Here is a 52,410-nt window from a genome sequence, read left to right on the forward strand (position 1 = left end):
TTCAAAGCTGCGTGCGATCGCAGATGCTTTGATGGAAAACCCGGCGGATCGCCGTACGGTGGCAGAGTGGGGAGAGGCAATGGCGCTCGGGGAGCGAACCTTGATGCGCCTCGTCGTCGCTGAGACCGGCATGACGTTCAGTCGATGGCGCCAACAATTGCACATCATCATCGCGCTTCAGCGGCTGTCGGCGGGAGATTCAGTGCAAGCAGTATCCGAGGTTCTCGGCTACGACTCCGTCAGCGCTTTCATAACGATGTTCAAGAAAGCGCTCGGCAAGTCGCCGGCGCGCTATTTTTCCGACCGTATCAAGCGAGGTGCACGGACGCCCTGGCTGCATTTCAGCTAAGCGAGCTGGCCTTCCGACTTGCTATTGGCTGTCATGGGTCGCCCGATAGATTTCCACGACGATATTTTTCAACTCCTGAACGGAACAGGAAATTCGACGATCGCAGGGGGCCTTCCCATCACCTGACCCTGTCGACGGACGTCCGCTTGAGCTGCCCTCTTTGCTTAGATCGAGAACGCTGAAATTGCGACTTACCTCGCCGTATCGAGGAACGGCGTGGCCGCGAAAGCGCTCCATGCTGTATCCTTAATCTATCGAAGTTGCTCGTTTCTGATGATCTCGATGCCGAATCCCGCAAGCCCCTTGAAGTGATGGGTGGACGATGTCAGATGGCGGATGGAGGTTATGCCAAGATCTCGCAATATCTGCGCTCCAACGCCGATCTCGCGCCACTGCCGATTGCGATGCTCGTCCGAGGAAGACGATGGGGGCGGGGGGGCCGGCAGAACGCCAGCCGCGCCGTCTCTGAGATAGATAAGCACACCGGATCCGTTCTCTTTGAAGCGTTGCAGCACAACGTTCATCTTGGCTTGGGCTTGCCCCGAGAACATGTCTCGTATGATGTTTGGCTTGTAAAATCGGGTCAGTATGTTTTTGCCGTCACCGATCTCGCCATACACGTATGCCACGTGGTGGATAGGATCGAACAGCGTGCGATACGAATATCCCTGCAGCGGACCAATCGGGCTGTCGGCGGTCACACTTGAGACCCTTTCAACCAACTTCTCCCGCGCCTGCCGGAAACCGATGATATCGGCAATGGTTACGTGCTTCAGAGCGTGCCTGGAGGCAAAATCTCGAACTTGCGAACCCTTCATCACGGACCCGTCGTCGTTCATCAGTTCACTGATGACTCCGACCGGAGCCAGTTTGGTCAACCAGCACAGGTCGACCGCAGCTTCGGTATGACCCGACCGCATCAGAACGCCGCCCTCCTTTGAAATAAGAGGAAAGATATGGCCAGGTCGTGCAAAGTCGCTTGCGCCGACGTTGGGGTTGGCCAGGGCCCGGCAGCAGGAGGCGCGTTCTTCAGCCGAGATCCCGGTCCCGCCGTCAGGTTTGTAATCGATCGAGACGGTGAAAGCGGTGGTGTGGTTGGAGTCGTTGTTGATGACCATTGGATCTAGTCTCAAACGACGCGCATGGTCCGACGTGATGGGTGCGCAGACGATCCCGGAGGTGTGGCGGATTATAAACGCCATCTTCTCGGTTGAGCAAAGTGACGCTGCGACGACGAGATCTCCTTCGGCTTCTCGATCATCATCGTCAGTGACGATGACGATCTCTCCTTCGGAGAATGCTTTCAGGGCGGCAGAGATCGAGACCGTCATATGTCCCTCGGTGGGTTTGGTGCGCTCAATTGCCAAGCGTGTTTTCGACGCGTCCGCTCTAGCCCGCTATTGCCTTCGCTGATCCAGCCCTGTCACGCAACAGGAACTTCTGAATCTTTCCGGTGGAGGTCTTTGGAATCGAGCCAAAAATGACTGCTTTCGGTGTCTTGAATCCCGAGAGCTGATTTCTGCAAAAAGCAATGAGTTCGGCTTCTGTTGCCGCGGTATTGTCTTTGAGCTCGACAAAAGCACACGGGACTTCGCCCCATTTCACGTCTGGCTTGGCGACCACAGCAGCAAACAACACGGCCGGATGTTTGTAGAGCACGTCTTCGACTTCCACCGATGATATGTTCTCGCCGCCTGAAATGATGATGTCCTTCGACCGGTCTTTGATGATGACGTAGCCATGTTCATCGAGCACGCCGAGATCGCCGGTGTGAAACCAGCCGCCCTCGAAGGCCTGCCGGGTGGCCTTCTCGTTTTTCAGATAACCCTTCATCACAATGTTGCCGCGGAACACGACTTCGCCGATCGTCTCGCCGTCACGCGGTACTTCCTGCATCGTCTCGGGACTTATGACCGTAACGGCGTCCTGCAGATGGTAAGGCACGCCCTGCCGGCTCTTCATCTTCGCGCGCTCGGTGGCGGGCAACTCGTCCCAGCCAGGTTGCTCGGCGCAGACGGAGGCGGGGCCGTAGACCTCGGTCAGGCCGTAGACGTGCGTGAGCTTGATGCCGATGCTCTCAGCGCCTTCGAGCACAGCAACCGGCGGCGCCGCGCCGGCGATCAGGCCCACGACGCGGCGGGCCGCATTGCCCTTCAGCGCGTCGGGCGCGTTGATCAGCGTGTTGTAGACGATTGGCGCGCCGCACATGTGGGTGACGCCGTGCTGCTTGATCAGCTCGAAGATCCTGGTCGGCTCGACCTTGCGCAGGCAGACATTAATGCCGGCGGCCGCTGCGAGCGTCCAGGGGAAGCACCAGCCGTTGCAGTGAAACATCGGCAGCGTCCAGAGATAGACCGGATGCTGGCCGAGATTGCCGGCGAGGATGGTGCTAACGGCGCTCAGATAGGCTCCGCGATAATGCGTTACGACTCCCTTTGGATCACCTGTAGTTCCAGAGGTATAACTGAGGGCAATTGCATCCCACTCGTCATTCGGATGATGCCATGCGAAGGCGGCGTCGCCGGACGCGAGTGCAGCTTCGTAGTCGATGTCCCCGATTGCAGCGCTCGAGAAGTGAGTGTCGCCGACATCGACGATTAGTGGCTTCGGTCCGGATAAGAGCGCGATCGCCTCCCGAATGAGACCTGCAAATTCTGGGTCGACCAGCAGGACTTTGGCGCCGCCATGATCGAGCTGAAACGCGATGCTAGCAGCATCAAGCCGTATATTGATGGCATGAATGATCGCTCCGATCATCGGTATGGAAAAGTGCGATTCCACCATGGCTGGTACGTTTGGTAGCATCACAGCGACAGTATCGCCTCGGCGGATGCCGTTCTGATCCAGAAAAGAAGCAAATCGCGTGCAACGCTCGAAAGTCTCCCTCCAAGTGAAGCGTCTTTCCTCGTAGATAACACTTGTGAGATCGGGATAAACGTGAGCGCTGCGCCGTAGAAAGCTGACCGGGGTCAACGGTACAAAATTCGCTTGCGCTTTATCCAAGTGCGTGTCGAATGGATTAGTCGTCATTTTGCTCTGCATCCATTGAAGTGCATCGTGAATTCAGATCGGACTATCTGTTGACCACGGTGGTTGGAGTTCGCTCTCGACAGTCGTTATGGCATCGCGCTTTGGTCGGCGCTAAAGCCCGGCTGTGCTGTGATCAAAGATCCGCGATGTCTCTATGTTCATTCCGCCGTCGAGCCGTGCCTGAGCCGAAGCGTCATATTGGGATTTGGCGGGTCTCTCGACGCGTCTAGAAGACGGATGGACCGGCCTGATCTGAACAGGACGGTTTGTGTCGATAGGAAGCACTGTCTTATGGGATATGCGCTTCAATGCTAAGCTTGAGCGAATGCTGCAAACACCAGCTATGCGCGAGAGCTTGTTCACGATGAGGTCTTCAAGGGCCTCGACGTCTGACACCATGACACGCAGAAGGTAGTCGCTGTCCCCTGTCATGAGATAGCACTCCATCACCTCACTCAGGCGATCTATTGAGCGCGTGAAACTGTCAAGGGACAGTTGAATTTGCTTTTCAAGCTTGATCTGTATGAAAGCAGTGACGCCGATACCGAGAACTGCCGGATCCAACACGGCAATTCTTCGGTCAATGACCCCCAGTCGTTCGAGCGTGCGAACTCGAGCGAGACAGGGGGATGGTGAGAGATTGACGCGGGAAGCGAGCTCTACGTTGGTTAAGCTGGCGTTCTGCTGCAGTTCATTCAGGATCTTGATATCGATCCTATCCAAAGCTGTCGTCGTCATGTCGGTTTCTCCCGTGGGCAAGCGTTCGTCATGGTATCGAGGCCCGGCCCCTCGCGTTATCTCGCGTGATGACATCTCGATGAAACGAATGCTAACCGCTGCGCGGGCTTGTAGAATTTCGATAAAATGACGACTTATATCGAAAAACGGACAATCTATTTGGCAGCGCCAAAGGCGAAACTTCTAAAGGCGTGCCTGTCGTTGCAGCCGTGGAGCAACGCGGTTCCAAAATCAGCAATTGCTTACTGCCTGGACGCTACCCTTGGCATAAACGGTTCTTTAAGGGCTCAACAAGCAATTAACTCCGTTCAACAAGCGGGTTGGAGCGGCGGCTCTCCTCATGGAGATCAAAAAGGAACGTGGTGCAGGGCGCGCGTAAGCGGTGAATCTTTTGCCCGATACCGCTGGGAATCTCGCTCCAGGGAAGGCCATGTAAGGTAGTGATCCGCGAGCCGAGGGACCTGCCGTCGGCCGTGGTCACATGCGAAGATGTCGGCCGGGGACTGCAGACATTAGCTCAACTCGAAATGTGATAAGGCAATATATCCCTGCGGTCACGGTCGAGTTTCAGTCTGCTCTTTAGTGGAGGTATCGCTCGCTGAGGGCAGCTGGTGCGCTCACAGATCCGGCACGAGATTCCGATAGGATCATAGGTGCCTTTGTTTGTGAGATCGAGCCCGTCTGCATACACGAAATCCTTCGCGTAGGAGACTTCACATCCTAACGCTATAGCGTATCGAGGGCGCGGCGCGCCGAAGCCGCCCCGGCCCTTTGAAAGTTCGGTTGCGATACAAAGAAATCGTACGCCGTCCGGAGTCTCGGCGAGTTGCCGAATAATTTGGCTAGGTGTCTCGAACGCCTGGTGAGCGTTCCAGAGTGGGCACGCTGCGCCGTAACGCGCGAATTGTAGCTTTGCCGCGCTATGTCTCTTGGTGATGTTTCCTGCGCGGTCCAGCCGAGCGAAGAAGACGGGCACGCCTTTGGAGCCCCGTCGTTGCAGGGTAGACAATCGATGGGCAACCTGTTCCAGGCTCGCGCCGAACTTGGTGGCGAGCAACTCCAGATCGTGCCGTAGATCTCGAGCGGACTGCAGGAATTTTTGATAGGGCAGAATGAGAGCGCCGGCGAAGTAGTTACGCAATCCCGCTGCGCACACGTTTCGCGCATCGGCAGATCGAAAAGTGGCGCGATCTGCAATCTGACCAATTCTTTCTTCCTCTTCAAGCGCGGCGATCTGCAGCGCAATCTGGAAGTTTCGCGTTGGCGTTGGAAGGTATTGGCTCAGCAACAAGGTGCGGGATGCACGATCGAATTGCCGTAATGAAGTCTCGTGGGGGCCGCTCTGGCGTATCTGCACACCATGTCGAGATTCCAGGTGGTTAATCAACGCCGTGGTCGCGTTGCCATCGGGAATGTTTAGCCCCTCGGCAAGTGCCTCGGCCGCAGCATCTAACTCGTGGACGTAGTTGTCAACCAGATGAAAGAAATCGCGGACTTCTTCGTAAGCCGTCGGTTCGCCAGCCCAGTTGACGATCTGCCCGTCGAGACTGGCGAGCTGTTCGCTGTTTCGTCGGTACGCCTGGTGAGCGTTGAGGAGCGCTTGCGCAAAACCCGGCGCGTTCTGAACGACGAGTTTCAACTCCTGGATGTTCGGCGCATAGGGCGCAAAGATCGGATCGGCCAGCGCTTCCGTCAGCATCGACATGACCCTGTCGTTGTCATTGACCGACAGAGAGCTGAGGTCGACCTGAAAGCGTTCCGCAAGAAGAACCAAGACAGAGGCCGAAACCGGCCTCTGATTGTTCTCGATCTGGTTCAAATAGCTGAGGGAAATTCCCAGCCGTTCAGCGAAGGCCGCTTGGGTGAGCTTCGTGCTCTCCCTTACCTCGCGGAATCGTCGCCCGATGAAAAGCTTGCCAGCCATTTGCAACTTCGCAATTTTCAATTTGCAACATTGTACCATGTGCAAATGCGCGTCTTCAAGTCTTCTCAAGGCCGATATTGGGCGTGTATCGCGGGAGAAGCGGGTCCGCCGTACCGCAACGGCAGGGCCACCGAGGAGAGTTCCGTGATCTCGACCATTGAAATCCTTGAAGACCGTCGCGCGAGTGCCAGGCTGGGCGGCGGGCAGAAGCGCATTGAAGCGCAGCACGCCCGCGGCAAGCTGACCGCGCGCGAGCGCATCGAGCTTCTGCTCGACAAGGGATCGTTCGAGGAATTCGACATGTTCGTCGAGCACCGCTCCACCGAGTTCGGCATGGAGAAGAACAAGATCCCCGGCGATGGCGTCGTCACCGGCTGGGGCACCGTCAACGGCCGCAAGACCTTCGTGTTCGCCAAGGACTTCACGGTGTTCGGCGGCTCGCTCTCGGAGACCCACGCGCTCAAGATCACCAAGTTGCAGGACATGGCGATGAAGGCGAGGGCGCCCATCATCGGCCTCTATGACGCGGGTGGTGCCCGCATCCAGGAAGGCGTCGCCGCGCTCGCCGGCTATTCCTACGTGTTCCGCCGCAACGTTCTGGCTTCCGGCGTGATCCCGCAGATCTCCGTCATCATGGGCCCCTGCGCCGGCGGCGACGTCTATTCGCCCGCCATGACGGACTTCATCTTCATGGTGAAGAACACCAGCTACATGTTCGTCACCGGCCCCGACGTCGTGAAGACGGTCACCAACGAGGTCGTCACGGCCGAAGAGCTCGGCGGCGCCTCCGTGCACGCCACGCGCTCCTCGATCGCCGATGGCGCCTTCGAGAACGATGTCGAGACGCTTCTGCAGATGCGGCGCCTGATCGACTTCCTGCCGTCCAACAACACCGACGGCGTGCCGGAATGGCCGAGCTTCGACGACACCGCCCGGATCGACATGTCCTTGGACACGCTAATTCCCGACAATCCGAACAAGCCCTACGACATGAAGGAGCTGATCCTGAAGGTCGTGGACGAGGGCGACTTCTTCGAGATCGCGGAAGCCTTCGCCAAGAACATCGTCACCGGCTTCGGCCGCATCGCGGGCCGCACCGTCGGCTTCGTCGCCAACCAGCCGATGGTGCTGGCCGGCGTGCTCGACAGCGATGCATCGCGGAAAGCGGCGCGCTTCGTCCGCTTCTGCGACGCCTTCAACATCCCGATCGTCACCTTCGTCGACGTCCCGGGATTCCTGCCCGGCACCGCGCAGGAATATGGCGGCCTGATCAAGCACGGCGCCAAGCTGCTGTTCGCCTATTCGCAGTGCACCGTGCCGCTCGTCACCATCATCACCCGCAAGGCCTATGGCGGCGCCTTCGACGTCATGGCCTCGAAGGAGATCGGGGCCGACATGAACTACGCCTGGCCCACCGCCCAGATCGCGGTGATGGGCGCCAAGGGCGCGGTCGAGATCATCTTCCGCAGCGACCCCGACAAGATCGCCGCCCGCACCAAGGAATACGAGGACCGGTTCCTGTCGCCTTTCATTGCGGCCGAGCGCGGCTACATCGACGACGTCATCATGCCGCATTCGACACGGAAGCGGATCGCAAGAGCGCTCGGCATGCTGAAGGACAAGAAGGTCGAGACGCCGGCCAAGAAGCACGACAATCTGCCGTTGTGAGAAGAGAAGTGTTTAAGAAGATCCTGATCGCCAATCGCGGCGAAATCGCCTGCCGGGTCATCAAGACCGCACGTCGCATGGGAATTCAAACGGTTGCGGTCTATTCCGAGGCCGACCGCGACGCCCTCCATATCGAGATGGCCGACGAGGCCGTGCTGATCGGGCCGCCCGCTGCGGCCGAGAGCTATCTGGTGATAGAGAAGATCGTCGAAGCCTGCCGCAAGACCGGCGCCGAGGCCGTGCATCCCGGCTACGGCTTTCTGTCCGAGCGCGAGGCGTTTCCGCGTGCGCTGGAAGCCGCCGGCATCGTCTTCATCGGCCCGAACCCCGGGGCGATCGCCGCGATGGGTGACAAGATCGAATCCAAGAAGGCCGCCGCCAAGGCCAAGGTCTCGACCGTGCCGGGCTATCTCGGCGTCATCGAGGACGACAAGCATGCGGTGCGTATCGCCGACGAGATCGGCTATCCCGTGATGATCAAGGCCTCCGCCGGCGGCGGCGGCAAGGGCATGCGTATCGCGCATTCGAAGGCCGAGGTCGCCGAGGGCTTCAATCTCGCCAAGGCCGAGGCCAAGGCCTCGTTCGGCGACGACCGCGTCTTCGTCGAAAAGTTCATCGTCGATCCCCGCCACATCGAGATCCAGGTGCTGGGCGACAAGCACGGCAACGTCATCTATCTCGGCGAGCGCGAATGCTCGATCCAACGCCGCAACCAGAAGGTCATCGAGGAAGCGCCGTCGCCGCTGCTCGACGAGGCTACACGTCGCAAGATGGGTGAGCAGGCGGTCGCGCTGGCGAAAGCCGTGAACTACGATTCCGCCGGCACGGTCGAGTTCGTCGCAGGTCAGGACAAGAGCTTCTACTTCCTGGAGATGAACACGCGCCTCCAGGTCGAGCATCCCGTCACCGAGCTCGTCACCGGCGTCGACCTCGTCGAGCAGATGATCCGCGTTGCCGCCGGCGAGAAGCTCGCCATCGCGCAGAAGGACGTCACGCTGACCGGCTGGGCGGTGGAATCGCGCCTCTATGCCGAAGACCCGTTCCGCAACTTCCTGCCCTCGATCGGCCGGCTCGTCAAATATCGCCCGCCGGCGGAAGCCAGCAAGGACGGCATCACCATCCGCAACGATACCGGCGTGCAGGAGGGCGGCGAGATCTCGATCCACTACGATCCGATGATCGCCAAGCTCGTCACCCATGCGCCCTCGCGCGCGGCTGCGATCGAGGCGCAGGCGACTACACTCGACTCGTTCTATGTCGACGGCATCCGCCACAACATCCCGTTCCTGTCGGCGCTGATGCATCATCCGCGCTGGCGCGAGGGAAGGCTCTCGACCGGCTTCATCGCCGAGGAATTCCCCAAGGGTTTTGCGGTGCGCGTGCCCGAAGGCGAGGTCGCGCGGCGGATCGCCGCGGTCGGCGCCGCGATCGATCACGTGCTCGGGGCGCGCAAGCGGCAGATCTCTGGCCAGATGGGCGGCCGCGTCGTGCGGCGCGAACGGCGCCGCGCGGTCTGGCTCGACCGCCAGGAGATCCTGCTCGAGGTCGCGCGCGAAGGCGAGGCGATCGCAATCCGCTTCATCGATGCCGACGGCAAGGCCGGCACTGCGCATCTGTTGCAATCGCCATGGAAGCCGGGCGATCCGGTCTGGCAGGGCACCATCGACGGGCAGTTCGTCGCCGTGCAGGCCCGCCCGATCGCCAACGGCATCCGCCTCGCGCATCAGGGCGTCGAGGTGGCCGTCTATGTCTGGACCGAGGCCGAGGCGACCTCCGCACGGCTGATGCCGGTGACGACGGCCTCCGACAGCGGCAAGAAGCTGCTCTGCCCGATGCCGGGCCTCGTCGTCTCGATCGCGGTCAGCGAGGGGCAGGAGGTCAAGGCCGGCGAGACGCTCGCCGTCGTCGAAGCCATGAAGATGCAGAACGTGCTGCGCGCCGAGCAGGACGGCACCGTGAAGAAGATCCACGCCAGTGCCAGCGCAACGCTCGCGGTGGACGCGCTGATTTTGGAGTTTTCCTGAATACTGCAAGAGATCGCGACCTGAGATAGGCAGCTTGTCTGCAGGAATTCCGGTTACTTACACATAAAAGTGATGCTGGGCGGCTCGGCGTCACTTGGGACTAAGTTGATGAATACCGAACGGTTCGCATTGGCATCCGGCTTTGCGCCTGCTTCACGCGAGGACTGGCGCACGCTGGTTGATGGCGTGCTAAAGGGAGCGCCGTTCGAAAAGCTGATTGGAAAGACATACGATGGCTTGAGAATCGAGCCGATTTACCTCCGCGCGAAAGACACTACGCCGGTCGAGGGGCGGGCGCCCGCGGCGCCTTGGCAGATCATGCAGCGCATCGATCATCCGGACGCGGTGACGGCCAACAGGCAGGCCCTTGAGGATCTGGAGTACGGAGCGACGGGCCTGGCGCTCGTCTTTGCCGGCGCCAACTGTAGCCGCGGGTTCGGCCTCGATCAAACGCCGGACGCCGTCGCCAAAGCATTAGAGGACGTCCACCTTGATGCCGGCATTGGGATCGAACTTCAGATTGGTACACACGGGCGTAAGGCCGCGATCCATGTCGCGGAACATGTGAAGTCGCTCGGCCTTGATCCTGCCGTTTGCGATATTCGATTTGGGCTCGATCCGCTGGGCACGTGCGCCCTACGCGGATGCAGTCCATACACTTGGGACGAAATCGCGCGGACTGTTTCCAGCTCGATCAAAGGGCTTGTAACGCTGGGGTTCAGGGGGCCCTTTGCCGTGAGTGATGGGCGTATCGTTCATGATGCTGGCGGCTCAGAAGTGCAGGAGCTTACCTTCGTGCTTGCCTGCGGCGTGGCATATCTGCACGCTTTGGAGGCGGCGCGTATTCCGCTGGACGAAGCGCGAAGCATGATTTATGCGCGGCTCTCTGCTGACGCCGACCAGTTTTTGACCATGGCTAAATTCCGCGCGCTGCGACTCCTCTGGGCGCGCATCGAAACGGCGTGCGGTCTTGCGCCAAAGCCGCTGTTCATTGCGGCCGATAGCTCTTGGCGTATGTTGACCCGACGCGATCCCTCCGTAAACATGTTGCGCGCTACCATAGCGACATTTTCTGCCGGAATAGCCGGTGCCAATGCGATCACGGTGCTGCCGCACACGTTGGCGCTGGGCCTTCCAGACGCGTTTGCCCGGCGCGTGGCTCGCAACACGCAGCTTGTGCTGCTGGAGGAAAGCAATCTTGCCAAGGTTAGCGATCCTGCCGCAGGTGCTGGCAGCATTGAAGCGCTAACAACGGAGCTTTGCGAGGCGGCCTGGAGAAGTTTCCAAGAGATTGAAAACGCCGGCGGCATCTTTGCCGCTCTCCAACAGGGAACGTTTCAGGCGAAGATCACAGCTACGCGCAGGGCGCGCGAAGCCAATCTCGCGAAGCGCCGCGACCCGCTGACCGGGGTGAGCGAGTTCGCAAACCTTGGCGAAGGCGCAGCGGCGGTACTGAACGTAACACCGATGGCTCTTCCGCCAAACGTTGACCAGAAATACGTATTCGATGCACTGCCACCGATCCGGCTTGCGGAACCATTCGAATCGCTCCGCGACAAGTCCGATGCGATATTGAAGCTATGCGGCATGCGGCCGCGAGTGTTTCTTGCTAGTCTGGGCACACCGACCGACTTTACGGCCCGCGCGACCTTCGCGAAGAGCTTCTTCGAAGCCGGAGGAATTGAGGCTGTCGACGGCGCAGGCGTCGCCGACCCAGCCGAGCTTGCCTTCGCATTCACAGGCTCAGGCGCCGAACTCGCCTGCCTTTGCTCCAGCGACAAGATCTATGCGGAGCGCGCCGAAATCTCCGCCCAAGCGCTTCAGCAAGTCGGTGCTAGGCACATCTATTTGGCGGGACTTCCCTCTCAATCCGAGGCTGCGTTTCGGCGGGCTGGCATCGGCAGCTTCATTCACGTCAGTTGCGACGCCTTGGCAACGCTAAATGCCGCTTACGACTGGATCCAAAACCCGAAGATTTCCTTCGGATAATTGCCAATCGAACGCGAGCACTCAAATGTCATCCATCAGCGGTATCCCGAATTTTGCAAATGTTGCTTTCGAAAGGTGCTCGGTCGTCACCTCTTCTGTTCCCGTCGATCCGTGGGTGACTCCGGAGGGCATTCCGGTCAAGTCAGCATACGGAGAAGCAGATATCGCCGGGCTCGATTTCCTCGAGACCTATCCGGGCATCGCGCCCTATCTGCGCGGCCCCTACCCGACCATGTATATCAACCAGCCCTGGACCGTCCGGCAATATGCCGGCTTCTCCACGGCGGAGGATTCCAACGCGTTCTACCGCCGCAACCTGGCTGCGGGGCAGAAGGGCCTCTCGGTCGCCTTCGACCTCGCCACCCATCGCGGCTATGACTCAGACCATCCGCGCGTCGGCGGCGACGTCGGCATGGCCGGTGTTGCCATCGATTCCATCTACGACATGCGCACGCTGTTCGCGGGGATTCCGCTCGACCAGATGAGCGTCTCGATGACCATGAACGGCGCGGTGCTGCCGATCCTCGCGCTCTACGTGGCGGCCGCCGAGGAACAAGGCGTGCCGCCGGAGAAGCTTTCGGGCACCATTCAGAACGACATTCTGAAAGAGTTCATGGTGCGCAATACCTACATCTACCCGCCTGCGCCCTCGATGCGGATCATCTCGGACATTTTCGCGTACACCTCGCAAAAAATGCCGAAGTACAATTCTATTTCCATCTCCGGCTATCACATGCAGGAGGCCGGCGCGACGCAGGACCTCGAGCTCGCCTATACGCTCGCCGACGGCGTCGAATATCTGCGCGCCGGCCTTGCCGCCGGCCTGGATGTCGACCGCTTCGCGCCGCGGCTGTCGTTCTTCTGGGCGATCGGCATGAACTTCTTCATGGAAGTCGCCAAGCTGCGCGCGGCGCGGCTGCTCTGGGCGAAGCTGCTCAAGCCGTTCAATCCGAAGGACCCGCGCTCGCTGTCGCTGCGCACGCATTGCCAGACCTCGGGCTGGTCGCTGACCGCGCAGGACGTCTTCAACAATGTGATGCGCACGACCGTGGAGGCGATGGCGGCCACGCAAGGCCACACCCAGTCGCTGCATACCAATGCGCTGGACGAAGCGCTGGCGCTGCCGACCGATTTCTCGGCGCGCATCGCCCGCAACACCCAGCTGTTCCTGCAACAGGAGAGCGGCACCACCCGCATCATCGATCCCTGGGGCGGCTCGTATTATGTCGAGCGGCTGACGCGCGACCTCGCGGCCAAGGCCTGGGGCCACATCCAGGAGGTCGAGGAGCTCGGCGGCATGGCCAAGGCCATCGAGGCCGGCCTGCCCAAGCTGCGCATCGAGGAGGCCTCGGCCAAGACCCAGGCCCGGATCGATGCCGGCAAGCAAGCGGTGATCGGGGTCAACAAGTACAAGCCGACCGACGAGGACAGGATCGAGATCCTGAAGGTCGACAACACCAATGTCCGGCGCTTGCAGATCGACAAGCTGACGCGGCTGAAGTCCGAGCGCAACCAGAAGGACGTCGATGCGGCGCTCGCCGCGCTGACGCGCTCGGCCGGCGAAGGCAATGGCAACCTGCTCGCGCTCGCGATCGACGCAGCGCGCGCGAAGGCGACCGTCGGCGAGATTTCCGACGCGATGGAGAAGGTGTTCGGCCGGCACCGCGCCGAGATTAAATCCATCACCGGCGTCTACAAGCGGGAGGCGTCCAGCATGGGCAACCAGGTCGAGAAGGTTCAGGCGCTGATCGACGCCTTCGAAGAGGCGGAAGGCCGCCGCCCGCGCATCCTGGTCGCCAAGATCGGCCAGGACGGCCACGACCGCGGCCAGAAGGTGATCGCGTCGGCGTTTGCCGACATCGGCTTCGACGTCGACATCGGGCCGCTGTTCGCCACCGCTGACGAAGCCGCGCGCCAAGCGGTCGAGAACGACGTGCACATCCTCGGCGTCTCCTCGCTCGCTGCCGCCCACCTCACCGCCGTGCCGGAGCTGAAGGCCGCGCTGAAGAAGCAGGGCCGTGACGACATCATGATCATCGTCGGCGGCGTGGTGCCGCCGCAGGACTACGAGGCACTCTACGCGGCCGGCGCCGAAGCCATCTTCCCGCCGGGCACCGTGATTGCGGAGGCGGCCGAGGAGCTGATCCGCAAGCTGAATGCGCGGCTCGGCCATAGCGAGGCGGCATAGCCTAAATACAAGCCTTCCCGAGCGCTCGTCCGAATATGACTAGCAGGCAGCGATCATGTCGACCCTAGATCGAATTCGTCATGAGATAGATCACATGCGCGTTCAGGTCGGACGTCACCGTAGGGAAGCGTCTCGACTGCGACATGCAGGAATAGACGCGGGCGCAACGGAAGCGCTCATCGGCAAGATACAGGCGAAAATTCAAGAATTATGCGCTGAGAGAGATGAGCTGAGAAAGATACAGCCGAGCCTGACAAAGGGTAGGGTCGGCCGTCGGAAATGGTGAATCCGAGAGCTGGCGCAGGGTAGAAATTGCAGTGCCAGCGCTGTGTCCATAGCTCTGCCGGAATACGCGGCAGAGTTGCCTCAGCTCTGCGCACTTCGATCAGAGTAGTTCGAACCCAGATGCAACCAAATTATCTCCTCTCGCGGAACCGGTTAGCGAAGGAGGAGTCTTACGTCCGTATGTAACGGCATAAAATGCTGATTGGTCATGTGGGGCATGACGACTTTGAACATTAATGCCGAAGGGATAGCGCAACTATGATCACGCAATTGTAGTCCTCGGCGGAGGCATGAATAAACGGTCCTCGCCAAATAGGGAGTGAGAAGATGAAGCTTAAGCACGTCTATCTTACCGCTCCGGAACCTGAAGCACTGGCCCGCTTTTACGAAGCACTTGGATTGACGATCCGCTTTGCTGACCGCGGCAAGTGGATTCAGTTCGTAGGAGATAAGGCCGCCTTTTGCTTAGCAAGCCCTGCGGAATCCGTGTCCGAGCAGTCTCGGAATGCTGTGGTTGTATTCGAGGTGGAGGATATGGACGCTGCGCTTGAGCGAGCGCGGGCGGAGGGCGCTGAGCTCGTCGGTGAAGTTCGGGAGATGGGGGCGCATGGCCGGGTGGCCCATTTGAAAGATCCGCAACGCAACACAATTCAGTTCTTTCAGGCTGTGGTCAAGAAGGGCGTCTAACCCGCTTTATGAACTAGATTCGGTTCGATTTATCGGGGAAACCTATCACCATGAACTTCCGAGTGTCGCCCATGCCTAGTCAAGAAATCCCTGCGTTCAGTAGCAAGGAATTCCGGAGCGCAATGCGCAACGTGCCGGGTGCAGTGTCTATCGTAACTACGGGGGTGCATCCTGGCAGGCACGGTTTGACGCTGACGGCCGGCTGCTCATTGTCGACCGAGCCATCGAGCGTGCTGGTCTGCGTGAACAAGTCGGCTGGCGGTCACGATACGATAAAGCAGAGCGGATCATTCTGCTGGAATATTCTCGCGGCGGATCACGCCGAGCTGGCAAGAAAGTTCTCCGGGCAGGACGGCAGCAAGGGTGACATACGCTTTACCGACGGTTTGTGGCGCGAACTGATTACGGGAGCGCCAAGTTTGATCGATGCGATTTGTAGCTTCGATTGCCGACTGACTGACTCTCACGATGCTGGCAGTCATACGATCTTCGTCGGTGAGGTGGTCGCACAAGCGATAAACGCCGATCGCGACCCCCTTGTCTATGTGAATGGCGAATTCACAGTACCGAAGCGTTAGAACTCCGACTGGTTCGGGGAACGTGCTTGAGGCATGGAGCGGATACTAACACCGCTTCTATGAACCGATGTTTGTAGCCAATAAAGGTCAATTCTGGAGCAAGGGTGCGGCGATGAGCGTTGAGGAGACCAGGCGGAAAGCCATTAGCGAAGTCATCTCGATTTGGAGCGATGGACGCGAGGCGCCAGCCGCGCCTTCGGGCATCCCAATGTCCTGGCTGCGGTGTCCACTCGTACCGCTCGTTGCTCACTAATGTTGTCACTTTGGCTCAACGTTCTTGCGAGCGGCATTCTGCTTGGTCTCGTTTATGGCTTGGTGGCGCTGGGGTTGACCATCATATTCGGCGTGATGCGGGTGGTAAACTTCGCTCACGGTGAGATGGTCGTCTTCGGCGTCTATATCGGATACTGGGCGGTCCGTCTTTGGGACGCCCCGATCATCGTAGCGGCGGCAATTGCTGCGGTCGTCATGTTCTTTTTCGGGTACCTCCTGGAAGCCCTGATAGTGAAGCGGTTCGTCAACCGGCCCCATCATTACCAATTCATTGTATTCATCGGTCTATCACTGCTCTTTAGCGGCGTCCTTCTGGTCGCCTTCGGGCCTGACCCGCGTCCGAGCGCTTCTCTACTATCGTTTCGCACTGTATCACTCGGCTTCGTGACGCTCGATCTGGCGAGATTGCAGGCGGCGATAACCGCGGGTGTGCTTATCGCTCTGCTGGGAGTATACCTCCGGTTTTCCTCGCTTGGCCGGGCGTTGCGAGCGGCCGCAGACAACCGGTTGGGAGGGCTTGTCGTTGGATTGAACATTCCACGGGTCTACGCGGTGACGTTCGGAATTGGGGCTGCCTGCGCCGGTGTAGCCGGGGCGCTGATATCTCCTCTGTTTGATGCCCAACCCTATCTCGCCGTTGACTTCACGCTTCTTGCTTTCGTGACGGTCATTGTCGGTGGTCTCGGCAGCTTCAGCGGAGCGCTGCTGGGAGGCTTTGTTATCGGCGTTGCCGAGGCAATTGCGGCACTAATGTTCACACCGTCGATGAAGACGGCGCTTCCCTATGCGCTCCTCATCATCATCCTGATTTTCCGTCCGAGAGGGTTCTTCGGTGCAAAAGAGATTTGACGGCGGGCCTGAAATAAAGCGGTGGCTCGCGGGAGCGATGGTCTTCATCGTTCTTGCGTTCGTGGGCTCTTCTGCAGATCCGTACTTTATCTCACTGATGACGATCGTGTTGCTATTCACTTTCCTGGGGCAGTCCTGGAACTTGATGCTCGGCATCGGCGGCCAACTATCGATTGGCCATGCGCTTTTTGTCGGGCTAGGTGCCTATTCGGTTGGCGTCCTCTACGTAAAGTACGGAATCTCGCCGTGGATTGGCCTCTTCCTTGGAATGATCATTGCCGGGTCAGTCGGTGCGGCATTGGCCTGGTTGAGCTTCCGCTTCGAAGTGCGCGAAATCTATTTCGCGCTGCTGACGATTGCGGCTGCGGAGTTTGCCAGGATCATGTTCAGTGGATGGGAATTCGTTGGCGCAATGCAGGGGCTGTTCTTTCCGGCGCCAACTGGCGCGATCGAATTCTCAATGCTCCGGGGAGGAGCCCGCTTCTATTACTTTGTCGCGCTCGCACTGGCCGCGCTGGGAATTATAGGAACCGAACTCATTTCACGATCCTACCTCGGATACGTGTGGCGAGCGATGCGAGACGATGAACCGGCCGCACGAGCGCTGGGCGTCCGCACTTTCCGGCACAAGATTCTTGTGATCTCTGTATCCGCCGCAGCGGCCGCGGCGGGCGGTGGGGTTCTGGGACTCGTGCAAGGGTCGATATTCCCGGACTCGATCATGGGTATGGGGCTCTCTGTTGATGTGCTGATCGGACCTGTGGTCGGTGGGCTGGGGACGACGTTCGGTCCTCTGATTGGCTCGCTTGCCGCGATCCCTCTGAACCATTTGATGAGTGCCATCGGCGACAATCTTCGGATTCCGGGGCTGAACAATATCGCTTACGGTATTGTCCTCATTTTGGTCGTCTGGTTTCTGCCAGATGGCATCTGGCCGGCGATCGTGCGTCTCTGCAAAGCAATTCAGGCGCCATCCCGACTGTGGTTGCCGCATCTGAGGAAGGCCGAGGAATGACGGCTTTATTGGAAGTAAAGAACCTCTCTCGATCGTTTGGGGGATTGGTTGCGGTCAAGGACGTCAACTTCACGCTAGAGGCCGGACGTATTACTGCGCTCATTGGGCCGAATGGTGCGGGAAAGACGACCTGTTTCAACCTTGTCGCCGGCTCCCTGAGCCCGACCAGCGGACAGGTGTTCTTCGAAGGACGCCAGATCGACAGTACCCCTCCGGAAATTGTCTGCAGGATGGGTATCGCAAGAACATTTCAAATCGTTCGACCAATGCGTGATATGTCCGTGCTCGAGAACGCAATGGTGGGCGCCTTCAGCTGGACCAAAAGCGTAAAGGAAGCAAAATCGAAAGCCTACGAATCCCTTGAAAGCGTCGGACTCGCCGGCAAGGCCACTGCGCGGACGGACCAGCTAACGCTTCCGGATCGGAAAATGCTGGAGACGGCGAAGGCGTTATCCACTCGGCCAAAACTGCTGTTGCTGGATGAAGTAATGGCGGGCCTTCGACCGACAGAAGCGGCGGGTGTCGTCCGAGTGCTGCAGACACTTGCCGAAGGCGGCCTGACGATCCTCCTCGTCGAACACGTCATGCGGATCGTGATGGAAGTCGCGTCGAACGTCGTCGTACTTCATCACGGTGCCAAGATCGCGGAGGGAAGTCCCGCAGAAGTGGTTGCCGATCAGAAGGTTCTTGATAGCTATCTAGGGGCAGGCTTCCATGCTTGACGCGGCGCTCTTATCGATTGACGGGCTCTTTGTTGCCTACGACGGATCGAGCGCATTAAACGGCGTCTCGCTGCAGATACGCAAAGGAGAGTTGATCTGCGTCGTTGGGGCGAATGGTGCAGGGAAAACGTCGCTCATCAGATCAATCTCGGGTATAGTACGATCTTCAAGTGGCACCGTAAAAATGAACGGCGTCAATATTACTGGGCTGCCCCCATGGGAGATATGCGAACGCGGTATAGCGCAGGTCGCCGAGGGTCGACAGATTTTCGGCAGCCTCTCTGTCGAGGAAAATCTTCTGCTAGGCGGATCACTGAAGCGCGCGAAGGCCTATCAGCTCGAGACGCTTGAGTTCGTCTACCAACTGTTTGAGAGACTACGGGAGCGTAGACGGCAACTGGCCGGGACGCTATCTGGGGGCGAACAGCAGATGTTGGCGATCGGACGTGCGATCATGTCGAAGCCCGAAATGGTTATGTTCGACGAGCCGTCGATTGGGTTATCGCCTGCACTGACAGACGTGATGTTTGGCGTAGTGAAATCGCTCCACGAGCAAGGGATTACAGTGCTGCTGGTCGAACAGAACGTGGCGAAATCGCTTGCCTTGAGCAATCGCGGCTATGTCCTGGAGAATGGTTCAATCGTACTGCACGGATCGAGTCAAGAATTGCTCAACAATTCCGAGATTCAACGCGCATATCTCGGAATGTAGCGGAGCTGTGGCGCAAATTGCGCCGAGCACTGTGCTCTCTCTCTCTCTCTCTCTCTCTCTCTCTCTCTCTTACTTAACGGTCCCTCGGACCAGCGGAATTGCAAGCCGCCTAAGCAGATAATGCCGCAATGTGCCGCCGGGGCAACCTTTTGTGTTGATGCCGGCCGACGATGAAGCGGTGTACAGCAATCAATTCCGAGGTACGTCACCTAGGCTCTACTCATGATACAGGATGATGCCCTCTTAATCGATCGCCACCTTGACCTGGTCACAATGACTATGAATAGGCCACCGGCAAACGCGTTAAACAACGAACTAGTTGAGCGCTTGCTGGATGCCTTTCGGGCGCTTGCCAGCCAGGCGATGCCGCCAGGTATTGTTCTGACTGGTCAGGGTACCCGGTTCTTCAGTGCAGGCGGCGACATAAAGGAAGTGATGGGCATCGAGATATCCCGGCCTCGTATGAGGTCGTTCCATGCGCTCCTTTGCGAGATGGAGCGATATCCGGCGCCGCTTGTGTGTGCCGTCCGAGGTTACGCTGTCGGCGGCGCGTTGGAATTTCTTCTGCACGCCGATTACGTGATCGCGAATGGCGAGTGCAAGATCGGTTTCCCGGAGATCAACCATGGTCTCTTGCCCGCGGCCAAAGGCATGCGGAAGGCAGTGCAGAAACTGGGACTTCGTGATGCGCGAGCGCTGCTATATTGGGGCGAGCTGGTCGATGCAAGGAAAGCACTCGAGATCGGAGCAATCGACGAGATTGCAGCGACTTCGGACGTGACGTCGCGGGCGTTAGAAGAGTGTAAGTACCTTCGCGGAAAGGATCAAAGGCTATTTGCGGCCATCAAGCGCTCGCTGAACCTGACGGACCAGATGGACGACGCCTCCCTTGAGGCGATGACAATTGAGGATCTTGGGGCCTACCTGACGGGAGACAGTTCGGCAGATGCGCGGGCCCGATTTCTGTCGAAAAACGCAAAGTAGGCATCGATGACCGAATTCGCTTCTTCTGATGAAGTTCGACTGGAGTTGATGAATTTCGAGCAGGTGTCGGCGGCCCTGGCGCAGGGGACGTCGACGATCCTGGTACCGTGCGGGGCCGTCGAGCAACATGGACCGCATCTTCCTCTTTGCATGGATGCCGACCACGCTGATGCGCTCGCATCTAAGGTGGCACGGCATCTTGGAAATGCTTTGATCGCACCGACAATCAAGGTCGGCTGCTCAGCTCACCATCTCGTATTTCCCGGCACCATCTCCCTTCGTCCTGAAACGTTCGAAGCGATCTGCCTCGACTACTGCACAAGTCTCGCTCGGCACGGCTTCAAGCGGATCCTGCTGTTCTCGGGACACATCGGTAATTTTCCAATCCTGCGCGACATGCTTCCTCGATTGAAGCAGGCTATTCCCGAAGACGTCGAGATCGACGCATTCTCCGATTCGGTCGCCTGGATCGACAGGTGGCGAAGCGCCGTTAAAGAGGCCGGCGCAAACCCAGATGCGGTCGGCGGGCATGCCGACATAGCGGAGACGTCTCTCATGCTGTATCTGCGTCCCGACAGCGTGCGGCCGGATCGGTTCGAGGCGGGGCACCTTGGCGCGCTGTCTGAAGAGCAACTTCGGTCCATGTGGAGAAACGGCGTCAAATCGGTCACTGCCAACGGCATCATTGGCGATCCGCATGGGTCGACTGCGGCAATTGGCGAGCGATGTCTTGAGGCGATAACAGAGCTCCTCGTCGCGTCCTTTGACAAATAGACCGGGGCGTATCGAGCGCATCCCGCTCTTCGAGCACTGTCCCCAAGTAAACCGTCACGTCGTTGCGACGAAGGACGGCGATGTCCTGAGACATGACGCGATTCGGCTGCGTACAGCACAAAATTTGGAAAGTTGCGTAGCGAGACCCTGCATTCGGACGAAAATATTGCTGTGCTTATGAAATGTTAGGCCATCTCGAAACTCCCTGAGGATTAAGAAGATGGCACTTACGTTCGGGTTTTGGTCGGAGCAGGAAACCCAGGTCGGGCAGAGTTATGCGCGCCGACTCCATGAGCTGGTGGACGAGGTGCGCCTCGCAGAAAAAATGGGGTTCGATTGCGCCTCGCTCTCCGAACAACACGTCGCATTGGGCGGCATTTCGAGCTCGGCGCCAGAGGTGGTCTATGGCTACCTCGCTGCCGTCACCTCGCGCATCAAGCTGAGGCCGGCGGTCACTTTGATGCCGCAGAAGATCAATCACGCCTTGCGGACCGCGGAGCGCTTGGCGGTGACGGACATTCTCTCGAACGGTCGCATGGAGTTCTACGCCGGTCGAGCCAATACCACCATCGCGATGCGCGCGTTCAACGTCGATCCGGGTGAGACGCTCGCTCAAATGGAGGAGGGGATCGCGCTTCTGAAGAAATCGATGCGCGAAGACATCTTCACCTTCGAGGGCAAGTACTACCAGGTTCCGCCGCGAATGCTTGTCCCGAAGCCCCTGCAGAAGCCCCATCCGGTCATCGGCATCGCTGCCACGAGCGAACGCAGTCACAGCTGGGCTGGCGCCGAAGGCCTCGCTGTAATGAGCAATTCGATCTACCAGGGATGGGAGGTCCAGGAAAAGCTGCTCAACTCCTATCGTCGATCCTGGAAGCGTGACGAGCTTGGGCCGCTCGAGCGCCCACGCATCGGCATTCCGCTCTTTTTTGGGATTGGTCCTACGGATCAGAAGGCGAAGGAAGACTACGCCGAGCCGTTGATGAATTATGCGAAGATCTCGACCGACGCTTATCCGCGCTTGGCAAAGATTGCCGATGATTACGCGTACATGAGCGAGAGCGTACCCGCCATGGAGCGCGCCGCCAAGGACTGGGACTATCTGCTCAATCACTCGGCAACTACGGTTTGCGGAAGCCCCGATACCGTCATTCGACAGATCGAAAAGTTCCAGGCATTGGGCATTGATGAGGTCCTTCTGCATCTGGACTCCGTAAATCACGAGAAGATCATGGAAGCGATTGAAATGGTCGGGCGCTACGTCATCCCGCACTTCAATGACAGAAACAATGTCGTGCGGCCGACGGAGGAGATCCTCGGTCAGATTCGCGCCATGCGGCCGCAAAAGTAAAGTTTCCAGGAAAACACGGGAGCAGACCAATGTCGAAGCAGGGCTACAAATATCTGATTGTCGAGCGGCGGCCGAGCGGTGTTGCCGTCATAACGATGAACCGCCCGGAAATCCTGAATGCGATCAACTGGGATATGCACCACGAGCTGGAGCGCGTCTTCGTCGAGCTGGACGACGACAAGGCGACACGCGCAATCGTGCTGACGGGCGCCGGGCGCGGCTTCTGTTCCGGTGGCGATCAGAAGACGCTCGACAAGAGCCCGATTCCTTCGCCGACCCGAGGTGGGCGTCATCTGATTCGGAATATGCTGGAAGTCGAAGTCCCGATCGTTGCTGCAGTCAACGGCGTTGCTGTCGGTCTGGGCGCGACGCTAGCGCTATTTTGCGATGTCATCTTCGCAAGTCCAACAGCACGGTTCGCCGATACGCATGTCACGGCGGGTGTCGTCGCAGGCGACGGAGGGGCTGTGATCTGGCCTCTCCTGATGGGGCCTGCCCGTGCGAAACACTATCTCATGACTGGCGAATTCATTTCCGCGGAAAAGGCGGCTTCCATCGGAATGATCAACGAGGTCATTTCCGACAGAGACGTCAAGGAGGCCGCGATCGAATACGCTGAGATGCTCGCGAGCGGTCCGAGGGAAGCGATCATTTGGACGAAATACAGCGTCAACAAGATCATCAAGCAGTATTCGCACCTATTGCTGGATACGTCGACTGCTCTGGAGACCATCACTTTCGCATCGCCTGAGCGGAGGGATGCGGTCGCCGCGTTCGCCGAAAAGCGCAAGCGTTTCGCGGAGCGGTGAAATGGATGTCGAACACATCACGTCGGGAGCTCAGTTCGCGGATGTCACCATTCCGCAGCTTCTGAGCTCTCGACGAGCGGCGCGGCCGGACGAGATAGCATTCAAGCAGAAACGCCGGGGCGAATGGACTGCGACAACCTGGAAGCAGTATTCAGATCTGGTCGCCAATTTGGCCGCGGCTCTGCAAAAAGCCGGATTCAAGCACGGTGACCGTGCGGCCATCATGGGAGACGTGTCTCAGGAATGGCTGCTTGCGGACATGGCGACGATCTGCGCCGGCGGGGTGATGGTCGGCGTCTATTTTACGTCATCGCCAGAAGAAGTTGGATACTACCTCAGCGATTCCGGAGCATCCTTCGTCTTTGTCGGGAGCGAACTTCAACTCAATATTGTCCTGGCGTCAGGCCAGACTGAGAAATTGAGAAACATCATTGTGCTCGACCCAGAGTGGAAGGGGGCGGGCGGCCCAGCGAATGTCGTTCCTCTCCAAGTCTTCTGTGGGGAGACTTCGGTTGACGCGGACGTGTTCCTTAGGGAACAAGTTGCGAAAGCAAAGGCTAGTGACCTGGCGAGCATCGGGTACACATCCGGCACGACGGGGTTTCCAAAGGGCGCGATGTTGACCCACCTTTCGCTGCTCGCTGGTGCACACTCTGTAACGACATTCAGTTCGAAGTTGCGTTCCGATGCTCATCGCGTGGTGGTGCATCTTCCGATGTCGCATACGGTTGCGCGCGCACAGGCAACGACGTTACCTTTGCTGATTCGGCTGATCCCGTACTTCGGGGAGACGAGCGCTGATTTCGCTCAGACCATCAAGGAAGTGAAGCCAACCTACTTCATGGCTCCGCCGAGGTTCTATCAGAGGTTTGCCACCCAAATCCTCAGCAAGGTCCATTCGGGGTCTGAGAAGCAGAAGCAGGACTACCAATTCGCAATGACGATCGCTCGCAAGGCGCTCGACGACCGTCAGGCCGGCAGTGTGCCCAACCCGTTCATATCCGCCCTGTTCGCCGTCTGCCGGGAACGGATTTTCCGTCCCTTGCTTGCCGAGGTCGGGTTTGAAGAACTCACCGTCACCTATACGTCGTCGGCTGCGATGCCTTCCGAACTCATGTCTCTGTGGCAGCTGTGGGGACTGCAGCTAAAGGAATGTTACGGGCAGACCGAGCTGGTTGGAGCGAACCTGGTCCAGATGGCTGAATGGCCGGAAGCGGGAACCGTGGGCGTCCCCGTGCATGATGCGGCTTGGCAAACTGCCGTTCTTGAAGACGGAGAAATGATCGTCAAAGGTCCCGGGCTCTTTGTCGGGTACTGGAATAAGCCAGAGGAAACGAAGTCGGCCCTCCGCGATGGCTGGCTTTATACCGGCGATATCGTGGAGATTGGGCCGACAGGCCTGTTCAAGCTGGTCGACCGAAAGAAGGAGATCATCAACACATCCAACGGCAAATCGATCAGCCCCACGCAGATCGAGAATGAAATCCGGCACAGTCCCTTTATCTCTGAAGCGGCGGTGATCGGAGAAGGAAAGAAGTATCTGACCGCGTTGATCGAAGTAGATGCGACCGCGACGATGGAGTGGGCCAAATCGCGTGATGTTCGCATTGCTCGCTATTCGGATCTGGCGGAGTCAGAGATCGTCGTCCGGATGGTTGAAGGCGAGATTGCCAAAGCAAACGGTCGACTAGCGAGGGCCGAGCAGATCAAGGCCTTCCGAATACTTCCGGAGGAGCTCTCTCCGGAGAATGGCGTGATGACGCCAACGCGGAAAAAGCGCCGCAAGCAAATAATGGAGCGGTACCGGTCACTGATCGATTCGCTCTATGACGATAGTGAGGAGAACCTGATCAAGACCGAGGTGGGAATATAATCTGATCCGTTTCCGCTTCGTGCGATCATCAAGCTTGCTGAGCGCGTGTCGCAGCTGTGTTCGCGTTGTAGCGCGCTGTCATTTTTAAAGCTTCCGACCAAATCGCCGTAATTTCCATTGTAGTCAACTGAAAGAGACTTCACATGAAGAATCGCATCGGAAACGGGCTTACTCGCCGGACCGTGCTCGGCAGCGGTCTTGGCATCGCCGCAGGGCTTGTATCGTGGCCGGTCAGGGCGGTGGGCCAAGTCAAGGTTAAGATCGGCGCGATCATGCCCAGCAGCGGCGTGTTGGCGTTCCCCGGACAGGCTTGCGTACGCGGCATTGATCTCGGCGCGAAGTTCGCCAGACAGAAGTACGGTGATGAGATTGAGGTCATTCACGCCGATACGCAGAGTCGGCCGGAAAATGGCCGTATCGCTGCGGAGAACCTGATCCGCCAGGGTTGTACGGTCCTCATCGGCGCCTGGGATTCGGGCGCGACCATCTCGGCTCTTCAGGCCTGCGAAGCAGCGAAGGTCCCGATGGTCGTGCATATCGCCAGCGCGACGCAAGTGACCTCGCAGGGCTTCACTCAGGTCTTCCGTTACTATCCGACGTCGCTGATGATCATTCGTCAGTCGCTGATCGATTTAAAAGCTCTGTTGACGACCCTCAACGGTCCGCCAGCCAGCGCGGTCGTCCTCCACCTCAACAACGTGATGGGGCAGTCGAGCGCCACGAGCATAGCACAGGCCTGGAAAGAGGTCGATCTCCCGATCAAGCTCACTGAGTTCATTCCATACGATGAGAAGGCCAAGGATCTCTCGGTCGAAGTCGCAAAGGCAAAAGCGACCGGCGCTGACATGCTTTTCCCGATCACCCGGGTCAACGACGCCATCATGATCACACGTGAGTGTGTAAAGCAGGGATGGAGCCCGAAAATGATCTACTCGGCGAATTCGAACGGCGTTATCGACAAGGCATATTACGACGCGCTCGGCAAGTACGCTGACGGCGCGATGGCGTCGGCGCTCTACTACAATCCGAAGGCGCCCGATGCGCACAAAATTCTCGAGATGTTCGCGGCCGACTACCCCAATGAATGGCTCGACGCAAATGCGGCATGCGCCTTCGAGGCCGTGCAGATCGTCAGGGACGCGGTAAATCGTGCGGGCTCGTCGGAATCGGGGGCAATTCACGGCGCCCTCAAGCTGACGGAAATGCAGCCAGTCTTGATGTCGTCTGGGACGATCAAATTTGACTCAAGCGGCCAGAACGTGAATTCCGCCGTGGCTCTGCTTCAAGCGCAAAAAGGCAAGCCGCGCGTGGTTTCACCGAGGGCAATTGCCGAAGCAGACCTGGAATATCCGGTGGTGCCCTTCAGCTCTCGATAAGGCGCCACGAACCACCGCCCCGGTTCAATGCCGGGGCTGTGTTTCTATGCGTGCTATGTGAAGGGCTGGTGGCTGCTGAAGCTCGACCGTTCGGCGAGGAAGCGGCGGGGGCTCTTTCCCATTGTCTTCTTGAACATAGTGATGAACGCGCTCGGCGTCTCATAGCCCAGATCGAGCGAAACGGCCTGCACCGACGATCCAGCCGTCAAGCGTTGCAATGCGACCAAGATATGAAGCCGCTGCCGCCAGCGTCCGAATGTCATTCCGGTTTCCTTCAAGACCAGGCGGGCGAAGGTCCGCACACTCATTGCATACCGGGCGGCGAGTTCATCGATGGTGCTACGGTCGCCGGGATCATTGAGCAGTGATGCCGCGAGATGTTGAAGTCGGCTGTCCGTGGAAATTGGCAAGTACATCTGTTCCGTGGACATCTGCACTAATTCGTCGAGCAGCACTCGACCGAGTCGGCTCGTCGGTCCTTCAACGGGATAAAGTGGCGGAAATACGGATAGCCGGTGTATCAACTCGCGAACGAGCGACGATATCGTGAATGTGCAGCAAGTGTTTGGAAGCATACTTGCCAGCGGATCGATGAAGACGAGGTAGACCTTTCCATTGTCTGATACGCAATTGCTATGCATGACCCCAGGAGGTATCCACACGGCTCCTTGCGGAGGAACGATCCATAACCCACCAGGGGCACGACACATGACTGATCCATGTGAGGCGACGACCAATTGTCCCTTCTTGTGCGAGTGGAGCGGGAGTTCGTCACCATGTTCACCAGTCTCAATGCACATCGACACGATTGGACGATCGAACTGATCCGGATCTATCGGGTCGTAATTGAGCCTAAGATCCGGCAAATTCATTCTGGCCAGGCTATGATCCATTTCAGATGCGGGTGATGTGCTCATTGAGTTCACTCGTTTAATGGATACGGTTCCATCCGTCAGGTGGCGCGAGTGGAGCTCGCTTCGGGAGCCTGCGGGCGACAATAGCCCTTTGCCAAATGATCGTCACGAAAAAGTAATGTGGTCGAAGCGGGTCTAAGCCCTCGGCTCTGCTTTTTCCAACCGCGACATGAGCCGGATGGGCGGGCAGCCGTGCGGCGCGATCCAGCCAGCCGCGACAAAGTGTACTTTCCGGGTACCTCATTTGCCCTCTCGCACGCGACACGGCAGAGAATGCCAAAATCCGCAACAGCTGCCTCGTTCGATCGCGTGTTCAGCCCGAAATGCCGGAGTTTTCGGCGAGATATGCCACGACACCCAATGCTACCAAGGAGGGAGTTCGAAGGAGTCTGACGACAGTGACCATTCGCATCGACGCGCCGATCAAGTCAGCCGGTGGACAATCGCTTGACCAAGACGAAAACGAAACGGCCGATTGGCTTGCATCCCTCGGATCTCTCCATCGAAGCGCGGGTGCTGAACGTGTACGCTTTATTCTCTCGGCACTGGATCAGCGAGCCAAGGAACTCGGCGTACTTTCAGATGTGCCTCCCTACTCTCCTTATCGAAATTCGATACCTCTCGAGTCGCAGCCGCCCTATCCGGGTGACATCCAGATGGAGACCCGGATCACTGCGATTATCAGGTGGAACGCCCTCGCCATGGTTGTTCGGGCCAATAGGGCCTATGGGGAACTCGGGGGCCATGTCGCTAGCTATGCGTCGGCGGCAGAAATATTTGAGGTCGGTTTCAACCATTTCTTCCGCGCGTCAAGTCCGGAGGCGGAAGGTGACATTGTGTACTTCCAGCCGCATTCCTCGCCGGGCGTGTATGCGCGCGCGTATCTCGAAGGGCGCCTGTCAGAAGAGAACTTGAGATACTATCGTCAAGAGCTCACCGGAGTGGGCCTGTCCTCATATCCGCATCCTTGGCTCATGCCAGACTTCTGGCAGATGCCAACAGGCTCGATGGGCATCGGACCAATCAGCGCCATCTACCAGGCGCGTTTCATGAAATATCTCGACAACAGAGGTTTGGCGCGTACCCAAGACCGCCACGTGTGGGGCGTATTCGGTGACGGAGAAATGGATGAGCCGGAGTCGATCGCCGGCCTGTCTTTGGCCGCGCGTGAGAACCTCGACAATCTGACGTTTATCGTCAATTGCAATCTTCAACGGCTCGACGGTCCAGTGCGCGCGAACGGACAGGTCATCCAAGAACTGGAGATGATCTTCCGAGGGGCAGGCTGGAATGTGATTAAGGTGCTGTGGGGATCGGAGTGGGATCAGATCTTCTCGCGCGACACAGGGCACGCATTGTTGCGCAAATTCGCGGCGACGGTTGATGGGAAGTATCAGACGCTCGGGGCCAAGGACGGAGCGTACAATCTCGCAAACTTCTTCGGTGAAGATCCGGAGGTGCGGGCTCTCGTCTCGCATATGTCCGATACTGACATCGATGCGCTGAAGCGAGGCGGCCATGATTTTCGGAAGCTATTTGCCGCTTTCGCTGCAGCAAAGGCGACCAAGGGGCGGCCGACTGTTATCCTGGCGAAGACCAAGAAAGGGTATGGAATGGGAGGCGCCGGGGAGTCGCGCATGACGTCTCATCAGGCGAAAAAGCTCGACATCGATGCGCTCTATGCGTTCCGCGATCGCTTCTCTCTTCCACTGACCAACGAGCAGGTTGAACGTCTCGAATTCTTCCGTCCCGCGAACGACAGCGCCGAGCTTCAGTATCTACGGTCGAAGCGTGAGGCACTTGGCGGCTACATGCCGACCAGGAGGCGGACGGCGGCGGCCGTTGCCGTCCCCGCCCTACAGTCCTATGCCGAGTTCGCGCTCAAGGGCGAGGGCAAAGAGACGTCGACGACGATGGCGGTGGTTCGGCTGTTCTCGAATCTGCTTAAGGACAAAGTGCTCGGTCCCAGAATTGTGCCAATCGTTGCCGACGAGGCGCGGACGTTCGGTATGGCTAACCTGTTCAGGCAGGTGGGGATCTACTCACCGGTCGGGCAACTCTATGAGCCGGAAGACGCGGGCTCGATGCTCTACTACAAGGAGGCGGCGGACGGTCAACTTCTCGAGGAAGGCATCACAGAGGCAGGCGCGATTTCTTCCTGGACGGCCGCTGCGACATCTTACAGCGTCCATAACTTCGCATTGCTACCGTTCTATATCTACTATTCGATGTTCGGATTTCAGCGGATCGGCGATCTTATCTGGGCGGCCGCGGATCAGCGCGCGCGGGGCTTCCTGATCGGCGCGACGGCCGGCCGCACCACTCTCGGCGGCGAAGGACTGCAGCACCAAGACGGCTCTAGCCATGTCATCGCGGCGACGATCCCGAACTGCCGAGCATACGACCCGGCGTTTTCCTACGAAGTCGCCGTCATCGTGGACCATGGAATGCACGCCATGCTCGAAGAGGAGCGTGATGAATTCTACTATCTTACGGTGATGAACGAGAACTACGCGCAGCCAACCATGCCTGTGGATGTTCGCGACGACATCATAAAAGGTCTTTATCGCGTCGTTTCGAGCGAAAATGGACCTGCGGAGGTGCGCCTCGTCGGTTCCGGCGCAATCCTTCCAGAGGCATTGGAGGCTGCAAAGATGCTGGAGAGGGATTGGCAGATCCCCTGCGAAGTATGGTCGGCCACCAGCTTCGCAGAACTGGCGCGGGAGGCTCGAGAAATTGAGCGCAAGAACCGTCTAAACCCGCTCTCCAAGCCAAAGGAGAGCCACGTTTCAAAGTGTCTCTCAGGAAGCGTGCCGGTCGTGGCGGCCTCCGACTACGTGCGTGCCTATCCGCAGCTCATAGCGTCGTATTTCGAGGCGCCGTACACCGTTCTCGGTACTGACGGCTTCGGACGGAGCGATAAGCGTTCCGCGCTAAGGTCGTTCTTTGAAGTCGATCGCGCGCAGATCGCTATCGCTGCACTGACATCTTTGGCGCGGTCGGGGGCGATCGATCGCAGCCGGGTGGCCGAGGCCATCGCGCGCTATGGCGTCCCGGCGGACGCAAATTCCCCCTGGTCAAGGTAACGCAGGTCAAAGCGAAATCATGGTTGATTCAATAGAAATCGTCCTGCCGGACATCGGGGACTACAAGGACGTGCCGATCGTTGAAATCAACGTCGCGGTTGGCGATGATGTCGTAATCGATACGCCATTGCTCTCGATCGAATCTGACAAAGCAACGATGGAGGTGCCGTCTCCCGCGGCAGGAAAAGTCAAGCAGTTGATGATCGAGGTCGGTAGCTTGGTATCTCAAGGATCAATCTTGATGATTCTAGAGGCAGGATCGGCATCAGATGACTCACCTGCTCAAGAGATGAGTGCGAAAGCCGCTTCATCAGCGAAGGATGCCGGTGCTGTGGCGCAGGGAGGGTCTGCGTCAATCAAGGTACGAGAAAGGCCTGAGCCAAGTGGATTAGAGGACCCGGGCGGACGGCCCGAGGTCGGTCAGGCGCATGCATCACCGTCGGTTCGCGCATTGGCGCGGGAACTCGGCGTGCCGTTGGCCCTCGTCGTGCCAAGCGGAGCCAAGGGCAGGGTGCTGCACGATGATGTTACGAGCCACGTGAAACAGGTGATGGGGTCGACCCAGTTGCCGCCATCTGCAATCGCTCCAGCGCTGCCGAGGGCAGATTATGAAAAGTTCGGCGCGATCGAAAGAGTGCCTCTCTCGAGAATTCAGCAGATAACCGGGGCAAATCTTTCACGAAACTGGAGCACGATCCCGCACGTCACAAACTTCGACAAAGCTGATGTGACCGAAGCGGAGGCGTTCCGAAAGAATATCAATGGAGAGGCGGGGGAGGCCTCAGCGAAGCTGACGATGGTGTCGATCTTGATTAAGGCAGCAGCCCTTGCGCTGAAGAAATATCCCCGCTTCAATTCGTCCTTTGATCAAGATGCCCTAATTCTCAAGAAGTACATTCACATCGGATTTGCAGTCGACACTCCCAAGGGTTTGGTGGTTCCGGTCATCAGAGATTGCGATAAGAAGGGACTGATAGAGATCGCCTCCGAAATGCGTGCGCTCGCGGACAAGGCCCTTGGAGGTCAGTTATCCCCGGGGGACATGCAAGGAGGCTGCATCTCTGTCTCGTCGCTGGGAGGCGTCGGCGGTCATGGGTTCACGCCGATCATCAACGCTCCCGAAGTGGCGATCCTGGGAGCGGGGCGCGCTGTCACCGAGGCAGTCTGGGACGGAAGTGGATTTCAGCCGCGTCAAATGCTTCCGATAACGCTCTCGTGGGATCACCGGGTGGTCGACGGTGTCGCTGCCGCGCGGTTCTTGGGCTTCGTCGCGACTCTGCTGAACGATCTGCGGCGATACGCGTTGTGAGGCCCCCATGGAGCGCGTGATCGATATATTGGTCCCCGACATTGGAGACTTTAAGGACGTTCAGATTGTGGAGGTGCTCGTCAAAGACGGTGACATCGTTGACAAGGAGCAGGGGCTTATTGTTGTTGAATCTGACAAAGCCACGATGGAAATTCCTTCGCCGATCGCGGGTCCTATCAAGGAGGTGCTTCTGAAGGTTGGCGATAAAGTGTCGCAAGGCACCGTCATTGCCAAGGCGCAACCGATTGCGCCGGATCGGGCGCCATCCGAGGCTGTAGCCCAGCATGGCTCGGCCGCATCTGGCGGAGGCGAGGAACGCTTCGATCTCGCCGTGATCGGTGGTGGACCAGGTGGATATTCTGCTGCATATCGCGCCGCGGATCTGGGTCTCAGGGTCGCGATGATCGAGCGATACCAATCGTTGGGTGGCGTATGCCTGAACGTCGGGTGTATTCCATCCAAAGCGTTGCTTCACATCGCGGCGGCCAAGGAAGAGGCCGAAAGGATCGCTGACAAGGGAGTGCGATTCGGCGCGCTGGAATTGGATCTGAATGCACTCAGATCATTCAGGGACGGAACGATAAAGAAGCTGACTGACGGGCTCGGTCAGATGGCGCGGGCGCGGGACGTTAGAATCATCAACGGATTTGCCAGATTTGTCGCGTCGAATTGCTTGGCAATTGATCTCGATACTGGTGCGTCTCAATATGTTGAGTTCGAGAAGTGCATCATCGCCACGGGTTCCTCGGCGAATAAGTTAAGTGTGTTTCCGAAAGACGAGCGGATCGTCACGTCGACCGGAGCTCTGCAGCTAAAGACGATCCCGAAGCAAATGCTTATCGTCGGGGCGGGCATTATCGGACTCGAGATGGCCACGATTTATAGCTCGCTTGGCGCTCAAATCGATCTCGTTGAACGATTGCCAAGTATGCTCGCCGGCGTTGATCCGGATGCTGTGAAGATATGGCGAAGCAGGAACGCTCATCGGTTCCAACATATTGATCTCAATGCGGGTGTAGTGAGCGCCACGGCAGATAGTAAGGGCGTATCGGTCGAGATTGAAGGCGCAAAGCCGGGGCGTCGAACTTACGATCTTGTCCTGCAGTCCGCAGGCAGAGTGCCGAACAGCGCAAGTATTGGCTTGGAGAAGATTGGTGTAAGACGCGACGCAAAAGGTTTCGTTGCAGTCGACAGACAAATGCGGACGAATTTGCCTCATATTTTCGCGATCGGCGATGTCGCGGGCAACCCCATGCTCGCCCATAAGGCGGTTCACGAGGGGCATGTCGCGGCCGAAGCGGCTGCCGGGCTCAAGAGCTTCTTTGACGCGAAGATCGTCCCGAACGTTGCTTACACTGATCCCGAGGTGGCCTGGGTTGGCGTCATGGAGCATGAGGCTGCCTCTTCAGGCAGGCGCGTTAGATCCGCGAAGTTTCCGTGGGCCGCCTCGGGCAGAGCGGTCGCCTCGGGCGCGTCTTATGGCATGACCAAGCTGATCATCGACCAAGAGACGCACCGCATCATCGGCGGTGTGATCGTTGGCCCGCACGCTGGCGACATGATCGGAGAAATCTGTCTGGCGATCGAGATGGGCGCCGATGCAATTGATATCAGCAAGACCATTCATCCGCATCCGACGTTCGGAGAAACAATAGGCCTGGCTGCCGAAGTTTATGAAGGTGTTTGCACGGATGTGTTGCCGGGTGCGAAGAGGTCGACCAAGCGCGCGAGCTACTAGAAATTCAAAACCTGCGCCGGCACCAGGTCTCTCGCTGCCGGTCGTTCATATGGGACCCGAATATGGCGGGAGATTCTCGGACGGACGTCAAGGTACCTTTGAGCGTTCAAGAGGAGGAATTTGCCGCGGCATGTCGAGACTTCGTTCTGGAGAGAAGACCTGATCTGGCGGCATCCATCGTCATTGTAGACAACCAGCTCAGGATTGCGAATGATCCGCATGTTCGGGTCTCATTTGTAGAACTCGGTCTTGCCAGATTGGTGCGAGTTCTACATCTCGCAATCGAAGGCAAGGCGATTACGCTGAAAAGAGTGCCAAGGCTCCTGTTCGACCTGTCGAGATTCAGAAGAAAGATTCTCCGCGCGCTAGGTAGAGATGATCGAGGACAGCGCGTCGGAAAATAGGCGCGATTTCTTCAGCGCGCAGTTTCAAGGAATGGACATTCATCAACGCGAGCGGACCCGGCAGTCATCCTTGGCAGGACCGTCGGCCATTGGGACCTCTGAATTGCAAATGCGGGTACGGCGGTGCGGGCATTGCGAGATCTGAGCCGGGCGATGAAATGAGCTGTTCCGGACCGATGCCTTCCAAGTCACGCGCCCGTTCTTTGTGTGCTGTCGAAATCATACGACGCGTCAAATGCCGGAAATAGCACTGAGAGGTGCCGACTTCAGCACAAAATGCGGTCTGATGTGTACGATCGTATTGCTGCTGGAAGTCGTTCGCTGAGTTTCTGCGATCGAATTCCGCATTCGGCGTTTGCGAAAGGTTTCCGATCTTTCGCTTCCTCCCTCTACTTGGCCCGGCGCGATCGCCGGGCCCTTTTCTCGACACTTGGCTACATCTTGTGTCGCTCGAAGCCGGTTGATCAGCGTTGTATGATCTTCTTCAAGATTTCGGTAGCGTTCGAAATTCATCCCGGGTCAGGGGGGCGAAGGTCTCGCCAGAAATCTCGCCGATAGTTTCAATCGCTGCGCCCGCTATCCGTCTTCCCTTCTCGGTCAAATCGATCTCGCGTCGCCGCGGATCCAGAGGGTCTTTTGAGCTCTTGATGAGGCCGCGTGATTTCAGACGATTGATTACGACGCCTTCGATGGTCGTGATCTCATGCTGGTCGATATCGACTGAGAGCGTGGTGCAGCTCGAAATCGGCTCGCCGTCGAGCAGAACTGTACAGGCGCCGCAAACCTCCATGCCCGGCGATCTATACGGGCTTCTAAATGGCTGTCTACTCTGAATGTCCGATGGCCGGCATAGATCAGACAAGATCTGGAGTCTTCGGCTGACCATGTATGACTCTTAATGCACTCGAAACGTCGGCAACCAGCTTGCGTCGACTCCAACTTCCATGACGATTGGGTGGGAAGTTCTTAAACGATGATCGCGCGACCATTGGAGGTTCTTACGCGTCCAGCTACTGTTTTTGAGAGATATTTTTCTTTTTGTCTCTCTGAGTTGACAGTTTTATCTCGTGCTCCATAGGAGAGCGTCGGCTTTAGGGACGCGAGCCAGGCTCAACGGAACTTTCAGATGAGAAAAGTGCTGGCCGCAAAGCTGCATGGCATCCACGTTACAGAGGCCAATCTTCATTATCACGGCTCGATCACGCTCGATCCGGATCAGTGCCATGAGGCGGGGATTCTGCCGATGGAGTTCGTGGAGATCTGGAATAAGAACTCCGGGGCGCGAATTTCGACGTACGTGATTTTTGGCGAGCCCGGCTCGCGTTGTTGTGTTCTTAACGGCGCCGCCGCGCGCACCTGCCAAGTCGGCGACCAGATCATCGTCTGCAGTTCGATGTACGTGGATGAGACCCAAATCGCTGGGTTGAGACCAAAAATTCTCGCCTTTGATCGCAACAACCACATTATCGATCGCCTGACCTATTCGGTCACTCGGGATGGTGCGGAGCGCTATGGCTTCGAGATACTAGGTGAGGCAGGTGACGCGAAACCAATACCACTTCGATCCGCGGAATCGAACTAAGGCCGGCTCACGGGATAGGGGGCGAGAATGAGTTACACCTCAGAAGCCACGGGCGAGCGAGTCACGCTTCCAAAGCTGCAACGGTGGAAGGAGGAGGGGCGGCGCCTCGTGATGACGACCGCCTATGATGCGGTTACGGCGCGCATTGCGGATCCCGTCGTGGATATGATCCTTGTCGGAGACAGCGTCGGTAACGTCTGCCTCGGATTCGACAATACACTGCCGGTCAGCCTCGCGATGATGAATCACCATCTCGAGGCGGTTGCGCGTGTGAGACCTCGCGCCTTGCTCGTGGCCGACATGCCATTTCTAAGCTTTCACCTCAGTCCAGAGGACACGATCCGCAACGCCGGAGGCTTCTTGCAGCGTGGCGCCGACGCCGTAAAGCTCGAGGGCGGATCCAAACGCGTCGAAATGATACGCGCCCTGGTCGATTGCGAGATTCCAGTGATGGGCCATCTCGGTCTCACCCCGCAGAGCGTCAACGTCCTGGGTGGATTCAAGGTGCAGGCCCGGAAAGTTGATGACGCCTTGCGCCTGCTCGACGACGCCCATCGCCTGCAGGAGGCCGGCTGCTTCGCTCTGGTCATGGAAGGCATCCCGGCCGAACTCGCTGCGCGAGCGACGGAAACGCTGACCATACCTACCATCGGGATTGGCGCAGGTCCTGGTTGTTCGGGGCAGGTATTGGTGTTTCACGACGTGCTTGGCTTGATTGAAGGCCACGTCCCAAAATTCGTTCGTACTTACGCCGACGGCTTTCGGGTGTTGCAGGAGGCGCTGTCGCGTTGGGTTGCCGATGTCCGGGACGGTACCTTTCCGGCACCGCAGGAGTGCTATCGGCTTCCCGAAGGCATAGGTGAGACGATCGCAAACTGGGCGCCTTCCAACCGAACTCGATGTGAAGCGTAAAAATGCAGACAATCACGACGGTCGCCGAGCTTCGCCGCGCTCTCGCAGAGGCTCGCAGAGCCGACAAATGTGTCGGATTTGTACCGACAATGGGCTATCTGCACGACGGCCACTTGGCGCTGATCGAGGCCAGCCGGGCGCAATGCGACGTCACGGTGGTTAGCATCTTCGTCAATCCCACTCAGTTCGGGCCAAACGAGGATCTCAGCACCTATCCACGCGACTTCGAGCGCGACGGGAAGCTATGCCGCGATGCTGGTGTTGCAATCGTCTTCGCGCCCGCTGCGCAGGAAGTCTATCCGGCTCAATTCGAGACCTTCGTGGAACCAGGCGAGCTCGCGAAGCCGCTCTGCGGCGCTTTCAGGCCCGGACATTTTCGTGGGGTCGCGACGGCCGTATGCAAGCTGTTCAATTTGGTACAGCCGGACGTTGCGTTCTTCGGGCAAAAGGATTTTCAGCAGTGTGCGGTCGTGCGTCGGATGGCCAACGATCTCGATCTTCCGATCGAGATCGTGACCGTTCCGACCGTTCGGGAAGCGGATCGTCTCGCAATGAGCAGCCGCAACCGGTATCTCAGCGAGGAAGACCGAGGGCGGGCCCTCGCCATCAGTCGTGCGCTATTTGCCGCGGCGGAGGAGTTCGGCTTGGGAGAGCGGAACGTGGACAGGCTGATTGCAATTGCCAAGGGGCATTTGGAAACGGTCGATCGGCTGCAGTACCTTGAGCTCGTCGACGGCGACACGCTCAAGCCCGCCGTAAGTCCGCTGGACCGCCCCGCGGCACTGTGTGTGGCGGCCTATGTCGGCTCGACGAGGTTGATCGACAACGTGATACTTCAGCCAACTCCGTAGCGCGACAGAGGCGAAAGAATCGTCTTGATTGAAGCTGCCCGACGCAAAGCGCCTCCCGCAAGCCGTCCTCACCTTCGTGGGGTGGCCGAGGGGATTATTTTCGAAGACGTGCAGTTTCGGCGCGCAGACCGTCAGGTTCTTGCCATTTCCGAGCTTCGCCTGGCTGAGCGCCGGGTCGGCCTGATTGGTGACAATGGTTCAGGCAAGAGCACGATGTTGCGGCTGATGAACGGGTTGCTTCTGCCAACTCGCGGGTGCGTCGAGGTGGAGGGGCTCGGTACGGTACGGCATCGCAAAGACCTTCCGGCAAAGGTCGGCTTTCTGTTTCAGAATCCTGATCACCAGCTCATTTTCCCGACCGTTGCCGAGGAGGTCGCTTTCGGACCGGCGGAGCGCGGAATATCGGCGCGGCAGGCCAGGCAGCAGGCGATAGCGTTGCTGGAGCGGCACGGCTGCGGCGAGTGGGCGGACCGCAACGTCAACGAGCTGTCCGGCGGCCAGAAGCAACTCGTCTGCATCCTGGCGCTGCTCGCGACGGAGCCGTCTATCCTGCTGATGGACGAGCCGTTCTCCAGTCTCGATTTGCCAACACGATTGTTGTTGTACCGAAGGATCATGGCGCTTCCGGAGCAGGTGGTGATGGCGACTCATGATTTTGAGCTGCTCCCCGCGTTCGATCGCGTGATCTGGCTGGATGAGGGCCGCATCCGTCTCGACGGCCGACCGGCCGAGGTCCTGCCTGCCTACCGGGCGCATGCAACGATCGTCGGGGCAGGGGACGCCCTAACGTCATGATGACCGACGGCCTCGCGCCACAGACCTGGCTGCACCGCGTACCGGCCGGCGTCAAATTTGTGGGCCTCGCCCTCCTCAGTGTGCTTTTGCTGCCGGTCGGCGACTGGCGAATTCTGGCGGGCGCATTGGCCGTGATTGCCATCGTCTATGCCGGCTTCGGCCGCGCCGGCATGGCGCGCCTCAGCTTGCTGCGGCCGTTGGTGCCGCTGCTTGTGGTCGTCGGCGGCGTGCAGGCCGCATCGGGTGGTTGGAATGCCGGCGCCGTCGTCACCATGCGGCTCCTGGCGATGCTCTTGCTCGCCGATCTCGTCAGCATGACCACCACGATGAGCGCTCTGATGGAGGTGCTGGCACCAGTGCTCCGCTTGCTCCGCCCGCTTGGGGTCAATCCGCGCAAGATGGCGCTTGCCGTGGCACTTGTTCTGCGTTTCGTGCCCGTCCTGATGACGCGGTGGCGCGCACGCGAGGAGGCCTGGAAGGCACGCACGCACCGCCGCATTCCGCCGCGACTGGTGGCCGCTTTCCTCGCCGACATTCTGCAACTGGCCGACCGCGTCGCCGAAGCGCTCGATGCACGCGGCTTCGACCGCTCCGCCGCCGATCATCACTCACCCCCGTTGTAGGAGAAAATCCCGTGGAGTCCCGCGCCATCGTTCGTATCGCCCTGCTTGCCGCCGTCATCGCAGCGCTTGGCATGGTGCCCAGCATCGTCTTGCCGATCGCCATGGGTGTGCCGATCACGGCCCAGACTCTCGGCGTCATGCTCGCCGGGATCGTCCTCGGCCCTCGCCATGGCGCGCTGGCGGTGCTGCTATTCCTGTTCGTGGTCCTGCTCGGAGCGCCGCTGCTATCGGGTGGACGCGGCGGGCTCGGCGTGCTTTTCGGGCCGTCGGTTGGCTTCCTGCTAGGCTGGGCTCCCGCTGCCTTTGTATCGGGTCTTGTGATGGCGCGGCTGAGGACCTTGCCGGTATTCGCGGCGGCGCTCGTTGCCGCGATCGCGGGCGGCATTGTGGTGGAGTATACCTGCGGTATTCTCGGCCTGATGGCGATGGCAAGGATGAGCTTGCCGCAGGCTTTAGCCGCAACCGCCGTGTTCGTGCCGGGCGATCTTTTGAAGGCGCTGGCCACTGCCTTTGTTGCGGAGGCATCGCACCGGAGCTATCCGGCTGCAATCGTTAGCCGTTCACGACCGTGGCCTCCACCATCACCGCAATGCTGTCGCGGCATGCCCGCGAAACGCCGAGCCGACCGGCTGTCGTTTGCGAGAACCATGTGGTGAGTTGGAAAGACCTCGATCAGGCCGTGAATCGTCTTGCCGGACATTTGGCGAAGGTGGTGCCGGCGGGCCGCGGCGTCGCCTTGCATCTGCCGAACGGGCCGGCGCTCGTTCTGCTGTTTCTCGCCGCCTGCCGCTCGGGGCGCGAAGCTCAAATTCTCGATCCGTCCTGGCCGACGGAGACGGTGCGGCTCGCGCTCACGGCGCTGGCGCCGGGGATCGTCGTGAGTGGAGATGTGACATTGGCCGGCGAGACGGAAGTGCTGGCGGTTGTCGATCCTCACGGCCCGTTCGAGGCCGTCGCAGATGCCATCGGCGCCAGTCCATTGTCCGCGGCGATAGCCGAGCCAGATCCGCTGACGCCGTTCTATGTCGGGTTCACCTCGGGATCGACCGGAACACCGAAAGGATATCGCCGCCATCATCAATCGTGGATCGAGAGTTTTCGGGCGGGGGACCGCGAGTTCGATATCGGCGCCGGCGACATCGTTCTCGCACCGGGCGCGCTGACTCATTCCCTATTCCTCTACGGCCTTGCGCATGGGCTCTATGTCGGGGCAACCGTCATTCTGTGCCGCCTGTTCCGGCCGAATCTCGTCAACCGCCTGATCGCGGTCCACCAGGTAAGCGTGATTTACGGCGTGCCGACCCAGCTCGAAATGATGATCGAGGCCGCCATGCGCGATGGCCTGCCGCCGTTCCTGAACGTGCGGTGGATGCTGTCGTCAGGTGCCAAATGGCAAGGTCGCGCGCTGGCCGAATTGCGGCAGCAATTTCCGGCAGCGCGCTTTGCCGAATTCTACGGCGCCTCCGAGTTGAGCTTCGTGACCGTGGCGAAGGACGACGAGGATGTCCCATCGGACTCCGTCGGGCGTCCGTTCGCAGCCGTCAGTCTCACCATCCGCGACCATCTCGGGCGTTGCCTTCCACCTGGAGAGACCGGTCAAGTGTTCGTGGCAAGTCCTTTCCTCTTCATGGAGTATGCCTGCGGAAGCGAAACGGTGCTGCCACGTCATGGTGACGCGGTGTCGGTCGGTGATATCGGCATGCTCGACGCGCGCGGCTTCCTGAGGCTCGCCGGCCGTGCCAGCCGCATGATCATCACGGCCGGCAAGAACGTGCATCCGGAGGAGATCGAGCGTGTGCTCGAGGGGCATCCCGCCGTGGCCGCAGCTGGGGTTCTCGGCGCCGTCGACGAACGTCGGGGCGAGCGGCTGGTGGCTTTGCTCAGGCTGGGTCCGGATGGGCGCATAGCGTCTTCCGATCTGATCAGCCACGCCCGCCTGAGCCTGCCGCTCTACAAGATCCCGCGCCGGTTTGCTGTGCCACCGCACTGGCCGATGACCTCGTCCGGCAAGACCGATTTCCATGCGCTGCGCCGACTCTGGGAATCCGGCGACTGCGCGGTGCTGCGGTGAGCGCCGCATATCTCGTCGCTGCACGCCGGACGGCGGTCGCCCCTCGGGGCGGCGCACTCAAGGCGGTGGAGGTCGACGAACTCGGCGCGGCGCCAATTCGGGCCGTGCTGGCCGACACCGGCATCGCAGCGGAGGCGATCGACGACGTCATTTTCGGCAATGCATTGTACGGCGGCGGCAACCCGGCGCGGCTCGCCGCGCTGCGGGCGGGTCTTCCGGATCACGTCCCGGCCTTGACCATCGATAGCCAATGCTGCGGCGGCCTCGACGCGATCATGCTCGCCGCCGAGCGCATCGTGAGCGGAGGAGCGGATGCCGTTATCGCCGGCGGTATCGAGAGTTTCAGCCGCGCGCCATTGCGCGCGCGGCGGCCACGCCACGCCGGTGAGGCGCCGCAACCCTATGACCGTCCTCCGTTCGCGCCATGGCCGGAGCGGGATCCTGACATGATCGCTGCCGCCGCGACGCTGGCTGAAAGGTTCGGCATTTCGCGTGCACGACAGGATGAATTTGCGATCGGAAGCCATCGGAAGGCGCTGCAAAATCCGCCCGGCGCGGCGGAGATCGTGCCGCTCGCCGACCTGTCGCATGATGCCTTTCCCCGCGCCCTGACGGGGGCGACCTGCGCACGCCTTGCGCCGCTCGCGGGTGATGCTGCATTCGGCGTGACGCGCGCGACGGTGGCGGTTGAAGCCGATGCCTCGGCCGCGGTCCTCGTGGTTTCCGAGGCGATGGCCCGACGACTCAACGCGAGGCGGCCCTTGCGGATCGTGTCGGCGACCCGTCGCGGTGGCGACCCTGCTATGCCCGGCACGGCACCGATCGCGGCGGCTGAGAGCGTCCTTGCGGCGGAGCGGATCGCGCCGGCGCGGATTGCCGTGGCGGAGGTCATGGAGGCCTTCGCCGCTCAGGCGATTGCCTGCGGCGACGGCATCGGGGTGCCGGCGTCGTCGCTCAATCGTGGCGGCGGCGGACTCGCGCGCGGGCATCCGATCGGTGCATCGGGCGCGATCCTGGCAGTGCGCCTCTGGCACGAAATGCAGTCGGAACCATCTGGTGCGATCGGGCTTGCGGCGATCGCGGCTGCGGGCGGACTTGGCAGCGCGCTGCTTGCGACGGTCTAAAGAGACGGGAACTGTTGCGATGAATCAGATGCAACCGGACGCAGAATCTCCAACAAAGGCGACCGCACTTCGCGTCGCACGGGCGATCGATCTTGCAGCCTTCGTGGGCACCGAACTTGCTCCGGGCCGCTGGCGATCGGTAACGCAGGATGAGGTCGACCAGTTCGTCGCACTGACGGGCGATCGGAACTGGGTTCACACCGATGTGGAGCGCGCCAGGCGCGAACTCGACGGAGCGACGATCGTGCCGGGCCAATTGCTCCTGGCGCTCGTTCCTGCTCTTTTGCAGGAGGCCTATGTGGTCAGCGGTGCCGCGCAAAGCCGAGCTGCGGCTCTCCGCTCGGTTCGGTTTCGTTGCCCGGTGCGTCCGGGCGATAACTTCCGGCTAAGGGCGCGATTGACCCTCGTGGAGCAGCGGCCGCGATTCGTGCAGGTAGACGTATCGTGTGATCTCGAACTGAACTCGGGACAGTGTGCGTTGAAGTCCCAACGCACGGATGTCTTTTTCGACTGAGCCCAAGGGATCGCGATCTCGGCCTCGTCGTTGAGTTCATACCTCGCGCGGCACAGGGCGACATAGAGTACCTTGCGCAGCCCTTCATTGGGCGCGCATTCGCGCAACCCCTTCGCTCGCAAGAACCCGCTTCGGTCCTTGTTCTGCGCGCCTCAAGTCGGCGCTGGGAGATGGCCGAACTCCGCTTGCTCGTCGTGCACCTGACGAAACGCGCCCTCAGAACTGGGCGGGTTGAGCAGGCGGACCGGGCCAATCGCCTCGCAGGTTGTTCATGTCGTTTCGATCGAACAAATCCTGCCGGTAGGCAAAGACGTACCTACAGCCGCATGCCACCGGTGCCATCTGTGGGGCGGTGGCAATCGCCTTTTGTGGGGGTACGTAAGGGCGATGAGCCTTTTGTGCGGATGCCGTGCCCGTCACCGCGAAAGCGGCCGCTGCAATGATGAGGACGCGCGATGCATTCAAGAACATGTGAGCTCTCCTGCATTCGGTAGTCGTTCAGGTATGGAGCCACGGTGCCCGGGACAAGTTTTGATTCAGGTCAAGCTGGCCCGCGGGCTCGCCCCGTCATCGGGCGTTACGCAGGTAGACTTGACCACCGGTTGCGTATCGGAACCCCGTGAATGAGTGGCGATCAAGGTGGTCAATTCCGCGCGAACTTGATTGTTTTTATTGATCTTTTCGTTCGCTTCTTGCATTCGAGACAGGGAGGCAGCCGCGCTCAGATCGCAACTTGAACCGAATGTCGGTATCGGTGGTTGCGCCTCCCCGCTTTGAACTTACTTGCCGACCATTTTCGCCGGTGACGGATCGCGCACGAACGGCGGTCCGGCGGCTGGTATCCAACACCGTGTCGCGCATCAGATCAGTCCACACAGCGGCCAATCGTGAGGAGTTCGGCAGCGCCAGAGTTCCTTCATGCGGTCCATGGTCGTCTCGATGTGCTGTCGAACGAAATCGAAGTACTCGCGTGACACGCCATTCATTCCTTCGTCTGCGGTCGTAGAGTACATGATTGTTTCGGCGGAGGGGACCGAGCGTTCCGTTGCCCGCTCCGCTTCATTGCCCGGGGCCGTAATCCAGCTTTCGGTTGCAAGCCAGCAATCAGGCAGCTGTCAAAACGTCTCGGTAATCTTGCTCAGGCGAGGGGGACGATCCGGGTCAAACCCGCAGGCGCGCGCCGTCTGCTCGATCATCCGATAGGCCGGAACCAGCATGGTGATCGGGTCAGTCGCAGGGTCATCCTCCGCCAACCAGGGCAGCGACCCATATGGTCCGCCGCAGAGATGCAGCGCGATCTTTTGCTCGCGCATTTCTGCTGCCAGTGCGTCCACCGTGGCCGCCGTTTCATCCATGAGGCGCATCATGACAACCGGCGTGCGCGACGATAGCGCGGCGCGCGGCCCATGCTGCAGCTCTGCGGCGCTTAGACCAATCGAAGGCAGGCGCAGGATTTCCGAAAGTTTGAGCGCGATCTCCCTCGCCGAGCCCAGGCCTAGGCCCCGCGCCGCCACAAACACGGCTGACGCCTTGGCGAGATCAGTGGCAATCTCGGACCAGTCGAGCGCCAGCGCGCGATGCAGGCGCTCGGGCAGCCTCTCGAGAGCCGACCGCAGCGCCTGATCTTCGGCCAGCTCGGCAACGAGTCCGGCGCTGGCAGCCATCGAGCCGATCACGGTCTTGGTCGCAGCTACGGAATGTTCCTGGCCGGCTTCGATCGGAACGACGAACTCCGCTTCGTCAGCCACCGGCGACGACGTCGCATTGACGATGGCGATGGTGCGGGCGCCCGCGGCGCGCGCCGACCTGGTCGCCGCGACGAGATCCGGGCTGCGCCCGGATTGCGAGATCACGATGAAGAGCGCATGGCGCAGCATCAAGGGCGTGCGAAATGCCGTGATCACCGAAGGAGCACTGGCTGAAACAGGAAGGCGAAGCCGCGTCTCGACAAGGTATCTCAAGAAAACCCCGGCATGCCCAGAGCTTCCCCGGCCGCACACGACGCACAGGGGGGCGGAGCCGATCCCAATTCGCTGTGTGATGTCGCGCGCGGCGGGGCGACTGCGAACGATGTTGGCGACAACATCCGCGCTTTCTCCGATTTCGCTCGCCATCGCGGATGTCGTCACGGGTCAACCGCTCCGCCTCGATTGCGCGCCGCTCCCGTGGGATGCTGGTTACGAGTCCTGGCGAGCTCGGCGAACACGCGCCGAAGGTTGCCGTCACAGTTTTTGAGAACGGTCTCAGCATCAACCCTGTCGACACCCAACGCCAGAAGGACAGCCGTCTTGATGTCTCCCTCGGCCTGCTCAAGCGATCGTGCGGCGCGCGACGGATCGCAGTGCGCGATTTGTGCGACCATGGCTTCCGCGCGCCGCTTCAGCTTGGCATTGGTCGGCGGCATGTTCACCATCATGCCGCGATACACCCGGCCAAGGCGCAGCATGATTCCCGAGGAGATCAGGTTGAGAACGACCTTCTGTGCGGTGCCGGCCTTCATCCGCGTGGAACCGGCGATCAGCTCGCGGCCGGTCTCGATCAAGATCGGAAACTTTGCCGACTCCAGCAGCGCGGTGCCGCGATTGTTGGCGACACCGATCGTCACTGCACCAAAGGAGCCTGCCTGCTGCAGTGCCGCGACTGTGAATGGCGTTGTCCCGCTGGCGGCTACCGCAATCACCACGTCGCGCGGCGTGAGCCGCGCGGCATTGATCTGCGTGACCGCATCATCGACAGCATCCTCAGCTCCCTCGATGCTGGTGATGAACGCGCTGTCTCCGCCGGCGACGATGAAGCGGACGCGCTCGCGGGGCCAGGCGAAGGTCGGCGTCAGCTCGGCGCCGTCCTGCACCGCTACGCGGCCTGAGGTGCCGGCGCCGACATACACGATGCGACCGCGATCGCCCAGCGCCACCTTGGCCGCTTCAGTCGCCGCGGTGATCGCGGGAAGGGCATGGCCGATCGCGGCGACTGCCGCAAGCTGGCCCTCCCACATCGCTTCCATCGCTGACGTCAGCGGCCAAGCATCAAGGTCGGCAAAACGGGGATCGACTTCTTCCGTAGCCATATTGTTGATCCAAGCGCCATCAAACGCGGAACTTCGAAGCCTGTTCATGCTCAGTTTCTCTCTTGGGCAGGTCAAGCCGTCCTCGCGCCACCAGCAAGGCGCCAGCCGCGGCGTCGGCGTCAGGACGCCTCAGGCGGGCGCGCAGATCAGGCGTCAGCCATGGCGTAACGGGATCCGCGAGCCCGCCCACCAGCGAGAGCCGGTCAATTCCTCTCGCCAGAAACAGATCGAGCAGATCGCCAATTGCATCGGCCGCGCGTTCGACGATGCGACGGCCGACCGGATCGCCCAGATTGGCGTGCCGCATCACGATCGGCGCGAACGCGGCGTAGTCCGGGGCCCTGGCTTCTTCAGACCAGGCCACCGCTTGATAAGGATCATGATCGAATGCGCCCAGCACCTCTGAAAGCAATGGGGTCAGCTCGCCGCGGCGATCCGCGGCCCGCAGCGCCAGTCGAACAACCTGCAGGCCGATGTCGGCGCCGCTACCTTCGTCCGAGACGGGAAAGCCGTAGCCGGCGAGACGGATTTCGCGGCCGTCGAGCAGGCCGACACCCGCCGAGCCTGTGCCGGCGACCACGATGGCCCCATCCGCGCCGCTATGGGCGCCGAGACAGGCCGCGAGGCCGTCGCTGATGAAGAGGACGGACGCGAAGGGATGCGCGATGTTCTTGAGCGCCGCTTCCGCGCCCCGGCGGCCAAGTCCGGCAAGGCCAATTCCGGCGTGCATCCGCGCGAAATCCTCTTGCGTCAGGTCGGACTGTGCGGCCGCCGCTTCGGTCGCTTCAATGATGGAACGCCAGGCCTTTTCGACGCCAATCCGCGTCGTCGCAGATCCCGAGCTGGCTTCGCCGAGCAGCCTGCCGTTTTCGTCCTCGATCCGGGCACGGCAACGGGTTCCACCGCCATCAATGCCGAGATACGTGATACCTTTTGTTCCCATGGAAATTTAACGCGAGGGGGGCAGCTCCGGGTCCTCCGAGACTCCTGGTACATATAAGGTCCTGAAGGGGACGGGACTCACCTCACGAGCCCGTGACTGCTATTCTTGGATCAATTCTGATGGGCCACGCTGGGTCTTCTGTCTCTCTCTCGATTGCCGCGCAGCACATCTTTGATGGTGCCGAGATGCGCGGGCCGGGGTCGGTCAGGATCGCGCAGGGGCGGATTGAAAACATCGCCTTCGGCGAGGCGGACGGGCGCGCCTCAATCCACCTTCCGGCAGAGGCGATCCTTGCACCTGGATTCATCGACATCCAGGTGAATGGAGGAGGGGGTGTTCTTCTCAACGACCAGCCAACGGAGGCGGGCGTTCGACGCATCGTCGCAGCGCACCGCAAGGCAGGAACCACAGGCTGCTTGCCGACCCTCATTACCGACCGCATCGAGGTCCTCGAGCGGTTGGCCGCAGTCGCCGAGGCTTGTCTGATGATTCCCGGCGTGCTCGGTTTTCATCTGGAGGGGCCGGCCCTCAACAGGTCTCGCAAGGGTATTCATCCGGAAGCCGAGATACGCGTGCCCGATCGGCGCGATCTCGCCGCGATCAAAAGTTTCGGGCACCGCGGCCGCTCCATTGTGACCTTGGCCCCGGAATGCGTGCCCGCGTCCATGATCGATGAATTGATCGGCGCCGGATTGCGCGTCGCGGCCGGCCACAGCGACGCCACCGCAGCCGAAATCGGGCTGGCGGTCGATCGCGGTATCTCGGGGGTGACCCATCTGTTCAACGCCATGTCGCAGTTGAACGCCCGGGAGCCGGGCTTGGTGGGCGCCGCGCTAGCTGATGATCGGCTCTTTGCGGGGATTATCTGCGACGGCATCCACGTTGACCGCGCCGGCTTGCGTGTTGCCTCCCGCTGCAAGGGACGCGATCGATTGATGCTTGTCACCGATGCCATGCCATTGGTGGGCACGAACGACCGGCAATTCTTGCTGCAAGAAAGGCAGATCGCGTTGCACGAAAATCGCCTGACCGGCCCGGATGGCACACTCGCGGGCGCTCATCTCACCATGATCGAGGCGGTGCGCAACGCCGTTGCGCTGGTCGGAATCCCCCTTGTCGACGCCCTCATCATGGCTTCCCGGACGCCTGCGGCATTTCTAGGCCTTGAGTCCGAGCTTGGACGGATCGCGCCCGGCTACCGCGCGGACTTTGTCGCCTTTAATCCGAACTTCGAAGTCGTCGGAACATGGATAGCTGGTGCCGGCTCTGGCGAGGCGAGCGAGGTTTCTCACCGAGGTTAGATGCGCAACCATCCCATCATCGTGCAGAAATATGGCGGTGTCTGTCTTGAAACGCCGGCGAAGATTCGCGCGGTTGCGCGCAGTCTCGCCGACCTGCACGGCCGTGGTCATCGTGTCGTGGCGATCGTCTCCGCGATGGGCACGACCACCGACCAATTGATCCAGATGGCTTATCAGGTGAGCCCTGGTCCCAATCGCCGTGAACTCGACATGCTGCTGACGACTAGTGAGCGCATCAGCATGTCCCTGGTGAGCATGGCGCTTTCCGATCTCGGAGTTCCCGCGATCAGCTTCACCGGCAGCCAGGCCGGTTTGTTGACCGACGACTCTCATTCCTCGGCACGCATTCTGGATGTACGCCCAATTCGCGTGCGTGAGGAGCTCGATCGGGGGCGCGTTGTGGTGCTGGCAGGATTTCAGGGTGTGAACCCGGCGACCAGGGAAATCACCACGCTCGGGCGAGGCGGCAGCGATACCACTGCCGTTGCAATGGCTGCGGCGCTGAAGGCGGAGCGCTGTGAAATCATCAAAGAGGTCGATGGAATTTGTTCTGCCGATCCGCAAATCGTGCCGGATGCAAAGCCGCTGCGGCGAGTGGACTTCGCATCCCTTTCTGAAATGTGCTTCTGGGGTGCAAAAATCCTGCATTTTCGTAGCGTAGAGCTGGCCCAAAGTCAGGATGTGCCTCTGATTCTCAAGCAGTGGGGTGGCGTTGAACTCGGCACGCAAGTGACGAAAGAGGTTGCAGGCATGGAGAATGGAAAGGTTCTAGCCGTCAACTCGATGGCTCGCATTGAGCATGTGGAAATCGATTCCAAGGATCTCAATCAGGGTTTCGAGAAATTCGCACAGCATCTCAAGGAAAACGGTCTGTCCTGGCCACAACTCCTCGCCTCGAGCTTCACCATGGGAAAAACCAGTATGACCGTCGCCTGTGATTCAGTGTGGCTCGATGCGCTGTTGCGCACGTTGGAGCAAAGCAAGGACCTGCGCACGCAGCGCGAGGCTTCAAGCTCGGTGAGTCTCACCTGCTTCGGCGGCGTTTCATCAGAATTGCCGTTCAGAGCACTGCAGGTTCTCGGACATCAAGGGATTGTCCCCGACAAGTATGTGTTGTCGCCCCATTCGGTCAGCCTATTTGTCCCTGTGGAGGACCGGGAGGCCGCAGTTAAGGCATTGCATTCTCTCGTCCAGCAGACATAGAGGCGGGCGAGGTGCGGGAACTATGTAATACGCGCACATTCTACGCAGAGTACGTTCAGAGTGACACCAACACCTGCCTGCCGGCTCTGCTGGCCGCACGCGGAAACCTGCAACGATCTCGGCAATCTCTTGCGTGAGCTCAGGAGGCGGAACGTTACTGTCGCTAGGCCTTGCGCGGCTTCGCTGAGGCATGTTCGAAGCGTGAGCGGTGATATCCGACAAACGATTTGGTCAAAGCGACCCACCGCGTGTGCGGGAGCGCCTTTGCCGGGGCGTGCGATGCCGATCTCGCGCCCATAATTTCTGCGGCCTCGCTCGAAGCGGGAAAGCAAGGCAAGCCACCCACGCTTTATCTACTGGCTCACATTGAATACACATATTCCGGTCGCACTATTCAACGGTGGCGTTTTCTGTCGGCCCAAGATTTGTCGGATGGCCGAACTTTGGCACGACGTATTGTCGCAACGATAGCGCGCGATCCAGCCGTGGCGCCAGCCGAGGCACACCAAGCCCAATTCGAGCCCGGTCAAGTGGCTTGGTAGAGGCTCCAGCCCCGGCGAGCGCCTCCCATGCTGATGCGGGACGGTGGCAACCAACAGCGAGCATCGGCAAACGACGCGGCAAGTCTAAGCTTCGTCAATCCGCGATGATCGATTTGCATAAGTAACGGAATTGCAGCCGACCGCAGGATAGCGTCGGACCCCGAGCACGGCCGGGGCCATCTTGCAGGGATATCCACATCGTCAGAGCTCGCGCCCCGCGGCCGGATGCGTCAGGACCTTTACTTTGATCCAGTGTTTCTGCCGGCCGCCGCGGTACGGCCGATCGCGATGCTTGGAAACAGACCCTCCAAACCCATGCGGCAGACGGCGCGAAAGAGGCCGCGCCCGATGTCGCCGCGCTCGAATGTCGCCGCGGTGATACCGTCCGTCCGCTGAGCCAATAGCTGTTCTAGGTTGGCCTTGCGCATGTCGAGGGGAAGGACCCCAGATCGATCCCGCCCATGGGAAGAAGATCGAAGGTGTAAAGTTGCACTTCATGCTGGTGCTTACGGGAGTGGAGCGGGCTGAAATCTCCGGGACGTGCTCCGGATGGCCGAGCTTCCGTTCGATTACAGACTGGACATGGCTCTCCGGGAATGAAAGGCCGCTCCCGATGTGCCCAACGAAAAAGCCCCGGATGAATTTTTGGGATGAAGCTGCGTTTGCCGACCAGACGGCAGACCGCCTGGTCCCAACTCGTTTTTCGATCCGGAAAAACCTCCAGGCTGGGGCCGATGTGATCTACTCCGGAAGCAAATCCTTTCCTGCCAGCCGGACGTAAGTTTCGCTCTCGTGCAGTTCGAGCCAACCCTGGTCGACCGCGTACCTGATGCCGGCCCCGAACTCATTGTCGTTGGCCTTCAGCGTATGGAGGAATGCGGGGTTGATCTTTTCCATGTGAATGCGGCCGTCCTGAACCGGTTCGATACTGGCCGCCAACTGGACAAGCTTCCGCGCTGCGATCTCGGGATCGGCGTAAGGACGTTCAGCGGCAAACTTGGTCATGGTCGCTCTAAGGCTCCTCGCTAGGATGGAGCTATTTATAGGGCGTGATCTGCCTTGTCTCGGTTAGCCTGATCATGCGAGCAGGCGGCGCGTATCGGGTGATGCGGCATGATCGGTACTTGAAGGAGGCTTCCAGCTTCCAGAGCGGCGTTCCCGAGGTTCTCGGATCGCCTCAAGCGGGAGACTAGCACTCGTCTTACACCGAACGCACTCGGCCTCAGCCAGCTAAGTGCGCCATTAAGGCATTGAGCGATTGCGGGTGAAGTTTGGTTTGGGCAGGGTCGCCGTAGCCTTCCATGCGGACGGACCGCGCCTCAGCTTCTGCCCGATCAGCCTTGCGGATCTTGGCACGCTCGCGGGCTCCCTGAGCGTGGATCTTCGCGCCCATGATACGGCCGCCCCATATGACCTCTCGCGACCTGGTGCCCATGGCAGATAGATTCGCCAGAATGGCTCGGAGGCAAGCCGCTATGCCTTGGTACATAGCAAGGGCAAGCGCCACCCCAGCACACCCAGACTCTGGGGGACGACTGAAGCGGGCGCGAGGAGCGTGTTGAAATTGCGCGGAGATCGTTGGAAGCAAATGACCGCTGCTTGGTCTAGCGCATTGCGATCGTTGGCTCTTACCTCTAACTATAAGGGGCTCGTAGTCATCGCGGACCTTGATCTCGATGCGGTGGCGACGCGCTATGGCTTGACGGCATGCGGCAGCCGGGCCAGGTCAAAGCATCAAAGCACCGAACGATATTTGTCGAGGCGCCCGTCCCAAAGACGGATCTCAAGAAAACGTCCCCTAACGTCCTTGCTAATCTGAGCAGAAGGTAGTCGCGGAGATTCGATCGCACCAGCGCTGTGAAGGACGAGTTGCGTGACAATCTGCTTTAGCAAGAGGGCGATCTCGACTCGCGTCGCGTAATGCTGCTCCTGCTTATTTAATAGATCAGCGACTTTGTCCACGAGCGTGAGCAACTTGTTTCTTCGCGCACCTTGCAGTCGCTCGAGCAAAGCAGGGTGTGTCAGGAATGCGAAGACCGTGACTTCGAAGTCTCGGTACGTCCAAGCGGTGCGACTGCAACCGTTCCCATCAAGCACTTTCTCGCATGCCAAGACTTGAAGATTTGCAACCCGGTGGAGCACAACTTCATTGCCGCAATAGCCGCATGTGGTGAGACCTGCGAAGATGTTCGCAAGATCGCTTCCTTTGCGGCCGCGGCTTGCAAGATTTTGTCGCCGCGCGGTCTGTGCGCGCTCGAACGTTTGTTTGTCAATGACGGCTGGATAGTAGTCATTCACCGGCGGGCCCTGAGGGATTCCCTTCGTGTGACCACCTGCAAAGCTCTTCGGCTGGTATTCTCCATACGTCGCGCGGTTCCGCAGCATGTAGTCGATCGTCGTGTGATCCCAGCTGTCTGACTGGGTAAAGGGCGGGATCTTTCTCGCATCGAGGTAATTCGCGATTGCGTAACTTCCCATTCCCCCGATAGCCAGCTCGAATATCCGTCTCACGACCTCTGCTCGCTCGGGAATGAACAAGAAACTTTGGCGGTCCTCACTCAGACCTAACCAGCTTGGGGCGGCCGAAATCTTCTTTCTGGCGCTGGTCATTGGCTTCCGGTCCTGCCCGTACACTCTCCGTGATTCTTCTTCTAAGCGACTCAACTGAGCTTTTCGATGCTCGTACACTTGAAGAAGGCGCGCCCGCCGGCGCTGCGGTTTTCACATGCTCGCGGTGTCACGGGACCGTGAAGAAGAATTTTCCTTGCAATTTCAGTGGCATACGGTCTTCAAGGGTTGCAAGCTCGCGTGATTTTTGTGCAACACCCATCGGAAAACACGTTTCATAGGCCCGCTTCGGAGCGTTCTTTTGTTGTGTGTGCAAAGACCTTCCATAATGGTGACTCAGCGACGGAGGGGGGCATCCCAAGGTCGTCCCGTTTAGGTCATTCGCTTAAGTCCCTCGCGTTCATGCGGGTGTGTCCGAAGACGCGAAGGAGCCGAAAGCGGTGATTTAGAGGGGGTTGGGGAATTGGCCGTCCGGTCAGTGACCTTCCCTGAAGAGCAACTTGGAGGTTTAACATGAAGTTGGTTAAGAGCCTTTTGCTCGGCTCAGCGGCGGGTCTGATCGCCGTGGGCGGAGCACAGGCAGCCGATCTGCCCGTGAAGGCCAAGGCGGTCGAATACGTGAAGATCTGCTCCCTGTACGGTGCAGGATTCTACTACATCCCCGG

At 59.6% G+C, this 52,410-nt stretch carries 46 protein-coding genes and 1 riboswitch (1 of these 47 only partly in view); of the genes, 32 read left to right on the forward strand and 14 right to left on the reverse strand.

The annotated features are described in order from the left end of the window. Positions 1–349, forward strand: partial view of an AraC family transcriptional regulator gene (locus BLV07_RS23630; protein WP_091890153.1) — the 3' end only. The gene continues 476 nt to the left of window position 1, outside the view; the window shows 349 of its 825 coding nt (coding positions 477–825); the start codon falls outside the window, past its left edge; the stop codon is at positions 347–349. Positions 350–600: 251 nt separating this feature from the next. Here the strand turns inward: BLV07_RS23630 and ribB are convergent, their stop codons facing one another. The 4 genes from ribB to BLV07_RS23650 all read right to left on the reverse strand — a co-directional run bounded on the left by ribB (position 601) and on the right by BLV07_RS23650 (position 6,041). Continuing rightward, entirely contained in the window at positions 601–1,680 is a 1,080-nt protein-coding gene (ribB, locus tag BLV07_RS23635) for a 3,4-dihydroxy-2-butanone-4-phosphate synthase (RefSeq protein WP_091890156.1), read from the reverse strand. 58 nt (positions 1,681–1,738) lie between these two features. Then, positions 1,739–3,379: an acyl-CoA synthetase gene (locus BLV07_RS23640; protein WP_091890307.1), complete on the reverse strand. Its 1,641-nt coding sequence runs from the start codon at positions 3,377–3,379 to the stop codon at positions 1,739–1,741. Between the two features lie 111 nt (positions 3,380–3,490). Continuing rightward, a complete protein-coding gene (locus BLV07_RS23645) occupies positions 3,491–4,117 on the reverse strand; it encodes an Lrp/AsnC family transcriptional regulator (protein WP_091890159.1) in 627 nt (208 codons plus the stop codon). A 312-nt stretch (positions 4,118–4,429) separates the two neighbouring features. Next, positions 4,430–4,600, forward strand: a riboswitch (cobalamin riboswitch). A 34-nt stretch (positions 4,601–4,634) separates the two neighbouring features. Continuing rightward, positions 4,635–6,041 carry a helix-turn-helix domain-containing protein gene (locus BLV07_RS23650; protein WP_091890161.1) on the reverse strand — a complete coding sequence of 469 codons (1,407 nt, stop codon included), beginning with the start codon at positions 6,039–6,041 and terminating at the stop codon, positions 4,635–4,637. A gap of 147 nt (positions 6,042–6,188) precedes the next feature. On the opposite strand from BLV07_RS23650, the gene BLV07_RS23655 reads away from it, so the two are divergent. The 16 genes from BLV07_RS23655 to BLV07_RS23730 all read left to right on the forward strand — a co-directional run bounded on the left by BLV07_RS23655 (position 6,189) and on the right by BLV07_RS23730 (position 26,198). Next, positions 6,189–7,709 (forward strand): acyl-CoA carboxylase subunit beta, encoded by a 1,521-nt coding sequence (locus tag BLV07_RS23655; protein WP_502690206.1) that lies wholly within the window; start codon positions 6,189–6,191, stop codon positions 7,707–7,709. An 8-nt stretch (positions 7,710–7,717) separates the two neighbouring features. Further along, positions 7,718–9,733 (forward strand): acetyl-CoA carboxylase biotin carboxylase subunit, encoded by a 2,016-nt coding sequence (locus BLV07_RS23660; protein WP_091890164.1) that lies wholly within the window; start codon positions 7,718–7,720, stop codon positions 9,731–9,733. A 108-nt stretch (positions 9,734–9,841) separates the two neighbouring features. Continuing rightward, positions 9,842–11,722: a methylmalonyl-CoA mutase subunit beta gene (locus BLV07_RS23665; RefSeq protein WP_091890314.1), complete on the forward strand. Its 1,881-nt coding sequence runs from the start codon at positions 9,842–9,844 to the stop codon at positions 11,720–11,722. 34 nt (positions 11,723–11,756) lie between these two features. Then, on the forward strand, positions 11,757–13,910 hold the full coding sequence (gene scpA / locus BLV07_RS23670; protein ID WP_091890317.1) for a methylmalonyl-CoA mutase: 2,154 nt from the start codon (positions 11,757–11,759) through the stop codon (positions 13,908–13,910). 612 nt (positions 13,911–14,522) lie between these two features. After that, on the forward strand, positions 14,523–14,882 hold the full coding sequence (locus tag BLV07_RS23675) for a VOC family protein (RefSeq protein ID WP_091890167.1): 360 nt from the start codon (positions 14,523–14,525) through the stop codon (positions 14,880–14,882). Positions 14,883–15,004: 122 nt separating this feature from the next. Continuing rightward, on the forward strand, positions 15,005–15,460 hold the full coding sequence (locus BLV07_RS23680; protein WP_244551197.1) for a flavin reductase family protein: 456 nt from the start codon (positions 15,005–15,007) through the stop codon (positions 15,458–15,460). A gap of 252 nt (positions 15,461–15,712) precedes the next feature. After that, positions 15,713–16,582: a branched-chain amino acid ABC transporter permease gene (locus tag BLV07_RS23685; RefSeq protein ID WP_091890170.1), complete on the forward strand. Its 870-nt coding sequence runs from the start codon at positions 15,713–15,715 to the stop codon at positions 16,580–16,582. A gap of 37 nt (positions 16,583–16,619) precedes the next feature. Then, the gene (locus tag BLV07_RS23690; protein WP_091890173.1) at positions 16,620–17,597 is read left to right on the forward strand and encodes a branched-chain amino acid ABC transporter permease; all 978 of its coding nucleotides are present in this window, start codon (positions 16,620–16,622) and stop codon (positions 17,595–17,597) included. After that, complete coding sequence (locus tag BLV07_RS23695) at positions 17,594–18,319, forward strand: ABC transporter ATP-binding protein (protein ID WP_091890176.1); 726 nt, start codon at positions 17,594–17,596, stop codon at positions 18,317–18,319. Before BLV07_RS23690 ends, BLV07_RS23695 begins: the two co-directional genes overlap by 4 nt. Further along, on the forward strand, positions 18,312–19,031 hold the full coding sequence (locus BLV07_RS23700; protein ID WP_091890178.1) for an ABC transporter ATP-binding protein: 720 nt from the start codon (positions 18,312–18,314) through the stop codon (positions 19,029–19,031). Before BLV07_RS23695 ends, BLV07_RS23700 begins: the two co-directional genes overlap by 8 nt. A gap of 222 nt (positions 19,032–19,253) precedes the next feature. Then, positions 19,254–20,015, forward strand: coding sequence for an enoyl-CoA hydratase/isomerase family protein (locus tag BLV07_RS23705; RefSeq protein ID WP_091890181.1), 762 nt, complete (start codon positions 19,254–19,256; stop codon positions 20,013–20,015). 6 nt (positions 20,016–20,021) lie between these two features. Further along, on the forward strand, positions 20,022–20,789 hold the full coding sequence (locus BLV07_RS23710) for a creatininase family protein (RefSeq protein WP_091890184.1): 768 nt from the start codon (positions 20,022–20,024) through the stop codon (positions 20,787–20,789). A gap of 220 nt (positions 20,790–21,009) precedes the next feature. Further along, positions 21,010–22,140: an LLM class flavin-dependent oxidoreductase gene (locus BLV07_RS23715; protein ID WP_091890187.1), complete on the forward strand. Its 1,131-nt coding sequence runs from the start codon at positions 21,010–21,012 to the stop codon at positions 22,138–22,140. Between the two features lie 29 nt (positions 22,141–22,169). Continuing rightward, positions 22,170–22,949, forward strand: a complete 780-nt coding sequence (locus tag BLV07_RS23720) for an enoyl-CoA hydratase/isomerase family protein (RefSeq protein ID WP_091890190.1) — start codon at positions 22,170–22,172, stop codon at positions 22,947–22,949. Between the two features lies 1 nt (position 22,950). After that, positions 22,951–24,822: an AMP-dependent synthetase/ligase gene (locus BLV07_RS23725; protein ID WP_091890192.1), complete on the forward strand. Its 1,872-nt coding sequence runs from the start codon at positions 22,951–22,953 to the stop codon at positions 24,820–24,822. Between the two features lie 143 nt (positions 24,823–24,965). Then, on the forward strand, positions 24,966–26,198 hold the full coding sequence (locus BLV07_RS23730) for an ABC transporter substrate-binding protein (RefSeq protein ID WP_091890195.1): 1,233 nt from the start codon (positions 24,966–24,968) through the stop codon (positions 26,196–26,198). Positions 26,199–26,251: 53 nt separating this feature from the next. Here the strand turns inward: BLV07_RS23730 and BLV07_RS23735 are convergent, their stop codons facing one another. Further along, positions 26,252–27,115, reverse strand: coding sequence for an AraC family transcriptional regulator (locus BLV07_RS23735; RefSeq protein WP_244551198.1), 864 nt, complete (start codon positions 27,113–27,115; stop codon positions 26,252–26,254). 395 nt (positions 27,116–27,510) lie between these two features. Here BLV07_RS23735 and mdeB point away from each other — a divergent pair, with 395 nt between their 5' ends. From mdeB to lpdA, 3 genes are read left to right on the forward strand one after another with little or no spacing between them, the layout of a single operon-like run. Beyond that, a complete protein-coding gene (gene mdeB / locus BLV07_RS23740; protein WP_502690203.1) occupies positions 27,511–30,198 on the forward strand; it encodes an alpha-ketoglutarate dehydrogenase in 2,688 nt (895 codons plus the stop codon). A gap of 19 nt (positions 30,199–30,217) precedes the next feature. Then, a complete protein-coding gene (locus BLV07_RS23745; RefSeq protein WP_091890201.1) occupies positions 30,218–31,507 on the forward strand; it encodes a 2-oxo acid dehydrogenase subunit E2 in 1,290 nt (429 codons plus the stop codon). Between the two features lie 7 nt (positions 31,508–31,514). Continuing rightward, on the forward strand, positions 31,515–33,245 hold the full coding sequence (gene lpdA / locus BLV07_RS23750; RefSeq protein WP_091890204.1) for a dihydrolipoyl dehydrogenase: 1,731 nt from the start codon (positions 31,515–31,517) through the stop codon (positions 33,243–33,245). Positions 33,246–34,133: 888 nt separating this feature from the next. On the opposite strand, the gene BLV07_RS50365 is transcribed toward lpdA, so the two are convergent. Continuing rightward, a complete protein-coding gene (locus tag BLV07_RS50365; protein WP_502690204.1) occupies positions 34,134–34,439 on the reverse strand; it encodes a MarR family winged helix-turn-helix transcriptional regulator in 306 nt (101 codons plus the stop codon). A 336-nt stretch (positions 34,440–34,775) separates the two neighbouring features. Between BLV07_RS50365 and panD the strand changes: the two genes are divergently transcribed. Genes panD through BLV07_RS23805 form a run of 9 tightly spaced genes read left to right on the forward strand, consistent with a single transcriptional unit; the run spans position 34,776 to position 42,121 of the window. Next, a complete protein-coding gene (gene panD / locus BLV07_RS23765; protein WP_091890210.1) occupies positions 34,776–35,231 on the forward strand; it encodes an aspartate 1-decarboxylase in 456 nt (151 codons plus the stop codon). Positions 35,232–35,258: 27 nt separating this feature from the next. After that, a complete protein-coding gene (panB, locus tag BLV07_RS23770; protein WP_091890213.1) occupies positions 35,259–36,143 on the forward strand; it encodes a 3-methyl-2-oxobutanoate hydroxymethyltransferase in 885 nt (294 codons plus the stop codon). 2 nt (positions 36,144–36,145) lie between these two features. After that, positions 36,146–36,994, forward strand: a complete 849-nt coding sequence (gene panC / locus BLV07_RS23775) for a pantoate--beta-alanine ligase (RefSeq protein ID WP_091890216.1) — start codon at positions 36,146–36,148, stop codon at positions 36,992–36,994. A 24-nt stretch (positions 36,995–37,018) separates the two neighbouring features. Beyond that, positions 37,019–37,789, forward strand: a complete 771-nt coding sequence (locus BLV07_RS23780; protein WP_091890219.1) for an energy-coupling factor ABC transporter ATP-binding protein — start codon at positions 37,019–37,021, stop codon at positions 37,787–37,789. Beyond that, positions 37,789–38,412 (forward strand): CbiQ family ECF transporter T component, encoded by a 624-nt coding sequence (locus BLV07_RS23785; RefSeq protein ID WP_176945714.1) that lies wholly within the window; start codon positions 37,789–37,791, stop codon positions 38,410–38,412. The genes BLV07_RS23780 and BLV07_RS23785 overlap by 1 nt, the downstream gene beginning before the upstream one ends. Before the next feature lie 11 nt (positions 38,413–38,423). Continuing rightward, positions 38,424–39,068, forward strand: coding sequence for a biotin transporter BioY (locus tag BLV07_RS23790; RefSeq protein WP_091890225.1), 645 nt, complete (start codon positions 38,424–38,426; stop codon positions 39,066–39,068). Then, positions 39,065–40,483: an AMP-binding protein gene (locus BLV07_RS23795; RefSeq protein WP_244551199.1), complete on the forward strand. Its 1,419-nt coding sequence runs from the start codon at positions 39,065–39,067 to the stop codon at positions 40,481–40,483. The genes BLV07_RS23790 and BLV07_RS23795 overlap by 4 nt, the downstream gene beginning before the upstream one ends. Further along, positions 40,480–41,607, forward strand: a complete 1,128-nt coding sequence (locus BLV07_RS23800; protein ID WP_091890231.1) for a thiolase family protein — start codon at positions 40,480–40,482, stop codon at positions 41,605–41,607. The genes BLV07_RS23795 and BLV07_RS23800 overlap by 4 nt, the downstream gene beginning before the upstream one ends. A gap of 19 nt (positions 41,608–41,626) precedes the next feature. After that, positions 41,627–42,121 carry a MaoC/PaaZ C-terminal domain-containing protein gene (locus BLV07_RS23805; protein WP_091890234.1) on the forward strand — a complete coding sequence of 165 codons (495 nt, stop codon included), beginning with the start codon at positions 41,627–41,629 and terminating at the stop codon, positions 42,119–42,121. 216 nt (positions 42,122–42,337) lie between these two features. Here the strand turns inward: BLV07_RS23805 and BLV07_RS46435 are convergent, their stop codons facing one another. The 4 genes from BLV07_RS46435 to BLV07_RS23825 form a co-directional block, all read right to left on the reverse strand. After that, positions 42,338–42,592 carry a hypothetical protein gene (locus BLV07_RS46435; RefSeq protein WP_128932659.1) on the reverse strand — a complete coding sequence of 85 codons (255 nt, stop codon included), beginning with the start codon at positions 42,590–42,592 and terminating at the stop codon, positions 42,338–42,340. A gap of 644 nt (positions 42,593–43,236) precedes the next feature. After that, the gene (locus tag BLV07_RS23815; protein WP_091890236.1) at positions 43,237–44,235 is read right to left on the reverse strand and encodes an SIS domain-containing protein; all 999 of its coding nucleotides are present in this window, start codon (positions 44,233–44,235) and stop codon (positions 43,237–43,239) included. An 11-nt stretch (positions 44,236–44,246) separates the two neighbouring features. Continuing rightward, positions 44,247–45,188, reverse strand: coding sequence for an N-acetylmuramic acid 6-phosphate etherase (locus BLV07_RS23820; RefSeq protein WP_091890239.1), 942 nt, complete (start codon positions 45,186–45,188; stop codon positions 44,247–44,249). A 19-nt stretch (positions 45,189–45,207) separates the two neighbouring features. After that, positions 45,208–46,131 (reverse strand): glucosamine kinase nucleotide-binding domain-containing protein, encoded by a 924-nt coding sequence (locus tag BLV07_RS23825; protein WP_091890242.1) that lies wholly within the window; start codon positions 46,129–46,131, stop codon positions 45,208–45,210. Between the two features lie 119 nt (positions 46,132–46,250). Between BLV07_RS23825 and nagA the strand changes: the two genes are divergently transcribed. Then, entirely contained in the window at positions 46,251–47,432 is a 1,182-nt protein-coding gene (gene nagA, locus BLV07_RS23830) for an N-acetylglucosamine-6-phosphate deacetylase (RefSeq protein WP_091890244.1), read from the forward strand. Then, positions 47,433–48,635 carry an aspartate kinase gene (locus tag BLV07_RS23835; protein ID WP_091890247.1) on the forward strand — a complete coding sequence of 401 codons (1,203 nt, stop codon included), beginning with the start codon at positions 47,433–47,435 and terminating at the stop codon, positions 48,633–48,635. 781 nt (positions 48,636–49,416) lie between these two features. Here BLV07_RS23835 and BLV07_RS48355 read toward each other — a convergent pair. The 4 genes from BLV07_RS48355 to BLV07_RS23855 form a co-directional block, all read right to left on the reverse strand. Beyond that, positions 49,417–49,605, reverse strand: a complete 189-nt coding sequence (locus tag BLV07_RS48355) for a DNA ligase-like domain-containing protein (RefSeq protein WP_210187818.1) — start codon at positions 49,603–49,605, stop codon at positions 49,417–49,419. Positions 49,606–49,918: 313 nt separating this feature from the next. Next, complete coding sequence (locus tag BLV07_RS23845; RefSeq protein ID WP_091890250.1) at positions 49,919–50,182, reverse strand: hypothetical protein; 264 nt, start codon at positions 50,180–50,182, stop codon at positions 49,919–49,921. Between the two features lie 217 nt (positions 50,183–50,399). Continuing rightward, positions 50,400–50,570, reverse strand: coding sequence for a hypothetical protein (locus BLV07_RS50115; protein WP_349525372.1), 171 nt, complete (start codon positions 50,568–50,570; stop codon positions 50,400–50,402). A gap of 341 nt (positions 50,571–50,911) precedes the next feature. After that, on the reverse strand, positions 50,912–51,787 hold the full coding sequence (locus tag BLV07_RS23855) for a recombinase family protein (protein WP_091890253.1): 876 nt from the start codon (positions 51,785–51,787) through the stop codon (positions 50,912–50,914). A gap of 471 nt (positions 51,788–52,258) precedes the next feature. Here BLV07_RS23855 and BLV07_RS23865 point away from each other — a divergent pair. After that, a partial coding sequence (locus BLV07_RS23865) for a porin (RefSeq protein WP_176945715.1) occupies positions 52,259–52,410 on the forward strand: 152 nt, incomplete at its 3' end.

The sequence above is a fragment of the Bradyrhizobium sp. Rc2d genome (assembly GCF_900099855.1).
Lineage (GTDB): Bacteria > Pseudomonadota > Alphaproteobacteria > Rhizobiales > Xanthobacteraceae > Bradyrhizobium.

Coding starts and splice junctions, on each gene's coding strand:
- ribB (WP_091890156.1), bottom strand. CDS start 1,680: ATGACGGTCTCGATCTCTGCCGCCCTGAAAGCATTCTCCGAAGGAGAG.
- BLV07_RS23640 (WP_091890307.1), bottom strand. CDS start 3,379: ATGACGACTAATCCATTCGACACGCACTTGGATAAAGCGCAAGCGAAT.
- BLV07_RS23645 (WP_091890159.1), bottom strand. CDS start 4,117: ATGACGACGACAGCTTTGGATAGGATCGATATCAAGATCCTGAATGAA.
- BLV07_RS23650 (WP_091890161.1), bottom strand. CDS start 6,041: ATGGCTGGCAAGCTTTTCATCGGGCGACGATTCCGCGAGGTAAGGGAG.
- BLV07_RS23665 (WP_091890314.1), top strand. CDS start 9,842: ATGAATACCGAACGGTTCGCATTGGCATCCGGCTTTGCGCCTGCTTCA.
- BLV07_RS23675 (WP_091890167.1), top strand. CDS start 14,523: ATGAAGCTTAAGCACGTCTATCTTACCGCTCCGGAACCTGAAGCACTG.
- BLV07_RS23680 (WP_244551197.1), top strand. CDS start 15,005: ATGCGCAACGTGCCGGGTGCAGTGTCTATCGTAACTACGGGGGTGCAT.
- BLV07_RS23685 (WP_091890170.1), top strand. CDS start 15,713: ATGTTGTCACTTTGGCTCAACGTTCTTGCGAGCGGCATTCTGCTTGGT.
- BLV07_RS23690 (WP_091890173.1), top strand. CDS start 16,620: ATGGTCTTCATCGTTCTTGCGTTCGTGGGCTCTTCTGCAGATCCGTAC.
- BLV07_RS23695 (WP_091890176.1), top strand. CDS start 17,594: ATGACGGCTTTATTGGAAGTAAAGAACCTCTCTCGATCGTTTGGGGGA.
- BLV07_RS23700 (WP_091890178.1), top strand. CDS start 18,312: ATGCTTGACGCGGCGCTCTTATCGATTGACGGGCTCTTTGTTGCCTAC.
- BLV07_RS23705 (WP_091890181.1), top strand. CDS start 19,254: ATGATACAGGATGATGCCCTCTTAATCGATCGCCACCTTGACCTGGTC.
- BLV07_RS23710 (WP_091890184.1), top strand. CDS start 20,022: ATGACCGAATTCGCTTCTTCTGATGAAGTTCGACTGGAGTTGATGAAT.
- BLV07_RS23715 (WP_091890187.1), top strand. CDS start 21,010: ATGGCACTTACGTTCGGGTTTTGGTCGGAGCAGGAAACCCAGGTCGGG.
- BLV07_RS23720 (WP_091890190.1), top strand. CDS start 22,170: ATGTCGAAGCAGGGCTACAAATATCTGATTGTCGAGCGGCGGCCGAGC.
- BLV07_RS23725 (WP_091890192.1), top strand. CDS start 22,951: ATGGATGTCGAACACATCACGTCGGGAGCTCAGTTCGCGGATGTCACC.
- BLV07_RS23730 (WP_091890195.1), top strand. CDS start 24,966: ATGAAGAATCGCATCGGAAACGGGCTTACTCGCCGGACCGTGCTCGGC.
- BLV07_RS23735 (WP_244551198.1), bottom strand. CDS start 27,115: ATGAGCACATCACCCGCATCTGAAATGGATCATAGCCTGGCCAGAATG.
- BLV07_RS23745 (WP_091890201.1), top strand. CDS start 30,218: ATGGTTGATTCAATAGAAATCGTCCTGCCGGACATCGGGGACTACAAG.
- lpdA (WP_091890204.1), top strand. CDS start 31,515: ATGGAGCGCGTGATCGATATATTGGTCCCCGACATTGGAGACTTTAAG.
- BLV07_RS50365 (WP_502690204.1), bottom strand. CDS start 34,439: ATGGAGGTTTGCGGCGCCTGTACAGTTCTGCTCGACGGCGAGCCGATT.
- panD (WP_091890210.1), top strand. CDS start 34,776: ATGAGAAAAGTGCTGGCCGCAAAGCTGCATGGCATCCACGTTACAGAG.
- panB (WP_091890213.1), top strand. CDS start 35,259: ATGAGTTACACCTCAGAAGCCACGGGCGAGCGAGTCACGCTTCCAAAG.
- panC (WP_091890216.1), top strand. CDS start 36,146: ATGCAGACAATCACGACGGTCGCCGAGCTTCGCCGCGCTCTCGCAGAG.
- BLV07_RS23785 (WP_176945714.1), top strand. CDS start 37,789: ATGACCGACGGCCTCGCGCCACAGACCTGGCTGCACCGCGTACCGGCC.
- BLV07_RS23805 (WP_091890234.1), top strand. CDS start 41,627: ATGAATCAGATGCAACCGGACGCAGAATCTCCAACAAAGGCGACCGCA.
- BLV07_RS46435 (WP_128932659.1), bottom strand. CDS start 42,592: ATGTTCTTGAATGCATCGCGCGTCCTCATCATTGCAGCGGCCGCTTTC.
- BLV07_RS23815 (WP_091890236.1), bottom strand. CDS start 44,235: ATGGCGAGCGAAATCGGAGAAAGCGCGGATGTTGTCGCCAACATCGTT.
- BLV07_RS23820 (WP_091890239.1), bottom strand. CDS start 45,188: ATGGCTACGGAAGAAGTCGATCCCCGTTTTGCCGACCTTGATGCTTGG.
- BLV07_RS23825 (WP_091890242.1), bottom strand. CDS start 46,131: ATGGGAACAAAAGGTATCACGTATCTCGGCATTGATGGCGGTGGAACC.
- nagA (WP_091890244.1), top strand. CDS start 46,251: ATGGGCCACGCTGGGTCTTCTGTCTCTCTCTCGATTGCCGCGCAGCAC.
- BLV07_RS23835 (WP_091890247.1), top strand. CDS start 47,433: ATGCGCAACCATCCCATCATCGTGCAGAAATATGGCGGTGTCTGTCTT.
- BLV07_RS48355 (WP_210187818.1), bottom strand. CDS start 49,605: ATGCGCAAGGCCAACCTAGAACAGCTATTGGCTCAGCGGACGGACGGT.
- BLV07_RS23845 (WP_091890250.1), bottom strand. CDS start 50,182: ATGACCAAGTTTGCCGCTGAACGTCCTTACGCCGATCCCGAGATCGCA.
- BLV07_RS50115 (WP_349525372.1), bottom strand. CDS start 50,570: ATGGGCGCGAAGATCCACGCTCAGGGAGCCCGCGAGCGTGCCAAGATC.
- BLV07_RS23855 (WP_091890253.1), bottom strand. CDS start 51,787: ATGACCAGCGCCAGAAAGAAGATTTCGGCCGCCCCAAGCTGGTTAGGT.